50 protein-coding genes, 6 tRNA genes, 1 rRNA gene and 1 riboswitch (1 of these 58 only partly in view) are annotated in these 55,641 nt (G+C 60.7%); of the genes, 28 read left to right on the forward strand and 29 right to left on the reverse strand.

Translation table 11 applies throughout. The annotated features are described in order from the left end of the window. The first annotated feature begins 9 nt into the window (after window positions 1–9). Window positions 10–124, forward strand: a 5S ribosomal RNA gene (gene rrf, locus AB5Y73_RS18725). 624 nt (window positions 125–748) lie between these two features. Here the strand turns inward: rrf and AB5Y73_RS18730 are convergent. Further along, window positions 749–836: transfer RNA gene (locus AB5Y73_RS18730), tRNA-Ser, on the reverse strand. Between the two features lie 197 nt (window positions 837–1,033). Here AB5Y73_RS18730 and AB5Y73_RS18735 point away from each other — a divergent pair. Then, window positions 1,034–1,783, forward strand: coding sequence for a DsbA family protein (locus AB5Y73_RS18735; protein WP_107684423.1), 750 nt, complete (start codon window positions 1,034–1,036; stop codon window positions 1,781–1,783). A 296-nt stretch (window positions 1,784–2,079) separates the two neighbouring features. After that, window positions 2,080–2,982, forward strand: a complete 903-nt coding sequence (locus AB5Y73_RS18740) for a sulfite exporter TauE/SafE family protein (protein ID WP_279499328.1) — start codon at window positions 2,080–2,082, stop codon at window positions 2,980–2,982. Here the strand turns inward: AB5Y73_RS18740 and AB5Y73_RS18745 are convergent. Both AB5Y73_RS18745 and hemL read right to left on the reverse strand, forming a co-directional pair. Beyond that, complete coding sequence (locus AB5Y73_RS18745) at window positions 2,897–3,703, reverse strand: hypothetical protein (RefSeq protein ID WP_107684422.1); 807 nt, start codon at window positions 3,701–3,703, stop codon at window positions 2,897–2,899. The two genes, AB5Y73_RS18740 and AB5Y73_RS18745, sit on opposite strands and share 86 nt — an antisense overlap. A 217-nt stretch (window positions 3,704–3,920) precedes the next feature. After that, complete coding sequence (gene hemL, locus AB5Y73_RS18750) at window positions 3,921–5,207, reverse strand: glutamate-1-semialdehyde 2,1-aminomutase (RefSeq protein ID WP_107684421.1); 1,287 nt, start codon at window positions 5,205–5,207, stop codon at window positions 3,921–3,923. 244 nt (window positions 5,208–5,451) lie between these two features. Between hemL and clcA the strand changes: the two genes are divergently transcribed. The 3 genes from clcA (at window position 5,452) to erpA (ending at window position 8,065) form a co-directional block, all read left to right on the forward strand. Then, window positions 5,452–6,840, forward strand: a complete 1,389-nt coding sequence (gene clcA, locus AB5Y73_RS18755) for a H(+)/Cl(-) exchange transporter ClcA (RefSeq protein WP_181497630.1) — start codon at window positions 5,452–5,454, stop codon at window positions 6,838–6,840. Window positions 6,841–6,931: 91 nt separating this feature from the next. Further along, complete coding sequence (locus AB5Y73_RS18760) at window positions 6,932–7,627, forward strand: DUF6776 family protein (RefSeq protein ID WP_005343032.1); 696 nt, start codon at window positions 6,932–6,934, stop codon at window positions 7,625–7,627. 87 nt (window positions 7,628–7,714) lie between these two features. Then, complete coding sequence (gene erpA, locus AB5Y73_RS18765; RefSeq protein WP_005340225.1) at window positions 7,715–8,065, forward strand: iron-sulfur cluster insertion protein ErpA; 351 nt, start codon at window positions 7,715–7,717, stop codon at window positions 8,063–8,065. Between the two features lie 138 nt (window positions 8,066–8,203). Here erpA and nhaC read toward each other — a convergent pair whose 3' ends face one another. Further along, window positions 8,204–9,613 carry a Na+/H+ antiporter NhaC gene (nhaC, locus tag AB5Y73_RS18770; protein WP_005357819.1) on the reverse strand — a complete coding sequence of 470 codons (1,410 nt, stop codon included), beginning with the start codon at window positions 9,611–9,613 and terminating at the stop codon, window positions 8,204–8,206. A gap of 300 nt (window positions 9,614–9,913) precedes the next feature. Here nhaC and AB5Y73_RS18775 point away from each other — a divergent pair, with 300 nt between their 5' ends. Continuing rightward, a complete protein-coding gene (locus tag AB5Y73_RS18775; RefSeq protein ID WP_005357820.1) occupies window positions 9,914–10,123 on the forward strand; it encodes a hypothetical protein in 210 nt (69 codons plus the stop codon). Here the strand turns inward: AB5Y73_RS18775 and AB5Y73_RS18780 are convergent. From AB5Y73_RS18780 to rsmC, 9 genes are all read right to left on the reverse strand, one after another. Further along, window positions 10,118–10,390, reverse strand: coding sequence for a late competence development ComFB family protein (locus tag AB5Y73_RS18780; RefSeq protein ID WP_005343036.1), 273 nt, complete (start codon window positions 10,388–10,390; stop codon window positions 10,118–10,120). The genes AB5Y73_RS18775 and AB5Y73_RS18780 overlap by 6 nt on opposite strands. 109 nt (window positions 10,391–10,499) lie before the next feature. Beyond that, window positions 10,500–10,585 (reverse strand) — tRNA-Leu (locus AB5Y73_RS18785). A gap of 71 nt (window positions 10,586–10,656) precedes the next feature. Then, window positions 10,657–10,742, reverse strand: a tRNA-Leu gene (locus AB5Y73_RS18790). Window positions 10,743–10,788: 46 nt separating this feature from the next. Continuing rightward, window positions 10,789–10,874 (reverse strand) — tRNA-Leu (locus AB5Y73_RS18795). Between the two features lie 44 nt (window positions 10,875–10,918). Further along, window positions 10,919–11,004: transfer RNA gene (locus AB5Y73_RS18800), tRNA-Leu, on the reverse strand. Between the two features lie 53 nt (window positions 11,005–11,057). Then, window positions 11,058–11,143: transfer RNA gene (locus AB5Y73_RS18805), tRNA-Leu, on the reverse strand. A 128-nt stretch (window positions 11,144–11,271) separates the two neighbouring features. Further along, on the reverse strand, window positions 11,272–12,732 hold the full coding sequence (gene glgA / locus AB5Y73_RS18810; protein WP_005343039.1) for a glycogen synthase GlgA: 1,461 nt from the start codon (window positions 12,730–12,732) through the stop codon (window positions 11,272–11,274). Continuing rightward, on the reverse strand, window positions 12,722–13,939 hold the full coding sequence (gene glgC / locus AB5Y73_RS18815; RefSeq protein WP_005340236.1) for a glucose-1-phosphate adenylyltransferase: 1,218 nt from the start codon (window positions 13,937–13,939) through the stop codon (window positions 12,722–12,724). Before glgC ends, glgA begins: the two co-directional genes overlap by 11 nt. 151 nt (window positions 13,940–14,090) lie before the next feature. Beyond that, window positions 14,091–15,119 (reverse strand): 16S rRNA (guanine(1207)-N(2))-methyltransferase RsmC, encoded by a 1,029-nt coding sequence (rsmC, locus tag AB5Y73_RS18820; protein ID WP_181497629.1) that lies wholly within the window; start codon window positions 15,117–15,119, stop codon window positions 14,091–14,093. A 280-nt stretch (window positions 15,120–15,399) separates the two neighbouring features. On the opposite strand from rsmC, the gene dapA reads away from it, so the two are divergent. Next, the gene (dapA, locus tag AB5Y73_RS18825) at window positions 15,400–16,272 is read left to right on the forward strand and encodes a 4-hydroxy-tetrahydrodipicolinate synthase (RefSeq protein ID WP_181497628.1); all 873 of its coding nucleotides are present in this window, start codon (window positions 15,400–15,402) and stop codon (window positions 16,270–16,272) included. A 78-nt stretch (window positions 16,273–16,350) separates the two neighbouring features. Here the strand turns inward: dapA and AB5Y73_RS18830 are convergent, their stop codons facing one another. Further along, a complete protein-coding gene (locus AB5Y73_RS18830; protein ID WP_058058564.1) occupies window positions 16,351–17,307 on the reverse strand; it encodes an inorganic triphosphatase in 957 nt (318 codons plus the stop codon). 169 nt (window positions 17,308–17,476) lie between these two features. Between AB5Y73_RS18830 and AB5Y73_RS18835 the strand changes: the two genes are divergently transcribed. Together AB5Y73_RS18835 and AB5Y73_RS18840 are read left to right on the forward strand one after the other, a co-directional pair. Beyond that, the gene (locus tag AB5Y73_RS18835) at window positions 17,477–18,157 is read left to right on the forward strand and encodes a TIGR00153 family protein (protein ID WP_005340244.1); all 681 of its coding nucleotides are present in this window, start codon (window positions 17,477–17,479) and stop codon (window positions 18,155–18,157) included. A 25-nt stretch (window positions 18,158–18,182) separates the two neighbouring features. After that, entirely contained in the window at window positions 18,183–19,448 is a 1,266-nt protein-coding gene (locus AB5Y73_RS18840) for an inorganic phosphate transporter (RefSeq protein WP_042053268.1), read from the forward strand. Window positions 19,449–19,541: 93 nt separating this feature from the next. Here the strand turns inward: AB5Y73_RS18840 and AB5Y73_RS18845 are convergent, their stop codons facing one another. Both AB5Y73_RS18845 and metB read right to left on the reverse strand, forming a co-directional pair. Next, entirely contained in the window at window positions 19,542–21,998 is a 2,457-nt protein-coding gene (locus tag AB5Y73_RS18845; RefSeq protein WP_181497627.1) for a bifunctional aspartate kinase/homoserine dehydrogenase II, read from the reverse strand. Then, window positions 21,998–23,170 (reverse strand): cystathionine gamma-synthase, encoded by a 1,173-nt coding sequence (gene metB, locus AB5Y73_RS18850; protein WP_181497626.1) that lies wholly within the window; start codon window positions 23,168–23,170, stop codon window positions 21,998–22,000. The genes AB5Y73_RS18845 and metB overlap by 1 nt, the downstream gene beginning before the upstream one ends. Before the next feature lie 205 nt (window positions 23,171–23,375). On the opposite strand from metB, the gene metJ reads away from it, so the two are divergent. From metJ to AB5Y73_RS18865, 3 genes are all read left to right on the forward strand, one after another. Continuing rightward, window positions 23,376–23,699, forward strand: coding sequence for a met regulon transcriptional regulator MetJ (gene metJ, locus AB5Y73_RS18855; RefSeq protein WP_005340251.1), 324 nt, complete (start codon window positions 23,376–23,378; stop codon window positions 23,697–23,699). Between the two features lie 41 nt (window positions 23,700–23,740). Further along, window positions 23,741–24,475: an AraC family transcriptional regulator gene (locus tag AB5Y73_RS18860; RefSeq protein ID WP_181497625.1), complete on the forward strand. Its 735-nt coding sequence runs from the start codon at window positions 23,741–23,743 to the stop codon at window positions 24,473–24,475. Window positions 24,476–24,547: 72 nt separating this feature from the next. Continuing rightward, window positions 24,548–24,886: a tRNA-binding protein gene (locus tag AB5Y73_RS18865; RefSeq protein WP_181497624.1), complete on the forward strand. Its 339-nt coding sequence runs from the start codon at window positions 24,548–24,550 to the stop codon at window positions 24,884–24,886. Between the two features lie 72 nt (window positions 24,887–24,958). On the opposite strand, the gene AB5Y73_RS18870 is transcribed toward AB5Y73_RS18865, so the two are convergent. From AB5Y73_RS18870 to nudE, 3 genes are all read right to left on the reverse strand, one after another. Continuing rightward, entirely contained in the window at window positions 24,959–26,230 is a 1,272-nt protein-coding gene (locus tag AB5Y73_RS18870) for an aromatic amino acid transport family protein (protein ID WP_181497623.1), read from the reverse strand. A 437-nt stretch (window positions 26,231–26,667) separates the two neighbouring features. Further along, window positions 26,668–27,480: a 3'(2'),5'-bisphosphate nucleotidase CysQ gene (gene cysQ, locus AB5Y73_RS18875; RefSeq protein ID WP_181497622.1), complete on the reverse strand. Its 813-nt coding sequence runs from the start codon at window positions 27,478–27,480 to the stop codon at window positions 26,668–26,670. Between the two features lie 37 nt (window positions 27,481–27,517). Beyond that, entirely contained in the window at window positions 27,518–28,126 is a 609-nt protein-coding gene (gene nudE, locus AB5Y73_RS18880; protein ID WP_042024122.1) for an ADP compounds hydrolase NudE, read from the reverse strand. Window positions 28,127–28,273: 147 nt separating this feature from the next. Between nudE and yrfG the strand changes: the two genes are divergently transcribed. Beyond that, window positions 28,274–28,954 carry a GMP/IMP nucleotidase gene (yrfG, locus tag AB5Y73_RS18885; protein WP_181497621.1) on the forward strand — a complete coding sequence of 227 codons (681 nt, stop codon included), beginning with the start codon at window positions 28,274–28,276 and terminating at the stop codon, window positions 28,952–28,954. Between the two features lie 85 nt (window positions 28,955–29,039). Here the strand turns inward: yrfG and AB5Y73_RS18890 are convergent, their stop codons facing one another. The 4 genes from AB5Y73_RS18890 to AB5Y73_RS18905 form a co-directional block, all read right to left on the reverse strand. Further along, window positions 29,040–29,252 carry a hypothetical protein gene (locus tag AB5Y73_RS18890; protein WP_111805991.1) on the reverse strand — a complete coding sequence of 71 codons (213 nt, stop codon included), beginning with the start codon at window positions 29,250–29,252 and terminating at the stop codon, window positions 29,040–29,042. Between the two features lie 178 nt (window positions 29,253–29,430). Beyond that, entirely contained in the window at window positions 29,431–29,769 is a 339-nt protein-coding gene (locus AB5Y73_RS18895) for a DUF1294 domain-containing protein (RefSeq protein WP_139741525.1), read from the reverse strand. After that, window positions 29,766–30,356 (reverse strand): sugar O-acetyltransferase, encoded by a 591-nt coding sequence (locus AB5Y73_RS18900; RefSeq protein ID WP_058058571.1) that lies wholly within the window; start codon window positions 30,354–30,356, stop codon window positions 29,766–29,768. The genes AB5Y73_RS18895 and AB5Y73_RS18900 overlap by 4 nt, the downstream gene beginning before the upstream one ends. Window positions 30,357–30,442: 86 nt before the next feature. Then, window positions 30,443–31,705, reverse strand: coding sequence for a DUF4010 domain-containing protein (locus AB5Y73_RS18905; protein WP_181497620.1), 1,263 nt, complete (start codon window positions 31,703–31,705; stop codon window positions 30,443–30,445). 217 nt (window positions 31,706–31,922) lie between these two features. Here AB5Y73_RS18905 and AB5Y73_RS18910 point away from each other — a divergent pair, with 217 nt between their 5' ends. From AB5Y73_RS18910 to cbl, 6 genes are all read left to right on the forward strand, one after another. Next, the gene (locus tag AB5Y73_RS18910) at window positions 31,923–32,924 is read left to right on the forward strand and encodes a sulfate ABC transporter substrate-binding protein (protein ID WP_167558228.1); all 1,002 of its coding nucleotides are present in this window, start codon (window positions 31,923–31,925) and stop codon (window positions 32,922–32,924) included. A 56-nt stretch (window positions 32,925–32,980) separates the two neighbouring features. Continuing rightward, on the forward strand, window positions 32,981–33,556 hold the full coding sequence (locus tag AB5Y73_RS18915; RefSeq protein ID WP_181497619.1) for an alpha/beta hydrolase: 576 nt from the start codon (window positions 32,981–32,983) through the stop codon (window positions 33,554–33,556). 271 nt (window positions 33,557–33,827) lie between these two features. Then, window positions 33,828–34,667: a sulfate ABC transporter permease subunit CysT gene (gene cysT, locus AB5Y73_RS18920; RefSeq protein WP_279499326.1), complete on the forward strand. Its 840-nt coding sequence runs from the start codon at window positions 33,828–33,830 to the stop codon at window positions 34,665–34,667. Then, window positions 34,664–35,554 carry a sulfate ABC transporter permease subunit CysW gene (gene cysW / locus AB5Y73_RS18925; RefSeq protein WP_041209036.1) on the forward strand — a complete coding sequence of 297 codons (891 nt, stop codon included), beginning with the start codon at window positions 34,664–34,666 and terminating at the stop codon, window positions 35,552–35,554. Before cysT ends, cysW begins: the two co-directional genes overlap by 4 nt. Window positions 35,555–35,576: 22 nt before the next feature. Further along, entirely contained in the window at window positions 35,577–36,644 is a 1,068-nt protein-coding gene (locus AB5Y73_RS18930) for a sulfate/molybdate ABC transporter ATP-binding protein (RefSeq protein WP_181497617.1), read from the forward strand. A 123-nt stretch (window positions 36,645–36,767) separates the two neighbouring features. Then, a complete protein-coding gene (gene cbl, locus AB5Y73_RS18935) occupies window positions 36,768–37,715 on the forward strand; it encodes an HTH-type transcriptional regulator Cbl (RefSeq protein WP_042030338.1) in 948 nt (315 codons plus the stop codon). Window positions 37,716–37,774: 59 nt separating this feature from the next. On the opposite strand, the gene gbpA is transcribed toward cbl, so the two are convergent. Next, window positions 37,775–39,196 carry an N-acetylglucosamine-binding protein GbpA gene (gene gbpA, locus AB5Y73_RS18940; protein ID WP_181497616.1) on the reverse strand — a complete coding sequence of 474 codons (1,422 nt, stop codon included), beginning with the start codon at window positions 39,194–39,196 and terminating at the stop codon, window positions 37,775–37,777. A gap of 65 nt (window positions 39,197–39,261) precedes the next feature. Further along, window positions 39,262–39,347: riboswitch (cyclic di-GMP riboswitch) on the reverse strand. 265 nt (window positions 39,348–39,612) lie between these two features. Further along, window positions 39,613–41,295: a methyl-accepting chemotaxis protein gene (locus tag AB5Y73_RS18945; protein WP_181497615.1), complete on the reverse strand. Its 1,683-nt coding sequence runs from the start codon at window positions 41,293–41,295 to the stop codon at window positions 39,613–39,615. 276 nt (window positions 41,296–41,571) lie between these two features. Here AB5Y73_RS18945 and AB5Y73_RS18950 point away from each other — a divergent pair, with 276 nt between their 5' ends. Continuing rightward, a complete protein-coding gene (locus AB5Y73_RS18950; protein WP_279499325.1) occupies window positions 41,572–43,437 on the forward strand; it encodes a M3 family metallopeptidase in 1,866 nt (621 codons plus the stop codon). 79 nt (window positions 43,438–43,516) lie between these two features. Here the strand turns inward: AB5Y73_RS18950 and AB5Y73_RS18955 are convergent, their stop codons facing one another. Then, entirely contained in the window at window positions 43,517–43,753 is a 237-nt protein-coding gene (locus AB5Y73_RS18955) for a hypothetical protein (RefSeq protein ID WP_181497613.1), read from the reverse strand. Window positions 43,754–44,061: 308 nt separating this feature from the next. Here AB5Y73_RS18955 and AB5Y73_RS18960 point away from each other — a divergent pair, with 308 nt between their 5' ends. Continuing rightward, window positions 44,062–45,354, forward strand: a complete 1,293-nt coding sequence (locus AB5Y73_RS18960) for a ferric reductase-like transmembrane domain-containing protein (protein ID WP_181497612.1) — start codon at window positions 44,062–44,064, stop codon at window positions 45,352–45,354. 15 nt (window positions 45,355–45,369) lie between these two features. Here the strand turns inward: AB5Y73_RS18960 and AB5Y73_RS18965 are convergent, their stop codons facing one another. Further along, entirely contained in the window at window positions 45,370–48,537 is a 3,168-nt protein-coding gene (locus AB5Y73_RS18965) for a S41 family peptidase (protein ID WP_181497611.1), read from the reverse strand. Between the two features lie 279 nt (window positions 48,538–48,816). Between AB5Y73_RS18965 and AB5Y73_RS18970 the strand changes: the two genes are divergently transcribed. The 6 genes from AB5Y73_RS18970 to AB5Y73_RS18995 all read left to right on the forward strand — a co-directional run bounded on the left by AB5Y73_RS18970 (window position 48,817) and on the right by AB5Y73_RS18995 (window position 53,470). After that, window positions 48,817–49,296 carry a murein L,D-transpeptidase family protein gene (locus AB5Y73_RS18970; protein WP_031227763.1) on the forward strand — a complete coding sequence of 160 codons (480 nt, stop codon included), beginning with the start codon at window positions 48,817–48,819 and terminating at the stop codon, window positions 49,294–49,296. 120 nt (window positions 49,297–49,416) lie between these two features. Next, the gene (locus tag AB5Y73_RS18975) at window positions 49,417–50,124 is read left to right on the forward strand and encodes an AzlC family ABC transporter permease (protein WP_075115980.1); all 708 of its coding nucleotides are present in this window, start codon (window positions 49,417–49,419) and stop codon (window positions 50,122–50,124) included. Window position 50,125: 1 nt separating this feature from the next. Continuing rightward, window positions 50,126–50,461, forward strand: a complete 336-nt coding sequence (locus AB5Y73_RS18980) for an AzlD domain-containing protein (RefSeq protein ID WP_005340292.1) — start codon at window positions 50,126–50,128, stop codon at window positions 50,459–50,461. A 122-nt stretch (window positions 50,462–50,583) separates the two neighbouring features. Next, on the forward strand, window positions 50,584–52,110 hold the full coding sequence (locus tag AB5Y73_RS18985) for a YjjI family glycine radical enzyme (RefSeq protein ID WP_181497610.1): 1,527 nt from the start codon (window positions 50,584–50,586) through the stop codon (window positions 52,108–52,110). Window positions 52,111–52,120: 10 nt separating this feature from the next. Continuing rightward, a complete protein-coding gene (locus AB5Y73_RS18990) occupies window positions 52,121–53,008 on the forward strand; it encodes a YjjW family glycine radical enzyme activase (protein ID WP_181497609.1) in 888 nt (295 codons plus the stop codon). A 138-nt stretch (window positions 53,009–53,146) separates the two neighbouring features. Then, on the forward strand, window positions 53,147–53,470 hold the full coding sequence (locus AB5Y73_RS18995; RefSeq protein ID WP_139730950.1) for a DUF1820 family protein: 324 nt from the start codon (window positions 53,147–53,149) through the stop codon (window positions 53,468–53,470). 63 nt (window positions 53,471–53,533) lie between these two features. On the opposite strand, the gene AB5Y73_RS19000 is transcribed toward AB5Y73_RS18995, so the two are convergent. Together AB5Y73_RS19000 and AB5Y73_RS19005 are read right to left on the reverse strand one after the other, a co-directional pair. Next, on the reverse strand, window positions 53,534–54,466 hold the full coding sequence (locus AB5Y73_RS19000) for a LysR family transcriptional regulator (RefSeq protein ID WP_005348827.1): 933 nt from the start codon (window positions 54,464–54,466) through the stop codon (window positions 53,534–53,536). 164 nt (window positions 54,467–54,630) lie between these two features. Then, a protein-coding gene (locus AB5Y73_RS19005; protein ID WP_181497608.1) for an amino acid aminotransferase crosses the window boundary here: on the reverse strand, window positions 54,631–55,641 show its 3' portion. 186 nt of this gene lie beyond the right edge of the window; the window shows 1,011 of its 1,197 coding nt (coding positions 187–1,197); the start codon falls outside the window, past its right edge — the gene reads right to left on this strand; it ends in the stop codon at window positions 54,631–54,633.

Consider the following 55,641-nt stretch of genomic DNA (forward strand, 5'->3'; position numbering starts at 1 on the left):
AAGAATTTGCCTGGCGGCCATAGCGCCGTGGAACCACCTGATCCCATGCCGAACTCAGAAGTGAAACGCGGTAGCGCCGATGGTAGTGTGGCATTCGCCATGCGAGAGTAGGACACTGCCAGGCACCCAATACAAGAAACCCCGCTCATCGAGCGGGGTTTTTTATTGCCTGCAATTTATTAAATCGTCTAATATTTGACCTGAGTTATTCCTTTCTTCTTTTTTTATTGTTACTCACCGTTATCTTTCGGTTCAACGAATAGCCTGATGTTACGCTTTTACTCTTTCTTCATATAAAGCAGTTACTCTGTATGGCAGGGCTGGCATCGCCATAACCCGTGAATCCTATGATCGCCTATACGTCGTGATCTCTTGCTTGGGATCTCTGCTTCCTGAGTTAGCTGCTCCCTCTTTTTAAGCCGCAACCCCATCGTCCCTGCTTTTCTATGACTGTGTTAACTGGCCCTGACTTTATTCCGAAGAGGGGTTATTGGCGGTACCAACATGCTGGAGCTGTGGTCGCTGCGTTGGGTCCTTGTTGTTTGGGGTAATAAGAAAATGGGCAATGATGTGCGCAGGAATGCAGAGGTTCGATGTTGATAGGTGATCTTGTGGCAGCTGTTGAGCCCGCAGGTGAGAAGACCAAGACAGGTGTTGGAGAAGGCTAATGTGTTGAGATCTATGAGGAATGACAAATCGCAGGCAAACAAAAAGCCCACGCAACATTATTGCATGGGCTCGGTATAAATGGCGGAGGAGGTGGGATTTGAACCCACGGATGGTCGCCCATCGCCGGTTTTCAAGACCGGTGCATTCAGCCGCTCTGCCACCCCTCCGCAGCAGTGCGGCGAATATTACCATGCTGTTCCGGCTTGTAAATCCCCGCCCGGTTCGATTGCTGGTTAATTGCACGAAATGACATGAAAAAGTGGCAATCAGAGCGTATCAAGCGCTTTTTTAGCCAGATAACTTGACTTGAAAACAGACTCAACCACTATAGTGGCCTCTATCATATCCTCTGCAAGATAACGTTATGACTATTAAAAATGCCCTGTTTTGCGCGCTGGCTGGCGTGACCCTGCTGGCGACGCCGGTACATGCAAGCGAGCTGACCAAAAGCGATGTCGAGCAAATCGTTCGCGACTATCTGGTCAAGAATCCCGAGATCCTGGTCGAGATGTCCAATGCCCTGCGTGCCAAGCAGGAGAGCCAGCAGGCCGAGAGTGACAAGGCGCTGATCAAGGCTCACTCCAAGCAGCTTTATGCCAATCAGGATCCCGAGATGGGGAATCCGAAGGCGTCGTTGACCATTGTGGAGTTTTTCGATTACAACTGTGGTTACTGCAAACGGGCCCATCCGCTGGTCAAGCAGCTGATGGCGGAAGATAAAGACATCCGTTACATCTACAAGCAGTTCCCCATTCTGAGCGAGTCCTCCTACTTCGCAGCCCGTGCTGCGCTGGCGGTCCAGCTGGGTCAGCCTGACAAGTACCAGGCGTTCCATGAGAAGCTCTATACCCATCAGGGCCCGCTCGCTGATGAAGCACAGGTCAAGCAGTTGGCTGTGGCGGCCGGTGTGGACTGGAGCAAGGTGGAAGCGAAGATCAAGGATGGCAACATTGACCAGAACCTCGGTACCAACCGTGCGCTGGCTGAAGCGCTCGGTATCTCTGGTACCCCGGCCTTCATCATCGGTGATCAGATCCTGCGCGGTGCTCCCCGTGATCTGGCCAGCCTGAAGGGGTTTATCAAGGACGTGCGTGCAGGCAAGAGCATTCAATAAGCGGTTGTCATGGTCGAGGGCCCAGCGCCCCGGCCAGATACAGAAAGAGGGTCGGTATCACTACCGGCCCTCTTTTTTATTATGTCCTTTGGCACAAGTGGTCGTCGCGAAAGGACCATAACAACGTGCTCAGGACCCGGCCTGTTGGCCTCAGTAACAAGTATTAGCAGAGTCGTTCGGAGTCGATTGATAAATATTTCGCCTCGCAGAGGTGTGTCATGAGCATTGCTTAATTCCGGTCAAGATTTTTTCTGCTGCTTGCCTTAGAATCGCCGCCCGTTGCAGGAGAAACCCCTATGTTAGTTGATATTTTACGGCTGGTTTTTATAGCTGGAGGCCTCGTATTCATCTTTATGCTGGTGCAAGCCTGCTGGCGGAAGAAGCAGAGTGGATCCTTTGAGGCGACACCCTTCTGGCCGGTGGCGTTGATCGGTGGGGTTGCCAACTTTCTCGATACCCTGGGGGTGGGCAGCTTTGCGGTAAAGACCGCCTGCTACAAGCAGTTCAAGCTGATCGATGATCGGGTGCTGCCGGGGACCCTCAATGGGCAGTGCGTGCTGCCGACCGTGACTCAGTCGCTGATCTTCGTCGGCGCAGTCGCAGTGGAGCCGCTGACGCTGCTCAGCATGATGATGGCCGCCGCAGCGGGCGCAGCTTGGGGCGCTCGTCATGTGGCCTCGTTTGATCGGCAGACCATCCGGTTGGTGATGGCTATCTCCTTACTGGTCGTTGCAGGGCTTATCTTTGCCGGTCTGCTGGGGCTTTTCCCTGTAGGCGGCGATGCGATGGGGCTCAGCGGCTACAAGCTGGCGATCGCCCTGCTTGGCAATTTCATCTTCGGGGTATTGATGAATGTCGGTATCGGCCTGTTTGCCCCCTGCATGACGCTGGTTTATCTGCTGGGGATGAACCCGCTGGCGGCGTTTCCCATCATGATGGGCTCCACCGCCGTGCTTAGCGTCTTCTCCGCAGGCACCTTTATCCGCAAAGGGGCGTTTGATGCCAAGGCGGTGCTGGCGGTAGCCATCTTCGGTCCCATCGGTGTGGTGCTGGCCGCCATGCTGGTCAAATCCATGGATATGGAGATGCTGAAGTGGCTGGTTGCCTTTATCGTCATCTATACCTCCTGGACCATGTACGCCTCCTGGCGGGCGGCGCGTCGCTCCTCTGTGCAACTGGCGGTGGAGAGCGCAGGCTAGCCTGTACCAGTGCCGCTTCGGCCTTGGCCCCCAGAAAAACATAGAGGCCAAGCGCCAGCAGCAAACCCACCGCACACCCCATCACTCCGACCGCTGGCCAGAGCAGCTCGCTCTGGCCGAGCGAGCCTTTGAACAGCAGCAACAGCCCCTCGATGGAGACCGCGATCAGAATGGCGGCGATAAAGCGGGTGATGGTGCGGCGAATGGCGCTGTGGCGGAAGATATCCTTATGCAGCAGTACCTCCTCTTCCAGAATGGTCTTGCCCAGATCGAACACCGCCAGTGCCAGCGTCAGGAAGATGATGGCGCTAAAGGCGCCGAGCTGGTTCTGCCGCTCGTCGCACAATAGCTGGTAGAGCTGCTCCAGCCCGTGCCAGATCAGGGTGGCGACGATGAGAAACAGCGCCATGCTGAGCACCACATAGACCGCCTTGAACCAGGGCATGGCGCGGCGGCGCTCCCTGTCTCCCATCAACCAGCCAATCAGCTGATTCAGACAGACGGTGATCTCCCGTCCTTGCCCCTGCACAATAAGGTGCAGCCGGTTATGGGCCGCCGGCTGGATGCACATCGGCCCCTGATAGTGGTCAATGCTGACCACAAAGGGATACCCCTTGAGCGAGACAAGGGGGGCGCTGAGCAGCCCCTGCAGTAGCGGGGTCAACTCCTCCTGATACTCCTGATAGCGCCGCAGCACATCGATGGGGCTCATCTCTGCCATATGGACCTCGGTGACGTGGGCTCTTGTGGTGAATGTGCAAATAGTGGGCCTGCTTTATGACAGGGATGGCGGGGCAAGTTGCACCAGAGGATGACAAATCGGCGGATGATGATGGGGGAATGCACCAGAACTGGGCGTATCGAAGAGCTGTGTGGTGATGAAGGTACTGCGATAGAAAAGGGCCCGTGACGGGCCCTTTGCGACAACCAGCGGCGATTTAGCAAGCCAGCTTGGCGAAGCTGCGCTCGGCGGCAGCCAGGGTATGTTCGATCTCCTTATCACCGTGAGCCAGCGACAGGAAGCCCGCCTCGTAGGCGCTCGGTGCCAGATAGACACCCTCTTCCAGCATGAGATGGTAGAAGCGCTTGAAGCGTTCCATATCGCAGCGAGTGACCTGCTCGTAGCGGGTGATTTCAGTCTCTTCGGTGAAGAAGAAACCGAACATGCCGCCCACATAGTTGATGGCGAGCGGAATGCTATGCTTGGCCGCGGCCGCTTTCAGTCCCTCGGCAACACGGGCGGTCTTGGCGCTCAGCTGCTCATAGAGACCCGGCTCCAGCAGCAAATCCAGCATGGTCAGACCGGCCGCCATGGCCACCGGGTTGCCGGATAGAGTACCCGCCTGATAGACAGGGCCGGTCGGGGCGATGTGCTGCATCACCTTCTTCTTGCCGCCGAAGGCGCCAACAGGCATGCCGGCACCGATGATCTTGCCAAGGGTGGTGAGATCCGGGTCGATGTTATAGTGACCCTGAGCACCGCGCAGGGAGACGCGGAAGCCGGTCATCACCTCGTCCAGGATCAGCAGGGCGCCGAACTCGTCACAGATGGCGCGCAGCCCTTCCAGGAAGCCGGGGACCGGCGGGATGCAGTTCATGTTGCCTGCGACCGGCTCGACGATGATACAGGCGATCTCGCTGCCGTACTGGGTGAAGGCTTCACGCACCGAATCCAGATCGTTGAAGACGCAGGTCAGGGTGTGCTTGGCGAAATCGGCCGGAACGCCCGGGCTGTTGGGCTGACCCAGGGTCAGGGCGCCGGAACCTGCCTTGACCAGCAGGGAGTCGGCGTGGCCGTGGTAGCAGCCCTCGAATTTGACGATCTTGTCGCGGCCAGTGTAGCCACGGGCCAGACGAATGGCGCTCATGGTGGCTTCGGTGCCGGAGTTGACCATCCGCACCTGCTCCATAGAGGGGACGATCTGGCGCACTTTCTCGGCCATCAGCACTTCGATCTCGGTCGGCGCACCGTAGCTCAGCCCCTTCTCAACGGCCTTGATGACGGCGGCCTTGATGGCCGGGTGGTTGTGACCCAGCAGCATGGGGCCCCAGGAGCCGATGTAATCCACGTAGGCCTGACCATCCACATCATAGAGATAGGCACCGTCGGCGTGATCGATGAAGCGGGGCGTGCCGCCGACCCCATTGAAGGCGCGGACCGGTGAGTTGACGCCACCCGGAATGGTCTGGCGGGCCTGTTCAAACAGCTGATCTGATTTTGACATGGATCATCCTTAATGGGATTTTGGTCGTCACACAAGGGATTGCAGCCGATTGAGACTCGGCAGGCCGGAGCATCAGGAGTATGCTTTGCGCTCTCGCCACCCGGACTCTCGGTCTGCTCCCGTGACAAAAATTTAACGGGCCGACTATAGCAGAAAGCCCCAGCCCTGGGCAGCCGAGCAACGCGCCGGGTGATCCTGATCTCAGCTAGCTGACGATATGGTTTTTCCAAGTTGGTGTAACAAGATGGCGCAACTAGCTCTCTCCTCTGAAGCCGATACCTCTTCGCGGGGGCCGCTTTCCCGCATTATCCGGCAAGACAAGATGCCCTTGCTGGTGCTGCTGCTGGCGGCGCTGGTCGGTACCCTGGCCGGACTGGTGTGCGGCCTGTTCGAATCGGGAGTCCACTGGCTGGCAGAACAACGTATCGCCTTGCTGGCCGACCGTCCCTGGTGGCAGCTCGGTCTGCTCGGCTTTGGCTTCAGCGCCTTGTTGGGATTTGTCGGCTACTTCCTCACTCATACCTTTGCCCCGGAAGCGGGTGGTTCCGGCATTCCCGAGATCGAGGGGGCGATGGACGATCTGCGCCCGGTGCGGTGGTGGCGGGTATTGCCGGTCAAGTTCTTCGGTGGCATCTGCACCCTGAGTTCCGGCATGGTACTGGGGCGGGAGGGGCCTTCGGTACAGATCGGCGGCAACCTCGGCAAGATGGTGGCGGATATCTTCCGGTTGCCCAAGGAGCATGGCCACGCCCTGCTGGCCGCCGGTGCGGCGGGCGGTCTGGCAGCTGCCTTCAATGCGCCGCTGGCGGGCATCCTGTTCGTGATGGAGGAGATGCGGCCGCAGTTTCGTTACTCCTTTCTTGCCATCAAGGCGGTGGGGATCTCCGCCATCATGGCGACCCTGATGTTGCAGAACATGAAAGGGCAGGGGGCGGTGATCACCCTGCCCCACTACGATGCGCCAGCCCTCAAGGCGCTCTGGCTGTTCCTCTTTATGGGGGCCACCTTCGGCGTATTGGGCTTTGTTTTCAACAAGCTGGTGCTGGCCTGTCAGGATGGCTATTTGGCGCTGCATCAGAACAAGCGCCACCGTTTCGTGGCCATCGGCATGCTGGTCGCCGGAACGTTTGGTGTGCTGTCGCTGTTTGCCCCCTCGGTGACGGGCGGCGGCACCGAGCTTATTCCCCATCTGATGGGGGATGAGTATGCGATGGCGACCCTGTTCCTTATCTTCTCGGTGCGGCTGGTTGCGACCCTCATCTGCTTTTGCTCCGGTGCCCCGGGCGGGGTGTTTGCGCCGACCTTGGCGTTGGGCACCCTGTTTGGCGTGGTGTTTGGCCATCTGTTTCATGCGGCGTTTCCGGAGCTTGGTATCGAGCCCGGCGCCTTTGCCATCGCCGGAATGGGGGCGCTGTTTGCTGCCACCGTGCGTGCCCCCATCACCGGTATCGTGCTGGTCACCGAGATGACCGACAACTATCAGCTGATCCTGCCGATGATGATCACCACGGTCGGTGCGACTCTGGTTGCCCAGTGGCTGGGTGGCCGACCCATCTATTCCCAGATCCTGGAGCGAACTTTACGGCTCGCCGCGCGTCAAAAGCGGGGTGATGGCAGCGCCACGGCCAGTTAATTTTTCCCTTTATCGCCTGTGACCCCGGTCCTGGCGGTATAGTGAAGGGAGAGGCGCTGCCGTAAATGGCGTGATAACGGGATGAGGGGCTATGTCCAATCTATTGAAGTTATTGGTCGTGTTAGCCGTTGGCGGGCTCATCGGTTACTTTGTCGGTAACCGGCAGGAGCTGGCCCAGAGCAGTCTGTTGGTGGTGCAGCAGGAGACGCTGGATCGTCAGGGCAAGGCCATCGGCCAGCTCAAGACAGAGCTGGGGGTGAAAGATACCCAGCTGGCGACCCAGAAAGCGGCCTTCGAGCAGTTGCAGACCACCCTGAAGAGTCAGGAGGCGCAGGTGCAGGAGCTCAAGCGCCAGCTGGCCTTTTTCGAGCGGATCATGCGCCCCACCGGCGAACAGGTGGGGGTAGTGATCGACAACCTGACCCTGCAGGAGACCAGCATTCCCGGTCGCTACCACTACCGTCTCGCCCTGACCCAGCCTGCCAAGAAGCGGGAGCTGTTTCGCGGTCAGGTGCAGATCCGGGTCGAGGGGAGCCTGGCCGACAAGCCGAAGACGCTGACCGGTCGCGATCTCGGAATGAAGGTGAGCGAGTGGCGCTATGCCCTGCGTTATTTCCAGCTGCTGGAAGGGAATTGGCAGTTGCCGGAAGGTTTTGTGCCGGATCGGATCCGTGTCACCATCAACAAGGATGGCAGGCAGCCGGCGCAAGAGCTGCTGGTTGAGTGGGGCGAGGTGATCAAGCCGCTGGTCGCCGCACCGCCTGCTCCGGTTCCCGCTGCCGGTTAAACGTGGTGAATACTTGAACTGAATGGTCGGGTATTGGATAATTTCGCGGTTTCCATGTTTGTGGATCTAATGGTTGTGAGGTCAGTAATGAGTGCAGTAGCAGAAGCCCCGCTGCCCATCCAGATGACGGATGCGGCGGCCAACAAGGTGAAGAACCTGATCACCGAGGAAGAGAATCCCGAGCTGAAGCTGCGGGTGTACATCACGGGTGGGGGCTGCTCCGGTTTCCAGTATGGCTTTACCTTTGATGAGAAGATCAACGACGGGGATACCGTGGTCGAGAAGAACGGCGTCACCATGGTGATCGATCCCATGAGCCTGCAATATCTGGTAGGCGGCAGTGTGGATTACACCGAGGGTCTGGAAGGTTCACGTTTCACCGTGACCAACCCCAATGCCACCACGACCTGTGGCTGTGGCTCCAGCTTCTCCATCTGATCGGCGTTATCGGTCTGATGAAACGGCTCTCGGCAACGAGGGCTGTTTTTGTTTGGGGGCTCTGGGATGACGGTAAAACAGCATCCCCCCTGAAACAACAAAGGCGCCTTGGTGGCGCCTTTGTTGTTTCAGGATGGCTTAGCGGGAGCTTGCTGCCGCGACCAGCGGGATCCGGTTCACCGCCTTGCCCATGTAGGCGAGGGTGATGGTCACAATGATGCAGGTGAAGCTCAGCCACATGTAGGGCAGGTAGTCGAGGGTTGCCACCCCCAGAACCCCGGCCATGAAGATGCCGTTGTCGCTCCAGGGCACCATGCCGCAGGTGAGGGTGCCGCCAAACTCGGCGTTGCGAGAGAGGTTCTTGCGCGCCAGTCCCAGTCGGTCGTAGTTCTTGGCCATGATCTTGGGGGTCAGGATCAGCGACACATACATGGCCGAGCCAAACACGTTGGCCAGAAACGCGGTGCCGATGGTGTGGCTGGTCAGGCTGCCGACGCTATTGATGCGCTTCTCGAAGGCGCTGGCGATCACTTCCAGAATACCGACCTTCTCCAGCAGGCCGCCAAACCCGAGACCGAAGATGATGACCGCGACCGAGCCCAGCATGGACTCCATGCCACCGCGACCGAGAATGTTGTCGATAAAGTCGATGCCGGAGGTGATGGCAAACGGACTATAAGCCGAGTGCATCGCCTTTACCGGATCCATGCCCTGGAAGGCGATGGCCCAGATCAGGCCCAGCAGGGCGCCGAAGCTGATCACCGGGAAGGCGGGCTTGCGATTTGCCAGCAGGCCCAGTACCAGCACCACCGGCACTATGGCCAGCGGGGTGATATTGAACTGGTTGTCGAGAGCCTCCATCACCAGATTGACCTGCTCCAGGCTGACATTACCCGAATACTGCATACCCACCACGGTGAACAGCACGGCGGTGATGACATAGGAGAGCAGGCTGATAGGCAGCATCCCCTTGATATGCTCCACCACGTCGACGTTGGACATGGTCGAAGCCAGCACTACTGAGTCGGAGAGCGGAGAGAGCTTGTCACCGAAGTAGACGCCGGAGAGCACGGCACCGGCTACCAGCGGCGCAGGCACGCCGAGGCTGTGGCCGATCCCCATCATGGCGATACCGGCGGTAGCGGCAGAGCCCCAGGAGGTGCCGGTGGCCAGCGAGGTCAGGGAGCAGATGATCAGGGTTGCCAGCAGGAAGATGGACGGATGGATCACCTTGAGGCCGAAATAGATGATGCTGGGAACAATGCCGCCGGCAATCCAGGTGCCGACTAGGGCTCCGACGGAGACCAGGATCAGGATGGCCCCCATTCCCTTGGCAACGCCGTCAACGGCAGCCTGCTCCAGGGATTTGTAATCGTGGCCGAGTTTGATGCCAAGCCCCATGATGACGAACCAGGCGATGAACAACGCCAGCTGGATCGGCAGATCGAGCACGCTGGTGAACGAGAATGCCAGGGCCAGGAAAATGGCCAGACAGGCAAATACCTGTGCCATGCCCGGTAGTCGGATGTGGTTTTGTTGGTTTTGCATAGATACTTCCTAAACTCTTGCTCGCCAAGGTCACTCCCTCTCGTCCTGTGGATACATCGATCCCGAGGGGGCAACCCAAAAAGAGGCCGCAATCTACCACAAACCCGGCGGGTTAAAGCCCCATCAAATTGGCAAAAATGCACATTTGATTGAAAAAATCACAAATTAGTTGATCTCATAACCCGTTTTTGAGCGGCCTGTTGACACAAAGGGTCACATACGAAGCTTGCCTGTGACGCCACTTGCATCCCCAACAGATGCAGATGATAATTATTATCAATTGATGGGGGGGAGAAAACAATGCGCTGGATATTGCGGGGGATGATGTTGCTGGTGGCGGTGGCCGTACTCGCATGGGGTCAGGATAAAGAGTACGGCACCTGGAGTGCCGGCTTTCTGTTGGCTGCCTGGGTGATGCTGGAGCCCGGATTGCGGCCCGCCTTGATCTTGCTGCCAGTGGCCGGGTTGACCGGTATCGTTACCCTGCTCTGGCAGCAGCCCTGGTTATGAGCTTTTGACGGGAGCCTGCTTGATCTTCTGCTGTGCCACCTTGAGCGATTCGACCACCAGTTTCTCCATTTCGGTGCGCTTGGCGTCGGTCAGGAAGTAGATCATGTCGACATTGTGGCGAATATAGTGGGCGGGGAGCTGGTTGAGGGTGAGGCAGCAGAGGTCGGCCATCTGATCGCTGTTGAGCTTTTGCTGCAGCCCCTGTTTCTCAATCTCCTTGAGCACCAGATGTTCGTAAAAGTTGTGAATGTCGGTATCCAGTATCATATGCGTTCCTTGGCATGACGATGAGCGGGGAGTCGTCAAAAGCATAGCCATAACAAGGAGTAAAAACAAAAGGCCCATCACTTTCGTGATGGGCCTTTTGCGTAATGAATGGTGCGAAGAGAGGGACTCGAACCCTCACATCCGTGGGACACTAACACCTGAAGCTAGCGCGTCTACCAATTCCGCCACCTTCGCACACTGATTTTCTCCAGCTGGTTTTTAAATGCGGTTGGAGCGCATTGCTCTGTGTTTACATGTCAGAATCATGGTGCGAAGAGAGGGACTCGAACCCTCACACCCGGGGGGCACTAACACCTGAAGCTAGCGCGTCTACCAATTCCGCCACCTTCGCACATTCGGATTTCCAGCCTGGATTTACATGCTGTCTGGATAAAGCATGGTGCGAAGAGAGGGACTCGAACCCTCACATCCGTGGGACACTAACACCTGAAGCTAGCGCGTCTACCAATTCCGCCACCTTCGCACATTGTGTTACCAGTTTTGATTTACATGCTGTCTGGAGAAGCATGGTGCGAAGAGAGGGACTCGAACCCTCACACCCGGGGGGCACTAACACCTGAAGCTAGCGCGTCTACCAATTCCGCCACCTTCGCACATTCGGGTTTTCTAGTTGGATTTACATGCTGCTGAATCAGCATGGCAGTATTGGTGCGAAGAGAGGGACTCGAACCCTCACATCCGTGGGACACTAACACCTGAAGCTAGCGCGTCTACCAATTCCGCCACCTTCGCATCACTGCGGAGGGGGATTCTATAGAGTTTTGGGGGAGCGTCAACAGCCAAAGGGGACTTTTTTCGCTGTTGACGCTCAAAGTGAAGCCAAGGGTACAAAACTTCAGCAATTAGCTGACGTTTGGCATTCAGTAACGGCCCAATGCGCTCTGATACATCCGTTCATACTGGGTGACCGAGTCAGGCCAGTTGAAGCGGGTGCTCATGGCATTGCGCTGTACCTTGGCAAAGCGCTCTTTGTCCTGCAGGAAATAGAGCAGGCTGCGGCGCATGGTATCGAGCAGGATGGCGGCAGTCGGATCGTTGAAGCAGAAGCCGGTGGCATGCTCGGGATCCGCATCCCAATCCACCACGGTATCTTTCAGACCACCCACGGCGCGCACCAGTGGCAGGGTGCCATAGGCGAGACTGTACATCTGGTTGAGGCCGCAAGGCTCGAACAGAGAGGGCATTAGGAAGAAGTCGGCACCGGCTTCGACCAGATGGGCCAGCCGATCGTCATAGGTGTTGATGAAGGCGAGCTTGCCCGGATAATCCCGGGCCATGGTTTGCAGTTGCGTGGCGAGCGCAGGATCGCCAGAGCCGACGATCACCACTTGTACCTGATGGTGGAGGAATTTCTCCAGCGCAGGGAGCAGCAGGGGAACGCCCTTTTGCTCGGTCAGGCGGCAAACCATGCCGTAGATGGGCAAGTCCGCCACGGCCAGCCCCGCTTCCTGTTGCAGGCTCTCTTTGCAGATCTGTTTGCCAGCCATGTTGTCGATGCTGTAGGTCGCAGGCAGGAATTCATCGAACTCCGGATCCCAGTCCTTGTAGTCGCAGCCGTTGAGTATGCCGCAGAGATCCGCCGCCCGCTGCTGGAAGATATGCGCCATGCCGTGGGCGCCGAGGTGAGTCAGCAGCTCCTGGGCATAGTTGGGACTGACCGCATTGATCTTGTCGGCGTAGAGCACCCCGCATTTGAGCAGATTGACGTGGCCGTAGTCGTAGTTGATGCGGCGTTCGTAGTCGGCGATCTCGGGCATGGCCCAGAACTGCTCGCGGCCAAACACCCCCTGAAACGCCGCGTTGTGAATGCTGATCACGCTGCGGGTCTGCTGGAAGAAGGGGTTGTGGGCGTGACGGGTTTTCAGCAGCAGTGGCAGCAGGCCGGTGTGCCAGTCATTGCAGTGGGCGATATCCGGAGCAAAGCCGAGCTGCTCGCAGGCATGGAGGGCAGCGGCCGAGAAGAAGGCAAAGCGCTCGCCATTATCCGGATAGGCCTGATTGTTCTCGGCGTAGAGCTGGGGACGATCGAAATATTGCGGGCAGTCGAGCAGATAGACGCAAACACCATCCAGCTCCATCTGGTAGATGCGATAACCGATATCCGGCAGCCCCGGATGGGTTGGCAACCAGCGTGACGCCACCAGTCTGGCCTCATCCCGTCGCTTTATCGTCTTGTAGAAGGGCAGCATGATCCTGACATCATGTCCCTTCTGGGCCAGGTACATCGGCAGGGCTCTGGCGACATCGGCCAAGCCCCCGGTCTTGACCAGCCCCTCAACTTCCGAGGCAACAAACAGGATTTTCAGTGGGTTAATAGCCAACTCTTGCTCCCTTAGGTACCACCACGATACCGCCTTCGGATACGGTAAATCGCTCTCTATCGTGGTCCAGATTTTCACCGATAACGGTGCCTGGCGCAATTTCAACGTTTTTATCAATGATGGCGCGCCGGATGGAGCACCCTTCGCCAATCTTCACATCCCCCAGCAACACGGATTCACTGATATGGCTGCACGCGCCGATATTGCAGCGAAAACCAAGGATGGAGCGCTGGATCTGGCTGCCCTGAATGAAGCAACCGGCGGAGATCAGCGAGTTGGCGATCTTCACCTTGCACTCGTCGCTGTCGATGAAGGTAGCAGGCGGCAGCGCCGGATAGTGGGTGTGCAGGGGCCACTTGCGGTTATAGAGGGAGAAGGGGGGATTGTCGGCCACCAGGTCCATGTGCGCTTGCCAATAAGAGTCGAGGGTGCCCACATCCCGCCAGTAGACGTGCGGTTTCTCGCCGGGGATGACGTTGGTGCTGTAGTCATAGACATAGACGGGGGCGCGCGGGTAGAGGCTCGGGATCACATCCTTGCCAAAGTCGTGGCTGGAGTTCTCCTCAGCGGCATCCCGCTTCAACTCGCGGCAGAGGGCATCGGTCTCGAAGATGTAGTTGCCCATGGAGACCAGCGCCTGGGTCGGATCGCCGGGAATGTGCTTGGGTTGCTTCGGCTTTTCCTGAAAGCCGATCATCCGCCCTTCGGTATCGACCTCGATCACCCCGAATGCGCTCGCCTCTTCGATGGGCATGCGCAGGGCCGCGACCGTCATGGCGGCGTTCTTCTGCTTGTGGAAGGTGACCATCTGGCTCACATCCATCTTGTAGATGTGGTCGGAGCCGAAGATGCAGACATGATCAGGTTCGGCCCGCTCGATAAAGCCGAGGTTCTGGTAGATGGCATCGGCGGTGCCGTCATACCAGCGTTTGCCCATGCGCATCTGTGCCGGGATAGGGTCGATAAAGCGGTCGGTGATGCCGACGATATTCCAGCCCTTCTTCATGTGCAGGTAGAGGGACTGGGATTTGAATTGGGTCAGTACATAGATGCGCAGAAAGTCGGCGTTGACGAAGTTGTTGAGGACAAAGTCGATCAGCCGGTAGCTGCCACCGAAGGGGACGGAAGGCTTGCTGCGGGTGGTGGTCAGAGGCTGCAAGCGAGTACCTTCGCCACCAGCCAGGATCATGGTCAAAATGCCTGCCATCGTATTTCTCTCCCTGAATTAACAACATGAAAAGGTTTTCAATGTTCGGTATAAAAACACCCCTAAAGGGGTGGTTTTTATCGTGTGCTTAATACCTTATCAGATGCCGGATGGCGCTCTCTAGCTGTTTTATTGTGCTGCTTACACTTATTTACATTTTGCTCAGATAGACCTTGAATTTGGCATCACTGCTGATCACTTCAGTCCGTTTGAAGTGTGTCTCCAGTATAGGCTGGTAGCGCAAGAAGGCGTTGGCAACAATGGTCAGCGAGCCATTTGGCAGCAAAAATTCCGGCGCCTTGGCCAGGAACTGCTCGGTCGCCGCATAGAAGGTTTTGAGACCCGCATGGAATGGCGGGTTGGAGACGATGTGCTGGAAACGGGTGGAGACATCCGAATAGACATCGGAAGCGGTGACCTTGCCCTGCAGACCGTTGATCGCCAGGGTGCGGCGGCTCGATTCGAGTGCCAGTGCGCTGATATCCACCATGTTGACCTGCAGCTCCGGATTGCGCTTGGCCAGCACGGACCCAATCACCCCGGCGCCGCAGCCAAAATCGAGCAGATCGCCCTTCATCGGTGGCACCGCAGCCAGCAGCATCTGGGTGCCGAGATCCAGCTCGGCGGCGCTGAAGACGCCTGGCAGCGCCAGTACGGTCAGCTCGGTATCACCGGCCTTGCACTGATAGCGGCCAAACCAGTTATCCAGATCGAACGGGGTGACCGGTTTGCTCAGCTCACCATGATAGAGGGAGCAGCGGCGGGCCGAGTCACGTTTGACCGGCTTTTCGCCATAGGGGGCCAGCAGCTTGTCGGCGCCATTGATGCCGCCGCGGTTTTCACCGGCGAGAAACAGGTCGGCACCCGCTTCCAGCAAGGGGGTCATCATGGCCAGCAGATATTGTGCCTCGGCTTTCGCCTTGGGCATCAGCAGTAACAGAGCATCGAAGCGGGGCGTTCCGCCTAGCTGGTGGTCGAACAGGATAGCCTCGCCGAGGGCGGCCTGCTGGCTGCGGTAGTAGCAGTAATCGGTGGTAAAGACGGTCAGGGTCTGGGCCAGGCTCGCCAGCTGGCGGGGGTAGTTATCCTCCAGCGCGCCGCAGACAAGTAGCCGCTTGCCGACAAAGAGGGCTTGGTTTCGTTCCAGCATCTGGCTGACGGCACTGATAGGGCTGCTCATTGGGTCTCTCCACGCAATTTTGGGCGGCCATTATACATAGCCCCTTTCGCCTTGACATTTATGCCGTGTTCCCGAAATATGCCCAGACACCATTTTTTGACCAGAGATGACGAAATGCGGTTCAACGGGTTGAAACGAAAGCACAAAAAAAGCCTGAAATTCGGGCCTGCCGACGTTCGCGCGTAACCTCTCATCCCTGAGAAGCTTCAAACCCCGGTTGCGCACATCGTACCGGGGTTTTTTATTGCCATATGCGCGTCATTTAGGAGAAGGAGATCCCATGTTTCAAGGTTCAATCGTTGCGTTGATCACCCCGTTTCGACAGGGAAAGCTGGATGAAGAGGCGCTGCTGCGTCTGGTGGAGTGGCATATCGAGCAGGGCACTCACGGCATTGTGCCGGTGGGCACCACGGGTGAGAGCCCGACCCTGACCCACGACGAGCACTGCCGGGTGGTGGAGCTGGTGGTCAAGCAGGTCGCTGGTCGCATTCCGGTGATTGCCGGAGCCGGTTCCAACAACCCGGTCGAAGCCATCGAGTACACCCTCCATGCCGAGCGGGTGGGGGCTGATGCCACTCTGCATGTGGCCGGTTACTACAACCGCCCCAATCAGGAGGGACTCTACCACCATTTCAAGGCTGTCCACGACGCCACCGCCAAGCCGATCATCGTCTACAACATCCCGCCGCGCGCCATCGTTGACGTGCAACCGGCGACCCTGGCCCGTCTGGCCGAGTTGCCGCGCATTGCCGGGGTGAAAGATGCCACCGGCGACTTGGCCCGCCCCTGGACCGAGCGCCAGCTGATCAAAAAGCCTTTCGCCTGGCTCTCCGGTGAAGATGCCACGGCTGTGGCCTACAATATCGGCGGGGGTCAGGGCTGTATCTCGGTGACCGCCAACGTGGCCCCCAAGCTGGTGGCCGAGGTGCAGAACCTCACGCTGGCCGGCAAGTGGCAAGAAGCGCGTGAGCTGCAAGACAAGCTCATTCCGCTCCATCAGGCGATGTTTGCCGAGCCAAGCCCGGCCGGTGCCAAATATGCCGCTTCCCTGCTCGGTTTCTGTAGCGAGGAGTGCCGACTGCCGGTGATGCCGCTGTCGGAAGCGACCCGCCAGCGCATTCGCAGCGCCATGCAGCAGCTCAACCTGCTGTAATGCAAAACGGGTGAGCCAAGGCTCACCCGTTTTGTTTTTGGCTTTTGTTTCTGGCCTTTATTTACGACATCGCTCCACTCAGGCTGCGTGATGCAGCCAGGCGGCGATGTCCAGCTGCAACTCGACATATGCCGGATAGAGGAAGAGATCGGCCAGTTCGGCAGGCCACTCGTTTTGCTCGTCCGATTGGGCTTGCAGGTTGGTCAGGGCGGGCAGCCAGGGTGCTGGTTGTGGCAGCGTGGCCGCACTGCGGGCGACCAGATCGATCCCCTGGCACAGGGCTGCGAGTGCCTGCTGTTGAATGCCTTTATCCTGAGGATGCTCCAGCCAGAGCTGCTCGTGATGCTGCCAGTGGCGCAGCCCTTCGCTTACCCCCGTTATGCCATCCATACCTTCATGTTCGACCAGCGCCTGCAGGGCCAGCGGTTTGCCAAGACCAGCCAGTCGATAGCCGCGCTGGGCCTTGGATTGGGCGCCAAGGCGCAGCCCGCCGATCCTGGCAAGGCGCCGGGCCAGTGCAAACAGCGCCGCGGTCGCGCCGGATTTGAGCTCCAGTTCCAGCTCGTTGATGGTGGTGCTGCCCTGACTGCCGACTATCTCTCCCTGATCCCAGGCCAGTTCAATCTCGGTCCCCTCGAAGGCGATCAGCCAGTGGCGGCGCAGGAAGTCGGTGCGAAACTGGGCGACCAGCTGCTGCTGAATGTGGTCACGCTCGGTCAGAGTCGGCCAAATCTCATCGGGAAAGGCCGAGAGGGTCGGCAGATCGCCGCTGACTGGGGCGTTGTACTCGGGTCTGGCGTGCAGGCCGCCCACCACCTGGCCACGGCATTTGATGGTCTGCTCGGCGAAGGCATCGCAGCGGCGGATCCGCAGTCCCATCTCCAGCTGGCGCAGAGCCAGGGTCGGCGTATCGAAATAGACGTTGCCGAGCTGCTGTTGTGACGATTCTTTAATCTCAAGAGAATTCAGCAGGTTGGATAACTCGGGTTGAATGTCGCTGGCGACAAAAAACTTTATCTCGATCTCAGTTTGCATAGTCATTCCGGGCTGGCAGACAACTTTGGGGGGCAGGATTCGGGTCGCGGGGATATAATGCCCGCGAGACGACTAGATTAATTCGCGGTTTAATTGAGGGCGCAGTTCGGTTACCATGCGCGCCTCATAAAATCGTATCGAGTGTTTTTTCACCGACACAGGTTTGGCCATGCCAGTAAATACTATTTTGGGGCTTTTTGCCAAGTCCCCCATCAAGCCGCTGCAGAAGCATATCGTCAAGGTTCACCAGTGCTCCCAGCAGTTGGTTCCTTTCTTTGACGCCGTTGCCGAAGACCGTTGGGAAGATGCCGAGAAGATCCGGCAGCAGATCGCCCAGCTGGAAAAAGAGGCAGATACCCTCAAGCGTGAAATCCGTCTGAAACTGCCTCGCGGCCTGTTCCTGCCGGTTGCACGTACCGACCTGCTGGAGCTGTTGACCCAGCAAGACAAGATTGCCAACCGTGCCAAGGATATCTCCGGCCGCATGCTTGGTCGTCGCATGGAGTTCCCCGCCGAAATGCGGACGGATTTCATGGCTTACCTCAAACGTTGTATTGATGCGACCGCTCAGGCCGAGAAAGCGATCGGGGAGCTCGACGAGCTGCTCGAGACCGGCTTCAAAGGACGGGAAGTGGAAATGGTTGCCGAGATGATCCACCAGCTGGATCTGATCGAGGACGATACAGACACCATGCAGATCGGACTGCGCCAACAGCTGCAAGCGGTTGAGCACAATTACAACCCGATCGATGTGATGTTCCTTTACAAGATCCTCGAATGGGTAGGTGACCTGGCAGATCAGGCCGAGCGCGTAGGCGCCCGTCTGGAACTGATGCTGGCTCGTTCGTAATCGACTGACTGGGTAAACACTACTAATGGACATTATCGCGAATTACGGCACCACTCTGGTGCTCGTGGCGGCCTTGTTCGGCTTTTTGATGGCTTGGGGTATTGGCGCGAACGACGTTGCCAACGCCATGGGGACATCGGTCGGCACCAAATCCCTGACTATCCGTCAGGCGATCATCATTGCCATGATCTTCGAATTTGCCGGTGCCTATCTGGCCGGTGGCGAAGTGACGGCCACCATCCGTAACGGCATCATCGACAGCAACGCCTTTGCCGATACGCCGGATCTGCTGGTGCTCGGCATGATCGCCTCCCTGCTGGCGGCAGGCGCCTGGTTGATCCTCGCCTCCTACTTCGGCTGGCCTGTTTCCACCACTCACTCCATCATCGGCGCCATCGTCGGTTTTGCGGTGGTGAGCATTGGCCCGGAAGCGGTGCAGTGGAGCAAGTTTGGCGGCATCGTCGGCTCCTGGGTCATCACCCCGGCCATCTCAGGTGTCATCGCCTACTTCATGTTCATCAGCGTGCAGAAGCTTATCTTCAACACCGATGACCCCCTGAACAACGCCAAGCGCTATGTGCCGTTCTACATGTTCCTGACTGCGCTGGTGATCTGTCTGGTGACCATCAAGAAGGGGCTGACCCACGTCGGTCTGCACCTGAGCGATGGTGAGGGCATTCTGCTCTCCATCGCCATCTCCATCGCAGTGGCGTTTGCCGGCTGGATCTACATTCGCGGCCAGAAGTACAACCCGCAGGATGACAGCAAGATGCACTTCGCCAACGTGGAGAAGGTGTTTGGCATCCTGATGGTGATCACCGCCTGTGCCATGGCCTTTGCCCACGGCTCCAACGATGTGGCCAACGCCATTGGCCCGCTCTCTGCGGTGGCCTCTATCGTGGCTTCCGGTGGCGAGATTTCCAGTCAGGCTGCCATTGCCTGGTGGATCCTGCCGCTGGGCGGTATCGGTATCGTGATCGGTCTGGCGACCATGGGCGAGAAGGTGATGGCGACGGTCGGTACCGGCATCACTCACCTGACCCCGAGCCGTGGTTTTGCTGCCCAGCTGGCGACTGCCGCGACCGTGGTGATTGCCTCCGGCACCGGTCTGCCCATCTCCACCACCCAGACCCTGGTCGGTGCTGTGATGGGTGTCGGTCTGGCGCGCGGCATTGCGGCGCTGAACCTGGGGGTACTGCGCAACATCGTGGTCTCCTGGATCATCACCCTGCCTGCCGGTGCCATCCTGGCTATCGCCATCTTCTACGTGCTGCAGGCCTGCTTCTCCTAATCGAAGCAGCATTCAGCAAAAAGCCCGAGTCATCGACTCGGGCTTTTTTATTGTGCGCGGGAGCTGAGGTGCTGCTCCCTTTGCACATCAGCCTTAGAGGCTGGCGCAGATTTGCCACAGATCGTACTGGATAGCGGCGGCGGTCACTTCCCGACCCGCCCCCGGCCCCTGGATCACCAGCGGGTTGGTGCGGTAGCTGTCGCTCTCGATGGCGAAGATGTTGTCGCACGGCAAGAGGTTGGCAAACGGGTGGTGGGGCTCCAGCGCCTCCAGTCCGACCCGCGCCTTGCCGTCATGCTCGAAACGGGCCACGTAGCGCAGCACCTTACCGAGGCGCTTGGCTCCCTCGAAGGCGGTCTGGATCGGGCCATCCAGCTCTTTCAGGCGATCCATAAACTGATCGGCGGTCACCTTGCGCAGCGGAACGGGCACCAGATTCTCCAGCTCGATATCGGCGGAGTCGAGCTCGAAGCCCGCCTCCCGCGCCAGAATGAGCAGCTTGCGCCGCACATCCTGACCGGAGAGATCTTCGCGGGGATCCGGTTCGGTCAGACCGTGCTGCCACGCCTCGTCCACCAGCTCGGAGAAGGGGCGGGTGCCGTCATACTGCTGGAACAGCCAGGAGAGGGTGCCGGAGAAGATGCCGGAGACCCCCTGAATGCGGTCGCCGCTCTGGCGCAGCATCTGGATGCTGGACTGGATTGGCAACCCGGCACCCACGGTGGCGTTGTAGCGCCACTGCACCTGATGATCACGGCAGGTCTGTTTGATGCGCTGGTAGAACTCGCTGTCGGCGGCGCCGGCAAACTTGTTGGCGGCGATGATGTGAATGCCGAGCTGGGCAAAATCAGGATAGTAGCGGCTCACCGTTTCGCTGGCGGTCATGTCCAGCGCAATCAGCGCGTCGAAGCCGTGCTGCTCAAGCTGGGAGAGCAACTCCGGCCAGATCAGCGGTTTGGGATTGAAGTTGTCCTGTACCTTGAGGGGGTTGAGTCCCTCTTCATCCAGCAGGCCCCCTTCCGAGCTGAACACCCCGTAGAGGGTGAGCGCCAGATTGAGTTCATGTTCCAGCCGTGCCTTTTCGCGGGCGTAGAGGCTCAGCCAGTGGCCGCCGATATTGCCCTTGCCGAACACCACCAGTCCGACCCGGGTTGGGCGGCTGAAGAGGGCGCTGTGCAGGGCGATGAGCAGCGGCTCCAGCACCACTTGGCGCAGCACGGCCACCAGACTCAGGCCATCTCGGGCCACCTGGACGAACTCCAGCGGTTGATCTGCCAGCAGCTGATAGAAGCGGTGACACTGCTCCGCGTTGTCGGTGACCCCGGCGCCGACCAGCGCCACCAGACTGTACCCCTCTTTCTGAATGAGGCCGGTGAAGCTCCCTTGCAGCTGGAAGTCGCGCAGCAGCTCGAAGGCGCCTTGTGCCACTTCGAGGGTGTAGGCGAGGCGCAGGATCCGGCGATCCGGCTGGCGCTGCAGTGTGAGCGGGTTGAGGCGGTGACGGGCCAGATGGGCCTCGATGGTGGCCACCGTCTGCTCATAGTTGGTCTGCGGCAGCACCTTCAGCTCGATGAGGGCGATCTGATCCACCGAGGAGACGATGCGGGCGCCACCGGAGCGGGGGGCGCGGCGCAGGATATGGGTGCAGCCCTCGTCCGGGTTGTAGCTGCAGCGCAAAGTGAGGCGCTGGCGGCTGTCGGCCACAGGTTGCAGGGTGCGCGAGTGCAGCACCGAGGAGCCAAGACGGGCCAGCTCGTTGGCTTCCGCGAGGCTCAGGCGTTCCAGCAGACGCGCTTCTTTCACCCGGCGCGGGTCGGCGCTATAGACCCCGGCCACGTCGCTCCAGATGGTGGTGGATTCGCCGTCCGCCAGCAGCGCCAACAGGCTGGCGCTGTAGTCGGATCCATTGCGACCGAGCAGCAGGGAACGCCCCTCCATGTCGGCGGCGATAAAGCCGGTTACCACGATTCGACCGGCATGCTCCGCCAGTCGCGCCTTGAGCAGTTCGCTGGAGAGGGCGGTATCCACCTTGACCAGAGCGCCATCCTCGGCGCGCAGGAAACTGCGGGCATCGAGCCAGATGGCCTTGTCGCCGCGGCTGGTGAGCAGGGCAGCCAGCAGGCGAGCCGACCACACTTCGCCAAAGGCGAGCAGGCCGTTGCGGGCGAAGCGATCAAACTGCCCCTCCAGCGTTTTGGCGATCAGTTGCATGTCGTCGGCCAGCTGCTTGCTCAGGTCAAGCTGTAGCTCGCCCTCCAGCAGGCCGTCGATCAGGCTCTGCTGATAGGCCTGCAGGGCCGAGATGGCTTCACCGGCGGCTTCGTCCCCCGCTTCGGCCAGCTCCACCAGCTGGATCAGCCGGTTGGTGGTCTTGCCGGCGGCGGAGACCACGATCAGTTCATCCCCGCCCACCTGTTGTTCAACGATACTGGCGACCCGGCGATAACAGACCGGATCCGCCAGACTGCTGCCACCAAATTTGTGGACGTGACGCCGCTTCAATCCTGCTTCTGCTGCCACCGCGATCTCTCCTTGTTGCTGCTGTTCCATTACTTCGCTACCTGTTCTGCCTGCTGCGCCTGTTCAAAAGCCTGAGCCAGATCGGCCACCAGGTCTTCACCGTGTTCAATACCGACCGACAACCGCAGCAGCTGGGCGCTGATGCCAGCTGCCTGCTGCGCCGCTGGGGTCATGGCCCTGTGGGTCATGCTGGCCGGATGGGCCACCAGACTCTCCACCCCGCCGAGGGACTCGGCTACCGAGAAGAGGGTGAGGGCCGCAAGGAAGGCGCGAATGCCCGCCTCGCTGCAATCGAGTTCAAAACTTAGCATGGCGCCGAAGCCGGACTGTTGACGGCGCGCAATGTCGTGGCCCGGATGGCTCGGCAGGCTGGGGTGATAGATGCGTTTCACCAGTGGCTGCTGTTGCAGGAAGGCGAGGATGCGATCGGTGTTCTCCTGATGGGTGCGCAATCTGGGGGCCAGAGTGCGCAGACCGCGCAGGGTGAGGTAGGAGTCGAACGCCCCGGAGGTGAGCCCCAGACAGTTGGCCCACCACACCAGCGACTCGGCCAGTGCCGCCTCCTTGGCAATCGCCACTCCGCCCACCACGTCGGAGTGACCGTTGATGTACTTGGTGGTGGAGTGCACCACCACGTCGGCACCGAGGGCCAGGGGTTGTTGCAGCAGGGGGGAGAGGAAGGTGTTGTCCACCACCACCTGCGCACCCACCTCGTGGGCGGCGCTGGCGATGATACTGATATCTACCACTCGCAGCAGCGGGTTGGAGGGGGTCTCCACCCATACCAGCGCAGGCTTTTGCGCCAGCGCGGCGGCCAGAGCGGCCTCGTCACCCTGATCGACAAACTGCACCCGGTAGTGGCCCTTGGCCGCCAGATACTCGAACAGGCGCCAGGTGCCGCCGTAGCAGTCGTGGGGGGCGAGCAGCAGATCCCCCGCCTTGAGCAGTGCTGTGGTGACCAGATGGACGGCGCCCATGCCGGTGCCGGTAACCACGGCGCCAGCGCCCCCTTCCAACGCCGCCAGCGCGTCCGCCAGATTGGTGCGGGTCGGATTGCCGGAGCGGGCATAATCGTATTGACGGGGCTCGCCAAAGTCGGCAAAGGTGTAGTTGCTGGAGAGGTAGATGGGGGGCACCACGGCACCGTGCTGCTGGTCTGTCTCAATCCCGGTGCGAACCGCCAGGGTGGCCTTGTGGGTCATATCACTCTCCTTGATGTCTCTTCACACGCCGGCATCTTGCTGCCACGCGCCATCCCGCCATTGCGGGCTCATGGACAACCACACTACGCCAGCTTAAAAAAGACGTCAACACTTCCGGACGTCTAAATGGCTTTGCTGTTGGATTGCCATTAATTTCCTTAAGGGTTAAAATCCGCGCTCACGGCTAAATGAGAACAGGTGAGTCATGGGAACAGAGTGGAACGGCGACTACGTCAGCCCCTACGCGGAACACGGTAAGAAGAGCGAACAGGTCAAGAAGATTACCGTCTCGATCCCGCTCAAGGTGTTGAAAGTGTTGACCGATGAGCGCACCCGCCGTCAGGTGAACAACCTGCGTCATGCGACCAACAGCGAGCTGCTCTGTGAAGCCTTCCTGCACGCTTTCACCGGCCAGCCGCTCCCTTGCGACGAAGATTTGCGCAAGGATCAACCGGACAGTGTCCCGGCCGAAGCGCGCGCCATCATGGAAGCGCTGGGCAAAGAGATCGAAGATTTCGACAAGGAATAACCCCCAATGACGCGGCCCTGGCCGCGTCATTGCTATCTGCCATGTCCCGCTTCAGCCTGCGCCACTATCACCACCACGTCTGCAGTCATAGCCACGACTTTGCCCAACTGGTGATCCCCCTCGATGGCCCCCTCGAGATCGAGGTGCAGGGCCGGGGGTGCAGGCTTGCCCCCGGTTCTGCCTGCGTCATCGCCCCCGGCGAGCGGCACGACTACGCTGCCGATCCCGCGCTTTCGTTTCTGGTGCAGGAGAGCGACTGGCTACCCGGGGATCTGGCGGCCTGCCCCTTTATCGAGCTGGATGAGCCCCAGCGCCACTACCTCGCGTTTCTGCACCGCATGGTGGCCGAGGGGCGGCAGGTGGCGGGCATGGAGCAGGTGTGGCTCTCCCTGCTGGCTGAAGGGCAGGGGATGCCGAGCGCAGCCATTCCACGCCTTGCCACCCGCATCCTCAAGGTGCAGCGCCATATCGAGGCCAACCTCGCCGCCCCGCTGACCAATCAGCAACTCGCCGCCATCGCCTGCCTTGGCCAGAGCCAGTTCAAGCTCGCCTTTCGCCAGCAGTTGGGGGTGAGCGTTTCCCACTACATTCGCAGTCGGCGCATGGCGTTAGCGCGCACCTTGCTTGCCGGTACGCAACTGCCCGTTGGGGAGATTGCCAGCCGCTGCGGTTACCAGAATCAGGGGGCGTTCAGCGAGCGCTTCCTGGCCGAGACCGGGCTCACACCGTCCCTCTGGCGCCAGCAAAACGGCCACCTGCCGCAACGAAACGGCTGATCGCCGAAGACGGGATGCTCTCTTTGGGCCATGCTGCGGGTCATGCAAGGTGCACGATAAACAGGAGCCGAAATGGAGACGATTAGCTGGCAGGATTTCGAGATGGTGGAGCTCCGGGTGGGCACCCTGGTGCGGGTCGAGCCGTTCCCCGAGGCACGTAAACCGGCCTACAAGGTGTGGGCGGATTTTGGCCCTGAACTGGGGATTCGCAAGAGCAGTGCCCAGATCACCGCGCTCTACCAGCCAGAGCAGCTGGTGGGCCGCCAGATCATCGCCGTAGTCAACTTCCCGACCAAGCAGATCGGCCCGTTTCAGTCGGAGTTTCTGCTGACCGGTTTCTATCGGTCGGATGGCGCCGTAGTGATGGCTATTCCCGAGCGGGCGGTGGAGAACGGCGCCAAGCTGGGCTGAGTTCATACCCGAACAGAGACAAGAGAGGCGACCCCGGGGTCGCCTCTCTTTTTTGTTTTCTGCTGCGAGTCGTTACTTCAACAGGCTGAAGATCAGCGCCGATACCGCCAGCGAACCGGTCAGCAGGATAAAGCCGTTGGTCCAGCCGTGACGGAAGCGGGCCAGCGCCTCCACCTTGTAGATGGCTATCACCGGCATGATAAACAGGATCATGGCGATCACCGGGCCGGAGAGGGTCTCCATCAGCCCCAGAATACCCGGGTTGATGACGGCGGCGCCCCAGATGGCGAAGAACATCAGGGCGATGCCGACCTTGTCCGCCTTGGCCAGCGGCAGGCCGGTGGGCTTGGCGATCAGGCTTTTCAGGCTTTCGCGGGCACCGAGGAAGTGACCGAGGAAGGAGGAGCTGATGGCGATAAAGGCGATGAGCGGCCCCAGAGTCACGATCACCGGGTTGTCGGTGATGTTGGCGAGATAGGAGAGCACAGATACGTTCTGGGCCTTGGCTTCAGCCAGCTGGGCTGGCGAGAGGCTCAGCACGCAGGAGAAGACGAAGAACAGCACGAAGCCCACCAGCATTACTGTGGTGTTGCGCAGGATCAGGCCGCTCTTGGCTTCTGCCTGTTCGCCATATTCACGACGCTGCACGTTGGCAAAGCCGGAGATGGCGGCGGCGTGGCTGAAGGCGAACACGGTGACCGGCAGCGCCAGCCAGACGGTGTTGAGGAAGCTGACTCCTTCAAACGCGGTCACTTCCGGCCATTGCCACTGGGGTATGAGGTAGCAAGAGAGGGCCGCCAGAATGGCCGCCAGCGGATAGACCATAAAGGCGAAGGCGCGCAGCATCGCTTTCTCACCCGCCAGCATCACGGCGATCATGGCGAATACCAGCACGCCGGAGAGCATCACCCGATCCGGGGTTGCCATGCCGAGCTGGTTGACCATAAAGCTCTCCACCGTGTTGGTCAGCCCGACCCCGTAGATGAGCAGGATCGGGAAGATGGAGAGGAAGTAGAGCGCCGAGATGAGGCGACCGGCCATCTTGCCGAAGTGCTCCTCCGCCACTTCAGTGAAGTCGGCATGGGGGCGTGAAGAGGAGAGCACGAAGCGCGCCAGCCCGCGATGAGCGAGGAAGGTCATGGGGCCTGCCAGTACCGCGACGATGACGAGAGGCCAGATCCCGCCCAGGCCCAGATTGATGGGCAGGAACAGGATACCGGCGCCAACGGCGGTGCCAAACAGGCTGATGACCCAGTGGGTGTCGTGACGGCGCCAGCGAGTGGTGCTGGACGTGGTGGAGCAGGAACCGGATAGCTCCTTGGTAGCCTCTACAGATAAACTCATTACTAATTCACTTTTTGTTAGTGTTTTAATCTGAGTTCATTGTGGTTTATCGGGATTTAATTCTCAAAAAGCGAGACTGAAACATATCACTGCCATTGCGGGGTTTAGCCAGCGAGATTGGGAATGGAATCTGGTTCATAGAATGGAACAAAACTGATATTGGTGATTTTTGTGAAATATAAAACCAAAATTTAATCTACTATCATTTTTTTATTTTGGCTAATCAGGCGTTTTCAGAATTACGTGAAAAATCGCACCATTTCTCGCCGACCGATTGTGATGTTTCACTATCATTTTGCCGCTTTGCCAGCGCATCACGCTGTGCAAGCGCGCCTTGACCAGCGGATCACACCGGCCATCACCCGGGGCAACTTCCCTGAAAAAGCAGGCGGCCATCGGGCCGCCTGCTTGTCTGGTGTGATGATATCGCTACTCGTCTAGTGGGCCAGAATGTTGCCCCAGGCGAGATCCGGATCCCCCATCACGATAAAGTCAGGGTTCTCCAGCGACTCGGTTTCGTTGTAACTGAGTGGCTGCAACGCCAGGCTGAGGATACGGCCACCGGCTGCCTCGACGATGCACTGGGCGGCGGCGGTGTCCCACTCGCCGGTGGGGCCGAGCCGCACGTAGCAATCGGCTGCCCCTTCCGCCACCAGACAGGATTTGAGGGAGCTGGAACCAAGCGGGATCAGCTCGTAGTTGATGGCCGGGTTGAGGCGGCGGGTGAGATTTTCCAGCTTCTGGCGGCGGCTGATGGCGACCACCAGCGAGTCGGGCTGGTCATGCTCGTGATGCATGGCGCTGATGGGCAGTACCTCGCCATTCACCTCCTTGAAGGCGCCGTAGCCGCGCACCGCCCAGTAGAGCACGTTGGACTCGGGGGCGTAGATGACCCCGAGCACCGGCACATTGTCCCGCACCAGGGCGATCAGGGTGGCAAAGTCGCCGCTGCCCGCGATAAATTCGCCGGTACCGTCGAGGGGATCCACCAGCCAGTACTGCCGCCAGTTGGATCGCTGGCTGAAGGGGATGTCGGCTGCCTCTTCGGTCAGCACCGGCACATGGGGGGTGAGCGCCGACAGCGCCTGTTTGAGGTAGGCATCGGCAGCAAGATCGGCACTGGTGACCGGGGTCGCATCCTCCTTCAGCTGACGCTCGAACTGACCGCCTTGATAGATGTCGTGAAGGATCCTTCCGGCTTCGCGGGCGATCTCCTTGACCCCCGGCACCCAGGCCAACAACTCCTGCATCTCGTTATCCTCTGTCTGTTAACTGCCCGTCTGCGGGCTACTCTGCCTGCTCCGCCAGCCACTTCTGGGCCAAGAGCAGGGCACTGATGCTGCGCGACTCGGTGAAGTCGGGTCGTGCCAGCAATTCGTCGATCCGGTTGAGGGGCCAGGGGATCACCTCGAGGGGCTCCGGCTCGTCGCCGATCCGCTGCTCGGGGAAGAGGTCCCGCGCCAGCAGGATATCCATCCGGCTGGAGAAGTAACCGGGGGCCAGCGACACCTGCTTGAGCAGGGTCAGGTTGTTGGCACCAAAGCCCGCCTCTTCCATCAGCTCCCGGTTGCCCGCCTCGAAGGCATCTTCGCCCGGGTCGATCAGCCCCTTGGGAAAGCCCAGCTCGTAGGAGTGAGTGCCCGCAGCGTATTCGCGCACCAGCAGCAAGGTGTGGGCGTCGAACAGCGGTACCACCATGACGGCGCCCCGGTTGCCACCGCGCATCCGCTCGTAAACCCGCTCTTCGCCGTTGGAGAATTTGAGGTGCAGGGACTCCACCTTGAACAGTCGGCTCTCGGCTACTATTTCGGCCTTGAGGATCTCCGGTTTGCACTTGGGGTGATCCAGTTGGTCGGCAGAGATTTGCTCGGGTTTGCTCTTGTGGGGGTCGCTCATCGGACGCTGGCTGCTCGTTAAAAAATAGTGCTTCAAGAGTAAACGACTCTCACACCGAACACCACGGGCCAGGGAGGGCAAAGGGGGAGGGAAAATCCGCTATACTGCCGCTCCATTTCTTCCGCGACACCGAGATCAAGAGACCCGATGCCACACTCCCGCTCTACCACCTTACCCTGGCACCAGATAGATACCGTCTTGCTCGATATGGATGGCACCCTGATCGACCTCCATTTTGACAACCACCTCTGGCAACAGCTGGTGCCAGAGCGTTATGCCGAGCTGCTTGGTCTGCCGCTGGATGAGGCAAAGGCGCAGATCGAGGTGCACTATCAGGCGGTCAACGGCACCCTCAACTGGTACTGCATGGATTACTGGAGCGAGACCCTGGGGCTCGATATTCGCGCCCTCAAGCAGGAGCTGCTGGCGAAGATCCAGTGGCGTCCTCACGCCATCCCCTTTCTGGCCGAACTGCGTGCCGCGGGCAAGCAGCTGGTGCTCTTTACCAACGCCCACCCCGCCAGCCTGTCGGTGAAGGATGCGCAGCTTGGCCTTGCCGACCATCTGGATTTGATGGTGAGTACCCACGAGCTGGGCTGGTCGAAGGAGAGCCAGCACTGCTGGCAGGCGCTGGCACAGCGGCTGGCGTTCGATCCGGCCCGCACCCTGTTTGTGGATGACAGCGAGCGGATCCTGCGGGCTGCCGCCGACTACGGTATCGGCTATCAGCTGGCGATCCAGAATCCGGACAGCTGCAAGCCGGAGCAGAGCATCACCGCTTTTTCGGCGATCCGCGATTATGCGGAGTTGCTGCCGCTGGCAATCTGAATTTGCTGAAACAAGAGAGGGCTGCATCATGCAGCCCTCTTTCTTTGATTTGAATTTTGGTTATCTGACGCCTGATGGCGAAAAATCACAGCTCCCGAAACGGGCGCCGTTTCTCTTCCTCGATGACGATCGCCTCCAGATTGGCGATCCGCTCCTGCAGCTCCCGAATGACCAGATCCTGCTTGCCGAGGCGGTCGGTAATGCGGGCATCCCCCATCTGATAGCGAGCCCGTTTTCCGAGATATCCGAACAATACGCTGATAAATACGATCAGGACTATGCCTGTCCACATGGTCATGTCACGACTCCTTGTCGTTATCAATATGGTCATCATAAACGACGAAAACGCTGATGGGATCCGTTCTGTTTTCTCACAGCCGCCAATTGGCCGCAATGGGGCCCGTTTCGCCTTTGTGATGCAGTTGGCTATTACTGCCAGAGCGGGCGGCCAAGCCACCACCTTGTTACCCGGGTGGCTATTGCTGCCAGAGAGGGCGGCCAAGCCAGAGTCCCCACAGGGTCAGGTGCAGCAGCACGATAAACCAGAAGACCAGCCGGTAGCTGCGCTTCTGGGTCTTGTGGCGCAGCCACTGGCGGGCAACCAGCGCCCCCGGCCAGCCGCCGCACAGCTCCAGCAGATGGAGCCTCGATTCGGGAATGCGCCACTCACCCCGTACCGCCTGCCGCTTGTCCCAGGCGTAGGCGGCTACCGTGAGCAGGCTCATGGAGAGCAACACGGCCAGCGGCCACCACTGCTGGCCGTCGAGGCCGAGCCAGAGGGCGGCGCCCAGTGGCAGCAGTGCCAGCGCCATCACTGGGCCAGCTCCCAGCAGCGCTCCTCGTCCTGCTTGAGGGTGCGGATCACCTTGGCCGGATTGCCCACCGCCACCGAGTCGGCCGGGATGTCGCGGGTCACCACGGCGCCCGCGCCAATGATGGAGCGCGGCCCTATGGTGACGCCGGGGCAGATGATGGCACCGCCACCAATCCAGCAGTCGTCACCGATCCGCACCGGCTTGTTGTAGGCGGTCCAGTTGCGTCGTTCCAGATAGTTCATGGTGTGGGTGGCGGTGTAGATCTGCACGTTGGGGGCCAGCAGCACATGGCTGCCGATGTGCACTTCGCCCACGTCGAGAATGGTGACGTTGAAGTTGAAGAAGGTCTTCTCGCCGATATGAATGTTGCGGCCAAATTCGCAGGTAAACGGCGTGCTGATCCAGCAGGAGTCGGGGCAGTGGCCAAAGAGCTCGCGGCAGATCTGCTGGCGCAGAGGGCCATCGCCCGCCGATGAACCATTGAGCCGGGCCAGCAGCGCCTGACCGCGGATCCGGTCGTTGGCTATCTCCTCGCTCTGGCTATCCAGTGCCCCGCCTGCCAGTACCTTGTCCCAGTCGCTCGCCATTGCTTCCTCCCCATGCTGCAAGAGCAGGCAGTATACGTGACTGTCAGGGGCGCCGTCAGTCTGTCACTTATTGCAGGTGATCCCCGTCAACCTGCGGGCCAGACGAGGGGCAGGATCAGCAGGGCCGAGACGAAGTAGGGCAGCAGCACCCGCAGCCCCAGACTGCGACCGCCGATGGCAAGGGCCAGCAACCCCTTCACCAGCGAGTTGATCAAACCGGCGAGCAGGATGCCGCGGGCGGCCACCTCCAGCGCCAGCTCCTTGTGGGAGAGCTGGGAGAGCGACAAGGTGATGGCGTCCACGTCGGTGATCCCCGACACCAGCGCCAGCAGGTAGACCCCCGAGTTGCCCACCTTGCTCTGCAACAGGGTGGCCATAAAGCCGATCAGTGCCAGCAGCAGGCCGAACTTGATGGCGGTGGCCAGATCGAGCGGGTTGCTGGTTTCCGGCTGTACCGGGCCGTCAGTCAGCTCCTCGCGCTGGCGCCAGAACCAGAAGGCAAAGCCGTACACCGTGGTCGCCAGCAACACGAGCGGGGCGGCGAGGCGCATCGCCAGTTCGCTGTGAATGAGCAGTACCAGTACCAGCAGCCGCAGCCACATGGTGGCCCCCGCCAGCAGGATACCGGTGGCCAGCAGCCGCTCCAGCCCTCCTTGTTCCTTGTTGAGGCGAGCGAGCTGCAGGGTGAGGGCAGTGGAGGAGGCCAATCCCGCCAGTATGCTGGTGAGCACCAGTCCGGCGCGAGTACCGAGCAGGCGTACCGCGAAGTGGCCACAAAACGAGATGCCGGCGATCACCACCACCATCAGCCAGATCTTGAAGGGGTTGAAGGCATCGAGGGGCCCCATCTCCTCGTTGGGCAGTACCGGCAGCAGCACCAGCGAGATGAGCAGAAAGCGCAGGGTTGCGTGGAATTCGGTTTCGCTGAGAAACAGCATCCCCTGCTGGATCTTGCCCTTGAGCCCCATCAGCAGTGCCGCCAGCACGGCGCAGGCCACCGCCTCGCTCGGGCTCAGCAGTACCGACATCAGCCCCAACAGATAGGTGAGCAGCATGGCCACCGAGCTGGTGAGGCCGAACTCCCCTTGCCAGCGCTGGGCCAGCCAGACTGAGAGGCCACAGCCGGTCACCACCGCCAGCAGGCCGAGCAGTGGTAGCCAGGGGCCCAGAGTGGGCAGCAGCAAACCGCACACCCCGCCGAGCAGGCCGATAAGGCCGTAGGTACGCATCCCGGCGATGCGCTGGTTGTCCCCCAGCTGGCGCACCTGCCAGCCCCGCTCCAGTCCGATGATAAGGCCGATGGCCAGCGAGACCAGGGCACCGTTGACGGGTTCTGCATTGATCCACATAGCGACTTCCTTTTCGTCATCTGCCTGCCTTGTTCCCATGATGGCACAGCGAGCAAGGGGCCAGAGGGGCATGGCTCACAGAGTCTGCGTCCGGCTCCCGGTGCGGGTGGCTGAGTTGATATGAGCAAAAGAGATAAGCAAAGAGTTATTTCTTTCTTCTGGGCATAACAACTCCACGGCATGCTGTTCTCAACCCAACAAGATATGGAGTATCACCATGAAACTGCGAATGACCGCCCTGACCCTGCTCTCTCTGCTGGCATTTGGCCAGGCCAATGCCGCCGAGATCCGTCTGCTCAACGTCTCTTACGATCCGACCCGCGAGCTGTTTCAGGAGTACAACGCCGCCTTTGCCAAGGAGTGGAAGGCCAAAACTGGCGACGACGTGGTGGTGAGCCAGTCTCACGGTGGCTCCGGCAAGCAGGCCCGCGCTGTGGTGGATGGACTGGAGGCCGACGTGGTATCGCTGGCGCTGGCCTACGATGTCAACGCCATCGCCAAGGAGGGGCTGACCGCTGCCGACTGGCAGAGTCGCCTCGGCAACAACGCCTCGCCCTATACCTCCACCATTGTCTTCCTGGTGCGCAAGGGCAATCCCAAGCAGATCAAGGATTGGGATGATCTGGTGCGCAAGGATGTCGCCATCGTGACTCCCAACCCCAAGACCTCCGGCGGGGCACGCTGGAACTATCTGGCCGCCTGGGGCTATGCCCTGAAGAAGAGCGGCAGTGAAGAGGGGGCCAAGCAGTTTGTTGGCGATCTCTTCAAGAACGTGAAGGTGCTGGACTCAGGCGCCCGCGGTGCCACCACCAGCTTTACCGAGCGCGGTCTCGGTGACGTGCTGTTGGCGTGGGAGAACGAAGCCCTGCTGGTGCTTGGTCAGGCGGGTGCCAGCGACAAGTTCGAGCTGGTGGTGCCTTCGGTCTCCATTCTGGCGGAGCCGCCGGTCGCGGTGGTGGACAAGGTGGCCAAGAAGCACGGTACCGACGCGGTGGCCAAGGCCTATCTCGATTATCTCTACTCTGACGAGGGGCAACATATCGTCGCCAAACATCACTATCGCCCCAGCAACCCGGCGATCCTGAAGGAGACGGCAGCCCAGTTCCCGCAGCTTGCCTTCTTTACCGTCAAGGATCTGGAAGGGGATTGGGAGAAAGCCCAGAAGAAACACTTCGCCCAGGGCGGTCTGTTTGACCAGATCTATCAGCCGGGTCGTTGATAGCTTCGTTATCCATCACTGAACTGGCCCCTGTGCCAGCCGATAGGAGCACCAAGATGAACAAGATCCTCCTGGTTCCCGGTCTGCACAACAGTGGGCCGGATCACTGGCAGAGCCGCTGGCACGATCATTTTCCCCAATGGCAGCGGATGACCGGGCTACCGTGGGACAAGCCGGACCTCAGGGTCTGGAGTGCCAAGCTGGCGAGCAAGCTGAAGAGTCGCCGCAGCCGGGTTCATCTGGTGGCCCACTCTTTCGGCGCCCTGACCGCCATCGCGGCGGCCCGCTTACAGCCGGAGAAGGTGGCCTCGATCTTTCTGGTGGCGCCCGCCGATCCCGCCCGTTTTGGCATTGCGGATGAGGCCTTGGCCGGGCCGCTGCAGGTGTCGGCCCAGCTGGTGGCCAGCCGCAATGATCCCTGGATGAGCTTTGAACGGGCCGAATACTGGAGCCGTCAGTGGCAGGTGCCGCTGTTCGATGCCGGTGAGGCGGGCCATATCAATGCCCAGTCAGGTCATGGGGACTGGCATCAGGGGCTGCATTTGCTGGGGGCTCTCTATCGCCGTGGTGAGCTGGTGGTGGCTCCGGTCAAGGCCGCATCGCCCCGGCCGGTCGAACTGGGCTTTCGCTAGGTATCTGTGAAGTGGTTGGAGGGTTGGCGATCGCGCTGTTCGCTGGCTACTCCATGCCCCCGTTCTTTGAATGCTCCGCTCCGTATTGCTCCATTTCTTAGGTCTTTTATTTATATAAAAGACCTTTTTTTATTTGGAGTGCGCCAAGAGCCTTGTGACTCTGCGGTTAGACAAAAAAGTGATTAGCAAAGTCGCAATTGATGTTTGTTGCCGATGAGGGGAGTGCGCAGAATCACCATATCGAAAATTCTTCATAACAGATGGATGTGTTATGCGATTTGGTTCTTATTCTGTCCTGCCCGGTTTTGGCCCCACCCTGGGGTTCAGCCTGCTCTATCTGGGCCTGCTAGTGTTGTTGCCGCTCTCGGCCCTGGTACTGTTTGCGATCAACAACCTGACCGCCGCCGAGTTCTGGCAGGTGATCGGTTCACCCCGGGTGCTCGCCTCCTTTCGCCTGAGCTTCGGTGCGGCCTTTGTCGCGGCGCTGCTCAACAGCCTATTTGGCCTGATCCTGGCCTGGATCCTGGTGCGCTACACCTTCCCCGGTCGTCGTCTGGTGGATGCGCTGATCGACCTGCCATTCGCCATGCCGACCGCCGTTTCCGGCATCGCCCTGTGCGCCATCTTCGCCCCCAACGGCTGGATCGGCCAGTTGCTGGCGCCGCTCGGCATTCAGCTCGCCTACAACCCTATCGGGGTGGTCATCGCACTCACCTTTATCGGATTGCCGTTTGTGGTGCGTACCCTGCAGCCGGTGCTGCGGGAGGCTGAAACCGAGCAAGAGGAGGCGGCCGCCAGCCTCGGCGCCGATCGCTGGCAGACCTTTCAGCGGGTGCTCTGGCCGACCCTGGTGCCTGCCCTGCTCACCGGTTTTGCGCTGGCGTTTGCCCGTGGGGTGGGGGAGTACGGCTCCGTCATCTTCATCGCCGGCAACCTGCCGATGGTCTCTGAAATCGCACCGCTGATGATCATGAGCCATCTGGAGGAGTACGACTATGCCGGCGCCTCTGCCATTGCCGTGGTGATGCTGCTGATCTCATACATTTTGTTACTGCTAATCAACAAGTTGCAGGCCTGGAGCTGGTCTCGTATCGGAGGGAGCCGGATATGAACGCATCGACACTCGCCCTTGAAGTCGCCCCTGTGGAGGTTGCTCCCGTGCGCAAGGCTCCGACCGTGATCCGCGAGCCCCAGTGGGTCAAATGGCTGCTCATCACGGTGGGTCTCGGCTGGTTTGCCGCCCTGTTGCTGCTGCCGTTGGCCACCGTCTTTATTCAGGCGCTGAGCCCCGGGCTGGTCTTCTTCTGGCACGCCATCAGCGAGCCGGATGCCCTGAGCGCCCTCGGTCTGACCGCGCTGGTGACGCTCTGCGCCGTTCCCCTCAATCTGCTGTTCGGGATCGCGGCGGCCTGGGCCATCGCCCGCTTTCGCTTCCCCGGTCGGCAGCTGCTCATCACCATCATCGATCTGCCCTTCTCGGTGTCGCCGGTGATCGCCGGTCTGATGCTGGTGTTGATGTTCGGCAGCCGCGGCTGGTTCGGTGACTGGCTGAGCGAACATGACATCAAGATCATCTTCGCCACCCCGGGGATCATCCTGGCCACCACCTTCATTACTGTGCCCTTCGTGGTGCGCGAGCTGTTGCCCCAGATGGAGGCGCGTGGCCCGGAAGAGGAAGAGGCGGCCATCATGCTGGGGGCGAGCGGTCTGCAGATGTTCTGGCGCGTCACCCTGCCCGGCATTCGCTGGAGCCTGATGTACGGTCTGCTGCTCTGTACCGCCCGTGCGGTCGGGGAGTTTGGCGCGGTGTCGGTGGTTTCCGGTCATATTCGCGGCCAGACCAATACCCTGCCGCTGCATATCGAGATCCTCTACAACGAGTACCAGACCGGCGCCGCCTTTGCAGTGGCAAGCCTCTTGGCTCTGTTCGGGATCTTCACCCTGCTGGGGGAAACCCTGTTGGCCCGGCTGCGTGCCCAGCCCACCAAATCTCACTGATCACCGTTTTAAAGAGGCAGCCATGAGCATTCAGGTTCAACAACTCAACAAGCATTTCAATCAGTACGCGGCGCTGGCAGACATCAACCTCGACTTTCACGACGGTGAGCTGGTGGCGCTGCTCGGCCCCTCCGGTTGCGGCAAGACCACCCTGCTGCGGATCATCGCCGGGCTGGAGCAGGCCGACAGTGGCAGCGTCATCATCCGTGGCGAGGATGCCTCGGATCTGCATGTGCGCGAGCGCAATGTCGGCTTCGTGTTCCAGCACTATGCCCTGTTTCGCCATATGACAGTCTTCGAGAACGTGGCGTTTGGCCTTAGGGTCAAGCCGCGCAGTGAGCGCCCGGCTGAGGTGGCCATTCGTGCCCGGGTCAAGGAGCTGCTGGATCTGGTGCAGCTCAGCCACGTGGCTGAGCGCTACCCGACCCAGCTCTCCGGCGGCCAGCGTCAGCGGGTCGCGCTGGCCCGCGCGCTGGCGGTGCAGCCCAAGGTACTGCTCTTGGACGAGCCCTTCGGCGCCCTCGATGCGCAGGTGCGCAAGGAGCTGCGCCGCTGGTTGCGCGAGCTGCACGACGAGCTGCATGTCACCAGCCTGTTCGTCACCCACGATCAGGAGGAGGCGCTGGAGGTAGCGGATCGGGTGGTGCTGATGAATGCCGGACGGGTCGAGCAGATCGGCACCCCGGCCGAGGTCTACGACCAGCCCGCCAGCTCCTTCGTCCACAGTTTCCTCGGCAGTGTGAATCAGTTCCGCGGTCGGGTGGCGGAGCAGGGATTCGGCATCGGCGAGCAGCTGCTCGGCGGGCCGTCGGCTTCTCATCTGGCTCACGGCAGTGCCGCCATCGCCTATGTCCGTCCCCATGAGCTGGAGATCTTGCCAGCCGATGCGCCGGGCGGGATCCGTGCCACCATCACCCGTCTGCTGCCCATGGGGCCACGCATTCGGGTGGAGCTGCGTGGCGATGGCGAGACCAAAGGGGCCCACTACGAGGCGGAGCTGAGCAAGGAGGCGGCCAAGCAGTTTGCTCCGGGACAGGGGGTACGGCTGGTGGCCAGGCAGGCGCAGTTCTATCCCGATTACCAGATTTGATGTTTTGTTGCGGGCGGTATGGCTGCCCGGGTTCAGGTGCTCTGCCGGGGCATGATCCGGCCAAATAACAAAAATGAGGGGGTGACCAGATTGTGTCGCCCACTCTTCGCAGGAGGCGACAAGGTGAATTTTCAGCAGTTACGAATTATCCGGGAGGCAGCGCGGCGGGATTACAACCTGACCGAAGTGGCCAACGCCCTTTTTACCTCGCAATCCGGGGTGAGTCGCCATATCCGCGAGCTGGAAGAGGAGCTCGGTATCGAGCTCTTTATCCGTTACGGCAAGCGGCTGCTCGGTATGACCGAGCCTGGCAAGGAGCTGCTAGTGATTGCCGAGCGCATTCTCAATGACGCCAACAACATCCGCAAACTGGCCAGCACCTTTGCCAACCGCGACTCGGGCCGTTTGCTGGTGGCGACCACCCATACCCAGGCGCGCTATGCCTTGCCGCGGGTGGTAAAGGCGTTTCGCGAGCAGTTCCCGCTGGTACAGCTGGAGCTGCGTCAGGGCAGCCCGGAGGAGATAGTGCGGCTGGTGCAGACCGGCGAGGTGGATATCGGCATCAGCAGCGAGCAGCTCGACAAGAGCGAAGGGGTGGTGGCATTCCCCTACTACCGCTGGCACCACAACATCGTGGTGCCCGAGCAACATCCGCTGGCAGGCGAGCGGGATCTGACGCTGGCGGCGCTGGCCAACTGGCCCATCGTCACCTATCAAGCCGGGTTGACCGGGCGGGTGCGGGTGGATGAAGCCTTTGCTGCGGCTGGCATTGAACCGCAGATCCTGTTGACGGCGCAGGACTCCGATGTCATCAAGACCTATGTCGAGCTGGAGATGGGGGTCGGCATACTGGCCGACATGGCGTTCGATGCCCAGCGGGATCAGGGGCTGGTACAGCTCGACGGCAGCCATCTGTTTGCCCCCCACACAGCCTGGATTGGCCTCAAGCAGGGGCAGTTTCAGCACAACTTTGCCTGGCAGTTTATCCAGCTCTGCAACCCCGAGCTGGCGCTGGCGGATATTCAGGCCCGCGCCATGGGCAGCGAGCCTGCCATCGACTTCCAGATTTGAATCGGAAGAGAAGAGCAAAAGGGGAGCCAATGGCTCCCCTTTTGCTATCCGGTGGCGAGTTACTTCACTTCATCCCACGCCATCTGCCAGTGGGAGCCGATACCCGGCTCGTACTGGGTGGCAGTGGTGGTCCACTGCTGGCAGTAGCCGCTGTAGGGGAAGGGCTTGCACTGATAGACCTTGCCATTTTTCGGCTGCTGCACCTTGGTGCCGGTGGCATAGGATTTGAGCGAGTTCGGGAAGACGAAGTCGTATTCGCCGCTGCTCTGCTCCTTGAACATCAGGTCCATGGTCTGCTGGATGGTCTCGCCGCCCGCTTTCGGGGTGGCCTTGATCACCAGCTGGTGGTGACCCGCCTTGAGCCCTTCCAGCGCCATGGTGAAGGTGTGGCTGCTGTCCCTGATGTCGGCACTGCTTTCCCCCTTGGCGACGCCGCCGTGGTCATAGAGGGTGTTGGTGACGGCCAGATCGCCCTGTGCGGTGACGGTGAAATCGAGGGTTGCCTTGCCGTTGTCCAGCACATAGTCGCTGGCCAGACCGCTGACGCTGATGCTGTCCACTACCGGCGGCTGCAGCTGTTGCAGATCAATCTCGACTCGATCCAGTTTGCTGTCTCGATGTAGATAGACGGGGTTCATGCCGTAGACCGGATTGAACTGGCCATCGGCTCCTTGCTGACCGGCGCGGATCAGGCTCTGCTCGGCGTTGATCTTGCTGGCGAGGGCATGAGCCCAGCTGTTCTTCTGGCCCTGCTCGGCGGTGGTGATGGTCAGCACGGTCTGCAGATCGGGGCGCTCGCCGTTGGCATCGAATACCCGGGTCATCGCCTTGTCACCCACAGCAAGGTCGATGGAGGGGTAGATGGTGCCTGCCTGGCTCCACTCCAGCGGCGGCTGGCTACCATCTTTGAACTTGGCATCGATGATGTTGTAGAAGCTGTTGCTGGTGTCGCCTACTTCCCACACGCCGAGGATCACCTGATAACCGGTGCGCTCCGGCAGGACACAGTTGTGGGTCACCTGCTTGGGCGGCTGCACCATGTTGCCGTCGATGACGCAGAAGGGGGTCAGGTCGAACGAGGCGCGGGTGAGCGGCTGGTTGGGGTTCCAGTCCTGCTTGGTGAGGTAGTAGCGCCAGTTGCGGGTGACGTGGTTGGCGGTGAAGGTCCAGCTGATAGCGAAGGGGCCGGGCTGTACTTCACGCTTGGTCCAGCGGTCGCTGGTCTGGATGTTCAGCTCGCTCCAGCGAGGGCTGCCCGCCGAGGCGATTTGACCATCCTGTGGGCCGCTCTGCGGGAAGCCGGAAGGGCCCTCCACGCTCTGGGGTTCCCACTGCACGCCGCCACACTGGCTGTTGCCGCCGGTTTTGCACAGGTAGTTGCGGCTCTCTGGCTGGCTGATGTAGCCATGAGCCAGGGCGCTGCCGCTGGCCAGCAGAGCCAGCACCGCTGCGATGTGATTGAGTTGGATTTTTGCTGCCATACATTCCTCTGTTCGACAGATGTGGGCAGTCAGTTGGCCTGGGGATTCCCCGATACACACTTGCGTGTGGCAACCCCGCTATCCTGGACAAAACGTCTGTAGACCGGAGGCTTTGCGTCCCGACCTTTCGGTCAGTTTGCCAAATGACTAGATGATTAGTGATGGGCCAAATGTTCGGCCATCAGCATTGTGCACTGCATTGATTCGTTATTTGAAGTTGAATGTTTAAATGCATCATCCAATGGCGCGTAAATCATTCTAACTGGCTGTTTTTAAATTGTTCTCTTATTTGTGAATGGCGTCGAATACCGTTGAATATGCCAATAAGGTGCATGCTTGCTGCGTGTTTTGCGGCGTAAAAAAACCTGCCAGCTGAGCTGGCAGGTCGGGTGACAAGGCGACACATATTGACGCTATCAATGGCGGGCGTGCTGCTCGCCGGAGGGGGGAGATAGGGGCGCCATCATCGGCGCAGTGGAGGACTCCTTACCCAGTTTGAACACCGCAAGTCGCTCATCCAGACTGCGGGAGAGACCGGCCAGCAGCTCGCTCTCCTGCGCCAGTTGCGAGGCGGACTGTGACATCTCCAGCGCCGAGTCGTTGATGCCGCTGACGTTGCGGTTCATATCCTCGGCCACCATGCTCTGCTGCTCGGCGGCGGTGGCGATCTGGGTCGCCATGTCGCTCACATGCTGGATGTGGTTGACGATCAGGGTGAGATCCTGCCCCGCCTGCTGGGATTGGTTGACGCTGCTCTCCGCCAGTTTGCGGCTGGTATCCATGGCGTTGGCGGCGGTGACGGCTCGTTGCTGCAGTTGGGCAATGGTGCTCTGGATCTCCTCGGTGGATTGGCGAGTGCGGCTGGCCAGCTGGCGTACCTCGTCGGCCACCACGGCAAAGCCGCGGCCCTGCTCACCGGCACGGGCTGCCTCGATGGCGGCGTTGAGGGCCAGCAGGTTGGTCTGCTCCGAAATGGCGCTGATGACGGCGGTCACTTCGCTGATCTGCATCACTCCCTCTTTGAGCTGGTTGACCTGCTGGGTGGCCTGCTCCACCTCGGTGGCCAGCGCCTTGATGCCGTGCACGCTGGCATGAACGTCACGGTTGCCGAGACCCGCTTCACCGGTCGCTTCCTGGGTATCCCGCGCGGTATTTTCGGCGTGCCCGGCCACATCGGAGATGGTGGCGCTCATCTCGTTCATGGCGGTAGCGAGCTGGGCCAGCTGATCCCGCTGGCTGGTGACCGCCTGATTGGTCTGCTCGGCAGAGGCGGCGATGCGCAGGGCGGCATCCGCCACGTTGCGGGCCCCCTGGCTGGCTTCCAGCAGGGCGTGACGGATGGCATCGAGACTCTGGTTGGTGCAGCGGGCGACCACTCCCAACTCATCCTTGCCCTGTACCGGGATGCTTACCACCAGATCCCCCTTGGCGACTCGTTGCATGGCTTGGTTGATCTGGCTGAGGGGGGAGACGATGGAGTGAGTGATGCGCCAGCCCAGCAGCCCCATCAGCAGGATCACGATGGCGGTGGCGGTCCCCATCTTCATGTACTGGGCCCAGATGGTCTGCTGAATATCTTGCAGCAGCATGCCGGAACCGAGGATCCAGCCCCAGGGCTGATAGCCGGAGACCATGGATAGCTTGTCGGCGGTTTCGCCCGATGGGCCGACCCAGACATATTGCAGAGTGCCCTGTTTGCCCCCTTTGGCGATATCCACCATCTGATACCAGAACTGCCCGGCGGTGGCGGCCCCCCCTTCCCCCATCTTCTGACCGACCAGCTCGGGGCGGATGGGGTGAACCACCATGGTGCGGTTCTCGTCGATGACGAATAAATAGTTGTTGCCATCAAAGCGGGTGTTGGTCAGCAGCTTGCGTGCCTCCTGCTGAGCCTGCTCTGCTGGCAGGGTGCTGGCCAGAAACTGGATCTGGCTCATGGCCTGCTCCAGTACCGCATTGAGCCGCGCCTCTCGCTCGCTCATCAGATTGCGCTGGAGCGCGTTGGCCGAGATAAGCAGCAGCGAGACAAAACCGACAAACGCCAGTGCGAGCAGCAAGATCAATTTGCGGCTCACGGTAATATCACCGAGCTTGAACATGACTAAACCCTCATTTCCCTGTTGATTTTATGTGGCTCTGTACCGCGGCAGCCAGTTCGTAAAAGTTAACAACTCATTTACTTTCAGTCTCTTGCCGAGCTTTCTCAAATGAGCGTTTTAACATCAGTATAGTCAGCAGACAGCAACCCCCACTTTTTGGTAGCGTGTTGATGCGCATCCCTGCGCAATTTTTGCCAAAGAGTGTGAATGGTTTGGCATTTCTTCAAAAAAAGGAGTGGGCCCCGCTGCGGGTGACCCCATAACAAGAGGGAATTTATGAGTTCCATTGCCAGGAATTACTTCAACCAGCTCAACGCCGACTACCTGCAGGTGCACAGGCGCAAGGAGGATCTCTTCTGGTCCACCTATATGGGCACCAGCGACGATCAGGCCGGTTTCACCGCGGCCGAGCAGGCCTACAAGGCCTTTTGTGCCAATCCGGCCCGCCTGCCCGAATTGCGGGAGATGTTGGTGCAGGCCGACGAGGATGACCTCAAGCGCGGTCTGCAAGGCTGGATCGCCTTCTTCGAGTGCAATGTGATTGAAGATCCCGCCGCTGCTGCCCTGATGGATGAGCTGGTGGCTGCCGAGGCGGAGCTGTTCGCCCGCCGCAAAGGGCTGAAACTGACCCTGCTGGATGAGCAGGGCCAGCAGGTCGCAGGCAGCCTGCCCGCCGCCAGCACCTCCCTTGCCGCCAGCCCGAACGAGGCGGTGCGCCAGAGCGCGCTCGCCATGTTCCACACCCTGGAGCAGTGGGTAGTCGGCAACGGTTTTCTCGAGGTGGTGGCGATCCGCAACCGCTTTGCCCGCACCATGGGCTATCGCGACTACTTCGACTACAAGGTGCGCAAGAACGAGCAGATGAGCCCGGAGCAGCTGTTTGCCATCCTCGACGACTTTATTGCCCGCACCGACGCCCGGTTGCAGCAGAGTCTGGAAGAGCTGAAGGTTGCCAAGGGGGAGGCGGCCCTGCTGCCCCACAACCTGCGTTACAGCGTGAGCGGTGATGTGACCCGCCAGCTAGATCCTTATGTGCCCTTCTCGCGGGCACTGCGGGATTGGGTCGAGAGCTTCCGCCGGCTCGGCATCCAGTATCGCGGGGCGACCCTGACCCTGGACTTGCTGACCCGGGAAGGGAAATACGAGAACGGCTTCTGCCACGGCCCGGTACCGAGCTTCTTCCAGCAGGGGGAGTGGGTGCCGGCGGTGGTCAACTTCACCAGCCTAGCCGATCCGGCGCAGGTGGGCAGCGGCTGGAGTGGCCTCAACACCCTGTTCCACGAGGGGGGCCACGCCGCGCATTTTGCCAATGTCACCGGCAACGCCCCCTGCTTCTCACAGGAGTTCCCGCCCACCTCCATGGCCTATGCCGAGACCCAGTCGATGTTCTGCGACAGCCTGCTGGACGATGCCGACTGGCTGAAACGTTACGCCAGAAACGCAGCAGGAGAGTCGATCCCCGATGCGCTTATCAAGGAGATGATCGCCGCCCGTCAGCCGTTTCGCGCGTTTAACGAGCGCCAGATCGCGCTGGTGGCCTACTTCGAACGGGATCTCTACGCCATGGATGAGGCCGAACGTAGCCCCGAGGCGGTGCTGGCGCTGGCCCGCCAGTGGGAGCGCAAGATTGTCGGGGTCGAGAGCCCGCGTCCGTTGCTGGCCATTCCGCACCTCCTTAATCAGGAGTCGGCCTGCGCCTATCACGGCTACCTGCTGGCGCTGATGGCGGTGGAGCAGACCCGCGCCTTTTTCCTCAAACGTGATGGCTACCTCACCGACAACCCGCGTATCGGGCCGGATCTGGCCGCCCACTACTGGGGGCCTGGCAACGGCATGAGTCACGATGAGACCCTGCGCAGCCTGACCGGCGAGGGATTCAGCGCGGTGCCGCTGGCCGAGGCATGCAACCTGAGCGCAGACGAAGCGTGGCAACAGGCGCAGGCCTGCATGGCTGCCGCCCAGCAGCGCCCCGTGGCTGGCGAGGGAAGCCCGCTCGATGCCCATATCCGGGTGGTACATGGCGCCGAGCTTATCGCCGACAACAGCGAGTCGGAAACCCGCATGCTGGCAGATTTCGAGGCGTGGATTACCCGGTGCTACTTTGCTGGAGATGTCAGAGAGGAGCTGAGCTGCGTGCAGTAAGTGATGTGATGAAGGCAGGCTTGATATGAATAGGCAATTGGCAGGAGGGGCGACCTTCCTGCCATTCTTTTTTCATTATTCACGATTCATCAATGACTTTATTTCCGCAATTTTCACAGATGGCGTGGCGTTCAAAGCGATCCATGTTGGCCAGAAAGGGGCCGGCGGCCCAGCCGGTAATGAAGTTTTTGATAAATGCAGTGCGCTTTTGCTCTGGTTTCACCTCTTTTCCATAGGATTTGTCGACCAGCACCACGACATGGTTGGTCTCGCGCTGACAACTCGGGCAGTAGCGTTGTTCGGTGGATGCAAGCAAGGGGGATCTCCTTGTCCGGAAGAGTGGGCAGCAGGTTTTCCGCCGCAGATATGTAACGTCCCCATTTGATTCCTTTTGCTGGCGGATCGTCAATCACAGCGGAGGTGGATTGTGCGCCATCTCCTATGAAGAGGGGCGAGCCAACAAGGGTGATCACGAGGGGCCAGTCAGCCCCTCTTTTGTTTCCGTTTGTCACACATTGCCACACAAGCTCCCCCCTCTGGCAAAGTCTTGTGACCGGACGGGTGTGTAATGGTGCCATCAGCAGAGAGATGAGGCCCTGCCGCGATGGAACCAGGGAGCATGTTATGACGAATAAATGGATGTGGTGGCTGTTGCCACTGCTGGCGGTCGGGGTCTGGTGGCTCGGTTATGCGGGGGATGCCAACGGGGTGTGGCCCTGGCGCCATGAGATGTTGCTGCTGACGGGTCTGCTGGGGATGACCTATATGGCCATTTCGCTGTTGCTGGCGTTGCGTCTGCCGCAGCTGGAGGTGTGGTGTGGCGGTCTGGACCGGATGTTGCGATGGCACCGCCAGACAGCCATCGGTGGCGCATTGGCGCTGACCGCCCACTGGCTGCTGGTGGAGGTGCCCAAGTGGGCAGTCTCGGCGGGTTGGCTGAGTCGTCCTGCGCGGCGTGGGGCCAGTGGTGCTGGGGCTGGCGCAGGTAATGGCTTCTCGCTCCATGCCCTTGGCAATACCCTGGGCGAGTGGAGTTTCTATCTGCTGATCGCGCTGGTGGTGGTGAGCTTGCTGGCGCTGGTGAGTTATGGTCGCTTTCGGCTGATCCACCGGCTGGCGCCGCTCATCTATCTGGCGGGGTGGGGACACGGGCTTTGCCTGTTGCCTCAGATTGGGGCCATGACCCCGGTGGGGGTATCGATCTGGTTGATCGGTGGGTTGGGAGCTATCGGGGCCCTCTACTCTCTGTTGGGACAAGTGGGAGCACGGGATCGCCATCCGGGCCGGGTCGTTGCGGTGCGGACGTTGGCGGATCACACCTGCGAGCTGACCATGCAGCTGGAGCAGCCGCTCGCCCATTACCGACCGGGTCAGTTTGCCTTCTTCGAATTTGATGCCAAGGAGGGGCCGCACCCCTTTACCCTGGTGCGGGTGTCGACGGATCGGCGCCAGCTGGTGATCGCGGTGCGGGCACTCGGGGATCATACCCGTCAGCTGGTGGCAGAGGCTCGCGTCGGGGATGGAGTGGTGGTGACCGGCCCCTATGGCGCCTTTGTTGCGCCGCAAGGGGGAGGGCGAGCCCTCTGGCTGGGTGCCGGGATCGGTATCACGCCGTTCGTCGCCTGGCTGGAGGGGCTGGCTGCCCGTGGGGAGCGCGGCGAGGGGATCACCCTGATCCAGTGCGCGCCGGATCTGGCGGGGGCTGTCTACCACCAGCGGTTGGCCGAGCTCTGTCATCGCACCGGCGTGCGCTATCAGCTGCATCTGGACAAGACAGCCGGGCGGCTGGATCTGATCCGCATCGCGCATGATGCGCCTGAGAAGGTGTGGTTTTGCGGGCCGGAGGGGATGGCAGATGCCCTGACCCGGCTGTTGCCGGACGGGCATCTGCATCGCGAGCTGTTCCGCTTTCGTTGAGCTCGATGGGCGCCGTTATTTGGCGCTGGCTGGCAACTGCTTGAGGGCGGCTTGTACCGCCGCCTCCAGCTGCGGGTCGCGTCCGGCCACCATGTCGGCGGGGGTGAGGGGCACCTGCAGGTCCGGGATCAGCTCCTGATTCTCGTAGAAGGTGCCGTCCGGTTTGCGCAGCCCCAGGGTCGGAATGCCGTAGGAGAGCCCCGGGATCAGCCGGGAGTCGTGACTGTAGACCATGGTGCCGGTGCCGGGCACCGGATCGCCGACGATAGGGCCGACCTTGAGGGTGCGGTAGTACTCGGGGAAGGCGGAGCCTTCCGAGTAGCTGGCTGCGTTCACCAGCACCACCGAGGGCTTGGTCCACTGGCGAGTGGCGGCGTCGGTTTCCCCCTTGCCCTGACGGGGCCAGCTGCTGGCCATTCCCTTGGCGCTGCCGCTGCCGGTCAGAAACTCCACCAGGGTATTGGCGAGATAGCCGCCGCTGTTGAAGCGGACATCGACGATCAGCGCCTCGCGATTGCGCTGTCTGCCGAGGGCATCCGCCACCACCGCATCGTAGACCTCGCTATTCATCGCCGGCAGATAGACATAGCCGACCCGTCCTCCGCTCAGGCTGGCCACCAGCTCCCGCCGCTTCTCAATCCAGCGATCCTGTTGCAGCTGGTACTCCTGCTGCTTGTCGATGGCGGTGAGCACCACCTCGTCAGTTTGCTTGTTGCCCTCCTGCTGGAAGGTGAGGGCGAGCCGGGCACCGGCCTGATGGTTAAGGGCCCGATCCAGCTCGGTCAGATTGGCAATCGGGCTGCCGTTGATGGCGAGCAGGCGGGCGCCCGGGGCGATATCGCTCTCCTGATCCAGCGGGCCGCCAGAGAGCATGGCGATGAGCTCGACCCCTTGCTCGCCATCCTGCCAGTAGCCGCCCAGGCTGGCGGTCTCGTCCGCCATGCGCGGGAAGGGGGCGGGGCCGCTGCCCCAGGTGTGGGAGACATTGAGCTCGCCAGCCAGCTCCGCCAGCAGGTTGCCAAAGTCCCGCGGGTTGCCGATGCCCGGCAGCAGGCGGCGGTAAGCGGCGACATAGCTATCCCAGTTCACCCCGTTCATGTCGTCCAGATAGAACTCGTCCCTGGTGAGCCGGGCGATCTGATCGAAGGTGGCGGTCATGCGTTCCTGCCAGCGGCTGGTGGGCTGCAAGGCGAAGGGGGCGCTGGTGGTCTCACCGGAGTCGAGGTGGATCCGGGTGATCTCCCCATCTCGCACCAGGGTCGCCAGGGTGCCCTGCTGGTTGATGCTTGCCAGCGCAGGGCCAGGCTGTTCACCAAACAGTTCGCTGGTTTTGCCCTTGCGCAGATCCTGGCTGTAGCCCTTGATCTCGCTCTCGCTGTTGACTCCCATCTCCTCCACCAGATAGATCAGCTGGTCGCCGATGATTCGGCTGGCGAGCAGGGTGCCGGTGGGTTGCAGCAGCAGCGCTTCGCGATGGTTGAGACGATCGCTCTCAAAGCCGTATCCCCCTTTCGGCGGCTCCAGTTCGGCAATGGCATCGGCTCTGGCGGCGCGGCTGCTGTAAATGCCGAGCAGGTTGGTGACGAGGGGCTCGCCATCGGGCCCCAGTGCGCCAAACCGGGTCGATTGCCAGTAGAGGATGGCGCCATCCTGACTCCAGCCCGGTTGTCCATCCTGATAGCCGTTGAGGCTGACATTGACCGGTTTGGCCTTGGGATTGGCCGTGTCGATCACCGCGATCTCCTGCTCTGCCGCATCGGGGCGGAAGGTGAGCGCCAGATGGCGGGAGTCGGGGGCAAAGGCGAGATGTACCTCGTGGCGCGACGGGTTGAAGCTGGCAGCTACCAGCTCCCGCTGCTTGTTGCTCGCCAGATCCAGCAGATGGATGGCCTGGCCATCCACCACGAAGGCGAGCTGTTTGCCGTCGGGGGAGAGCACCGGACGGCTGATCCCCTTGTCGGGAATCGCCAGCAGCAGGCTCTCGGTCAGAGTGCCGGGATCGCTGAACAGCAGATCCGGATCTCCCTTGCGCAGGCGATAGAGGGCGGCGTGCCCCTGCTGCTCCGACAGATAGATGAGGGCGCGCCCCTGCTCGGCGAAGAGGGGGCTGGATTGCTCGCTCGGATCGCGGGTCAGCTGGCGCACCCGCTCCCGCTCGGGGTCGACGGCAAACAGGTTGCCCTCGCTCACCAGGATCAGCTCATCCGCCTCTTCGCTGACCAGCGCTTCGTCTGCCAGGGTCAGGGCCTCGCTCGCCTCATCCGGCGTGCTCGCCACTTGCGGTGTGAGGGTCAGCTTGCGCGGCTCGCTGCTACCGGCATCGAGGCGATAGAGTTCACCCAGCCATGACCAGACCAGATCACCATTGCGAGAGGCACTGAGCCCCCTCACCGGATGGCCCTGATAGTGGGTCAGCTGTTGCTCCTTGCCGCTGGCGAGATCCCGGCGCCAGACGTTGAAATCACCGCTGCGCTCGCTCAGGTAAAAGAGGCTGTCCCCCTTGTCGCTCCAGACCGGATCGGTAGCCGCCACCCGATCTTCGGTCAGCTGCTTGTGCTGCTTGCCATCAAACAACCAGAGACGGGGCACCGCGAACGAGTGCTGATGCTTGCGAAAGGGTTGATCCGCCGCGGGCATCTGATAGGCGATCCGCTCTCCGTGGGGACGTGCGAGGGTCGCAGGCAGCGGCAGATCGGCCTGCAAGGTGCCGCCGGTGATCGGGGTCCAGTAGAGCTCGCCCCATTGGTAGCCTTCCGCGACAAAATGGTCGGCATCGGGCGCCCCCAGGCGCTGGCTGCTCAGCAGCAGCCGTTTGCCATCGGCGCTGAAGGCTTGCGGCAGATCGGTGCGCGAATCGCGAGTGAGGCGCACCATCTCGCCGCCGCTGGCAGGCACTACGAACACATCTTCGTTGCCGTAGAGATTGGCGGCAAAGGCGAGCTGTTTGCCATCCGGCGACCAGATTGGCCGCTGGCTCAGGTAGTCGCTGCCGGTGAGCGCTGTGGCGGGGCCACCCTCGGCACTGGCGACAAAAATGCGGCCCTGCCAGGTGAAAGCAAGCTGCTTGCCATCGGGGGAGAGGGCGGGCTCGCGTAGCCAGAGTGCATCGGCGGCGACACTGGCGGGCAGCCAGAGCAGAAGTGGCGAGAACAGCAGGGTGGCGAGGCGGCACGAAGAGCGCATGGCATGATCCTGTCGGGGAGTGGTGTGTTATCTTCGCCGATCATTGCCCCGGGTGCCAGCGCGATAATTTTTTGTATCTTGTTGTTTTAACTGTTAATTACCAATGCAAAATGACAGCGTTCAAGGAAGATGGCTTGGCTGCGGCAAGATATGTTTTGCCGGGCATATTGAGTATTGATGGCGATCCAATATCATGGCGCTCGCTCGCCGCTCGGCGGGCATCGTTCAGATGATCTGGTAACAAGAAAAGCCCGCACCAGAGGCTTGTCGAGGGATGGAATGAGAGCCGTATTACTGTGTTTGTTGGGGCTTTGGCCCGCATTGAGTTTTGCCTTGACCGAAAAAGCCGATTTGGTGGTGGTCAAGAAGTCGACCTATAGCCTGACCCTGATGAAGGATGGCAAAGAACTGAAGCGCTACTGGATTGCTCTGGGCCCGGCGCCCAAGGGGCACAAGCAGCAGGAAGGGGATCAGCGTACGCCGGAAGGGCGCTACACCCTCGACTACAAGAAGACCAATTCCGGCTACTACAAAGCCATCCATATCAACTATCCGAACCTGGATGACATCAAGCGCGCCAATGAGCTGGGTGTTCGTCCGGGTGGCATGATCATGATCCACGGCCAGCGCAACAGCATTGGCAACCGCAGGGTTCAGCCTTCCAACTGGACCAATGGCTGCATCGCCATGCTCAATCACGAGCTGGATGAGGTGTGGGACGCCGTTGACCCGGGTACGCCCATCGTCATCGAGCCCTGATCCCCTTGTGCACGCCCGCGACTCCGCGGGCGTTTTATTTCCCGCCAGTGATGACGTGACAGCGCTTGCTGTCCCGTGCTAGTTTTTTCGGCTCGCTTTGGCTGTGACAAGGAAGATCACATGATGTCAGTAACGAGCGTGCCCGAGCGAACGGGGATGCTCTGGTGGCGTGCCACACTGGATATGCTCCCGCTCTCCATTTCGGTGATCCCCTGGGGGATCCTGTGTGGCGCTTTGGCGTTGCAGGCAGGGCTGAGTCCGCTTCAGGCTCAGCTGATGTCGTTGCTGGTCTACGCCGGAGCCGCCCAGCTCTCGGCCACGACCCTGTTCGGGGCGGGCACGCCCCTGCTGCCCATCATGGGCTCCACCATGGTGATCACTTCCCAGCATCTGCTATACGGCTTCACCTTCCGTCGTGACGTATTGCCGCTCTCCCTGCGCTGGCGTGCCAGCCTTGCTTTTTTCCTGACTGATGAGATGTTCGCTGTGGCGCTGAAAGACCGGGAGCGCAGCGGCCACTTTGATCCGGCCTACGCGCTCATCGCGGGATTCGTCTTCTATCTGTTCTGGAATCTGGCGACCCTGCTCGGCATCGCGGCCGGCCAGTACATTGATGGACTGGACAGCATGGGGCTGGATTTTGCCATCGCAGCCACCTTCATCGCCATGACCATTCCCGCCATGAAAAACTTGCCCATGATTGCGGCCACTCTGGTGAGCGGCGGCACAGCGTTGCTTACCAAGCCGCTGCTGGCGGAGATCCACATCATCGTCTCGGCTCTGGCTGGCATGGTGGTGGGCTATGTGTTGCACCGGATGAGGAGGTAGCGTGAGCTGGCTGATGATTGGCCTGCTGGCCCTGATCACCTTTTTCAACCGCTTCGCCTTCTTTTCTCGGTTGACCCGATATCAGCCGGGTGCCGAGATGGGGGCGTTTCTCGGCTTCTCGGCCCAGTCGGTGCTGACTGCCATCTGGTTGCCCATCGTCTTTAGCTACGAGCCGGGGATAGGTCTTGACTGGGATCCTGACTACCTGACTGCCACCCTGTGGGTAATGCTCTTGACCCTGTTGCGGCTGCCGACTCTGGTTGTGGTGGTGGGCGGAATGGGGGGCTTCTTTCTGCTGCGCTGGCTGGGAGGCATAGCCGAGCTCTTACCTTGGTGAAGCGCGAGCCGTGATCTTGTGTAATGGATGTCATTATTCGACATCCGTCATGTCATGAATGTCACTTCAAAAAAAGCCTGCAAATGGTGAGGATATGGGCTCTGTCCGTGAAGGAGTGTCCCATGTCTTTGATCGAAACCTGTCAGCGCATCGTGCGCGATCCCCATCTCTCCGCCGCCCAGAAGAGCCATGCGCTGGCGCTGGCCGCCGAGAATGCGTTGCCCTACCCCGACCTGCCTGCCGCAGTCGCCGAGGCGATGGAGCAGGGTTTTATCTGCGACATGTTCGAAGGGCACGCCCCCTACAAGCCACGTTATGTGCTGCCGGACTATGAAAAATTCCTGACTCAGGGCTCTGCCTGGCTGGAGCTGGCGGCGCCGCAGGATTTCGACGAGGCGCTCAACGCCCTGCGCATCCTCTATCACCATGTCCCCTCCGTCACCGGCATGCCGGTCTGGCTGGGGCGGCTCGATCAGCTGCTGCTCCCCTTCGTCGGCGAACTGGATGACGAGACCCTCTATCGCAAGCTGAAGGGGTTCTGGGTCTATCTGGACAGGGTGCTGCCGGACGCCTTCATGCACGTCAACATCGGGCCGGATGACAACCGCATCTGCCGCCTGATCCTGCGCATCGACAACGAGCTCAAGCAGGTGGCGCCGAACCTCACCTTCTTCCACGATCCGGAGCAGACCCCGGACAGCCTGCTGTTGCAAGCGGTGAAGAATATCGCCGAGTGCAGCAAGCCGCACATCGCCAACTACCCGATCCATCGCGATACCTTCGACAATCGCGGCTTTGGCATCGTCAGCTGCTACAACGCCCTGCCGCAGGCCGGTGGCGCCAATACCCTGGTTCGCATCTCCCTCAAGCGGGTCGCCGAGCAGTGTCAGGGGATAGATGACTTCCTCGGCTGCCTGTTGCCCCACTATTGCCGCCTGGCTTCCCAGTTGATCGAGGCGCGGGCCGCTTTCTTGCATCAGGAGTCCGGCTTCTTCAACAGCTTCCTGGTGAAAGAGGGGCTGCTGGATGAGGATCGTTTCGTCCCCATGTTCGGCATCTACGGCATGGCGGAAGCGGTCAATATCCTGATGGATAAAGAGAATCTGCCGGATCGCTACGGCCATGGCGAGGAGGCGAACCAGCTTGGCTATCGCATCTCGGCCCAGCTCTCCGCCTATGTGACCACGACCCCGCAGACCCATGCCTGGGGTGGCTGCGCTTTGTTGCATTCGCAAGGTGGCCTCAGCATCGATGTGGCAGTCACCCCCGGGGTGCGCATCCCCTACGGGCAGGAGCCGGATCCCGCCAGCCATGTGCTGGCGCTGGCGCCGCACCACACCTATTACCATTCGGGGATCAGCGAGATCCTCACGCTGGATCCCACCATCCGCCAGAACCCGCAGGCGCTGTTGCAGCTCTGCAAGGGAGCGCTTGCCATCGGTATGCGCGAGTTCACCGCCAACGTGGCCGACAGCGATCTGGTGCGGGTGACCGGCTACATGATCCGCAAGTGCGACGTGGCCCGCTTCGCAGAAGAGGGGTCGCGCTTGCAGACCACCTGTCTTGGTGCGGAGGCGAGTGAAGTGACCGCCATTCGTCAGCGGGCACCGCGAGTAGTCGCCCACGAATCGACCATCGGCGAGTATTGAGTTCGCACCGATGGCTGATGTATTGCCAACACGCAGCGCCTTGGTAAGCAGGGTGCTGCCGTTCTCCTGTGTCGACGGGCCGGGTAACCGGCTGGTGCTGTTTCTGCAGGGTTGCAACTTTCGCTGCCCCGGCTGCCACAACCCGCACACCATAGGGCTGTGCGACGATTGCGGTGACTGCCTTGCGGTCTGCCCGAGCGGCGCCCTCACCATGAGCGAGGGCAAGGTTCATTGGCAGGAGGCGCTCTGTACCGATTGCGATGCCTGTCTGGATGTCTGTCCGCGCAGTGCCAATCCCAAGACCACAACCATGACGGTGGACGACGTGCTGGCCCTGCTGCGCCGCTACGGCCCACTGCTGAGCGGAATTACCGTCTCCGGTGGTGAGGCGACCACCCGGCTCCCCTTCGTGGTTGCGCTGTTTGCCGCCATCAAGGGCGCGCCGGATCTGACCCATCTCACTTGCCTGCTCGACAGTAACGGCTCGCTGGCCGACAGCGGCTGGCAGCGGCTATTGCCGGTGCTCGATGGCGCCATGCTCGATCTCAAGGGCTGGCGTGACTCGGTCCATCACTCCCTGACCGGCTATGGTTGCGAGCGGGTGCTGGCATCGCTGCAACTGCTGGCACGCCACGGCAAGCTGACCGAACTGCGGCTGCTCCATGTGCCGGGCAAGAGCGATTTTCTGGATGCAAGTGGTGAGCTGGACGCGGATCTCGCCGCCTTCTTGCAGCAGCTAGGGCCTGTGCCCATTCGCCTCAACGGCTTTCGCCATCACGGGGTGCGGGGAGAGGCGGCGCAATGGCCAGAGGCTCACCAAACCGAGCTGGAACAGTTGGCCAGCCGTTTGCGTGCAGCGGGATTGGGGCCGGTCTCACTGCCTGCCTTGATGGGCTGAGTGGCTGCGTCATCCGGTGACCGTCATCGCGTGAGGTGCGGCATGGAAAGGCCGCAACTGTGATTTCTGTCTATTGGAGGGGGCGAGAACGGCGGCTAGAATAATGGCCATCTTCTTACCCCTCAATGACAGATAATCATGAGTGAAAGCAAGGCGTTATATCGGGTTCAGTTTATTTGCCACAGCGAGCGCTACGAAGTCTATGTGCGCGAAGTCAATCAGGGCCAGCTGTTCGGTTTTATCGAAATTGCCGACTTTGTCTGGGACAACCATACGGCGCTTATCGTCGATCCCAGTCACGAGAAGCTCAAGAGCGAATTTGCCGATGTGAGCCAGACCCTTATTCCCATGCATCAGGTGCTGCGCATCGATCAGGTGAAAAAGCAGGGGGCTGCCCGCATCACGGATCTGGGCAGCAACGTCGCCTCCTTCCCCAGCCCCATCTATACCAAACGTCCCTGATCCCTTATTGCCCTTGATGTTTCGCCGCGGCGAAACATCAATCTCTGCTCGTTGTCGTCCGGCTCAGGGCTCAATCAATTCGCGACCCAGTTGCAGGATCCGCTGGCGGAACCAGTGACGGGCCGAGCCATCACCGGCCGGGCCATACCAGACCAGACTGTGACTCACCTTGCCGTAATCGAACGGTGCCGGACGCATCACCAGATCCGGCTGACTGGCCATGCAGGCCGCCCAGCCACCGATGGCGGTGAGGATCAGGTCGGTCTGGGGCAGCAGGGCCGCCGCGCTGGCAAAATCGGGCAGGGTGGCGCCAATCTGGCGACGCACCTGCTGCTGGGCCAGGCTCTGCTCGAAGAAGGGGTTGGCCAGCTCCTGATCCCGGATGGCGATATGGCGCCAGCTCAGGTAGGCATCGAGATCCCAGGGTTTGGCCAGCGCGGGGTGGTCTTTGCGCAGCAGGCAGACCAGTTTCTCTTCCCGCAGGGTTTCCCACACCAGCCCGGGCTGGCGTGGCAACGGTTGACTCTGGTCATGGGGCAGGATCACGAAGTCGAGTTTGCCCGCTGTCAGCGCCTCCAGCCCCTGCTCATCTTTGTTCCAGATCTCCGGCACCATGCCCGGCACCTCCTGCATCAGTTGACCCAGAATTGGGCCCACCGGCCAGGTCATCACGCTCTCGCGCAATCCCAGCCGCAAGCTGCCCTGCCACTGTTGGGGGTTGAAGGCGTTCTGGCGAGTGAGGCCGTTCAGCTCCCCCAACAACCGGTGCAGGGTGGGCGCCAGTCGCTCGGCCATGGGGGTGAGCAGCAGCTGGTTGCCCTGACGGTAGAGCAGTTGATCCCCCAGCAGATCCCGCAGCTGGTTGAGGGTTTTGCTGACGGTGGAAGGTGTGGTGCAGAGCCGCTCGGCGGTGCGGGTGACGCTCTGGTTGTCGAGCAACAGGTGCAGGGTGACCAGATGGCGACCTCCCAGCCGAGAGAGAGCGATCAGATCCATAGTGGCTCCTGAAATTGATGAAGATAAACAGGCTTGGAATCAGAAAGATTCAACGTGACCTGCTGGCATTCTCTCACAGCAGGGGGAGGGTGAGCAGACCCCTCAAGAGGTGACTGCGAACGCAACAGACAAAAAAAGCCCCGCCAAAGCGGGGCTGATGCAGATTAGCCCTTGAGCACCGCGGCCATGGCGTCAGCCACATAGTCGACGTTGCGGCTGTTGAGGCCCGCCACGCACATGCGGCCGGAGCGTACCAGATAGACGGCGAACTCCTCGCGCAGGCGATCTACCTGCTCCGGGGTGAAGCCGGTGTAGCTGAACATGCCGCGCTGGTTGATGAAGTAGCTGACATCGCGGCCCGGCACCTTGGCGCTCAGCACCTCGAACAGCTTCTGGCGCATTGCCTTGATGCGGGTGCGCATCTCGGTCACTTCATCGACCCACATGGCGTGCAGCTCGGGCTGGCTCATCACCGCCGCGGTGATCTGGCCACCGTGAGTGGGAGGGCTGGAGTAGTTGCGGCGTACGGTGGCCTTCATCTGGCCCAGCACCCGGCTCGCCTCTTCGGCATCTTTGCAGATGACCGACAGGCCACCGCAGCGCTCGCCGTAGAAGGAGAGGTTCTTGGAAAACGAGTTGCTGACGAAGAAGCTGACACCGGCGGCCACCATGGCGCGGATGGCGTAGGCGTCCTCTTCCAGTCCGTCACCGAAGCCCTGATAGGCGATGTCCATAAAGGGGATCAGGTTCTTCTCGACCACCAGAGTGATGACCCGATCCCACTGGGCGCGGGAGAGATCCACCCCGGTCGGGTTGTGGCAGCAGGGGTGCAGCAGCACGATGCTCTTGGCCGGCAGGCTGCTCAGGCAGTCGATCATCGCATCGAACTGCACGCCGCCAGTGGCCGCATCGTAGTAGGGGTAGTCGTGCACCTTGATGCCGGCTCCCTCGAACATCGCTTTGTGGTTGTCCCAGGTCGGATTGCTGACCCACACCTCGGAGGTCGGGAAGTAGCGCTTGAGCAGATCGGCGCCGATCTTCAGCGCACCGGAGCCGCCGATGGTCTGGATGGTGGCGATACGCCCCGCTTTGACCGCTTCATGGTCGGCACCAAACAGCAGGTGTTGCACTGCGGTGCGGTAGTTGGCGGCGCCTTCCATCGGCTGGTAGGGGCG

This window comes from Aeromonas sp. s7(2024) (assembly GCF_040907825.1).
GTDB lineage: Bacteria > Pseudomonadota > Gammaproteobacteria > Enterobacterales > Aeromonadaceae > Aeromonas > Aeromonas veronii.

Coding starts and splice junctions, on each gene's coding strand:
- AB5Y73_RS18945 (WP_181497615.1), bottom strand. CDS start 41,295: ATGTTCAAGCTCGGTGATATTACCGTGAGCCGCAAATTGATCTTGCTG.
- AB5Y73_RS18950 (WP_279499325.1), top strand. CDS start 41,572: ATGAGTTCCATTGCCAGGAATTACTTCAACCAGCTCAACGCCGACTAC.
- nudE (WP_042024122.1), bottom strand. CDS start 28,126: ATGAGCGACCCCCACAAGAGCAAACCCGAGCAAATCTCTGCCGACCAA.
- AB5Y73_RS18835 (WP_005340244.1), top strand. CDS start 17,477: ATGCCAGTAAATACTATTTTGGGGCTTTTTGCCAAGTCCCCCATCAAG.
- AB5Y73_RS18930 (WP_181497617.1), top strand. CDS start 35,577: ATGAGCATTCAGGTTCAACAACTCAACAAGCATTTCAATCAGTACGCG.
- metJ (WP_005340251.1), top strand. CDS start 23,376: ATGGGAACAGAGTGGAACGGCGACTACGTCAGCCCCTACGCGGAACAC.
- AB5Y73_RS18775 (WP_005357820.1), top strand. CDS start 9,914: ATGCGCTGGATATTGCGGGGGATGATGTTGCTGGTGGCGGTGGCCGTA.
- AB5Y73_RS18965 (WP_181497611.1), bottom strand. CDS start 48,537: ATGCGCTCTTCGTGCCGCCTCGCCACCCTGCTGTTCTCGCCACTTCTG.
- AB5Y73_RS18990 (WP_181497609.1), top strand. CDS start 52,121: ATGGCTGATGTATTGCCAACACGCAGCGCCTTGGTAAGCAGGGTGCTG.
- AB5Y73_RS18745 (WP_107684422.1), bottom strand. CDS start 3,703: ATGGCAGAGATGAGCCCCATCGATGTGCTGCGGCGCTATCAGGAGTAT.
- yrfG (WP_181497621.1), top strand. CDS start 28,274: ATGCCACACTCCCGCTCTACCACCTTACCCTGGCACCAGATAGATACC.
- clcA (WP_181497630.1), top strand. CDS start 5,452: ATGGCGCAACTAGCTCTCTCCTCTGAAGCCGATACCTCTTCGCGGGGG.
- AB5Y73_RS18915 (WP_181497619.1), top strand. CDS start 32,981: ATGAACAAGATCCTCCTGGTTCCCGGTCTGCACAACAGTGGGCCGGAT.
- AB5Y73_RS18865 (WP_181497624.1), top strand. CDS start 24,548: ATGGAGACGATTAGCTGGCAGGATTTCGAGATGGTGGAGCTCCGGGTG.
- AB5Y73_RS18975 (WP_075115980.1), top strand. CDS start 49,417: ATGATGTCAGTAACGAGCGTGCCCGAGCGAACGGGGATGCTCTGGTGG.
- AB5Y73_RS18780 (WP_005343036.1), bottom strand. CDS start 10,390: ATGATACTGGATACCGACATTCACAACTTTTACGAACATCTGGTGCTC.
- glgC (WP_005340236.1), bottom strand. CDS start 13,939: ATGGCAGGCATTTTGACCATGATCCTGGCTGGTGGCGAAGGTACTCGC.
- AB5Y73_RS18995 (WP_139730950.1), top strand. CDS start 53,147: ATGAGTGAAAGCAAGGCGTTATATCGGGTTCAGTTTATTTGCCACAGC.
- metB (WP_181497626.1), bottom strand. CDS start 23,170: ATGACCCACAAGGCCACCCTGGCGGTTCGCACCGGGATTGAGACAGAC.
- AB5Y73_RS18830 (WP_058058564.1), bottom strand. CDS start 17,307: ATGCAAACTGAGATCGAGATAAAGTTTTTTGTCGCCAGCGACATTCAA.
- gbpA (WP_181497616.1), bottom strand. CDS start 39,196: ATGGCAGCAAAAATCCAACTCAATCACATCGCAGCGGTGCTGGCTCTG.
- AB5Y73_RS18845 (WP_181497627.1), bottom strand. CDS start 21,998: ATGGAACAGCAGCAACAAGGAGAGATCGCGGTGGCAGCAGAAGCAGGA.
- erpA (WP_005340225.1), top strand. CDS start 7,715: ATGAGTGCAGTAGCAGAAGCCCCGCTGCCCATCCAGATGACGGATGCG.
- cysW (WP_041209036.1), top strand. CDS start 34,664: ATGAACGCATCGACACTCGCCCTTGAAGTCGCCCCTGTGGAGGTTGCT.
- AB5Y73_RS18960 (WP_181497612.1), top strand. CDS start 44,062: ATGACGAATAAATGGATGTGGTGGCTGTTGCCACTGCTGGCGGTCGGG.
- AB5Y73_RS18890 (WP_111805991.1), bottom strand. CDS start 29,252: ATGACCATGTGGACAGGCATAGTCCTGATCGTATTTATCAGCGTATTG.
- AB5Y73_RS18735 (WP_107684423.1), top strand. CDS start 1,034: ATGACTATTAAAAATGCCCTGTTTTGCGCGCTGGCTGGCGTGACCCTG.
- hemL (WP_107684421.1), bottom strand. CDS start 5,207: ATGTCAAAATCAGATCAGCTGTTTGAACAGGCCCGCCAGACCATTCCG.
- cysQ (WP_181497622.1), bottom strand. CDS start 27,480: ATGCAGGAGTTGTTGGCCTGGGTGCCGGGGGTCAAGGAGATCGCCCGC.
- AB5Y73_RS18870 (WP_181497623.1), bottom strand. CDS start 26,230: ATGAGTTTATCTGTAGAGGCTACCAAGGAGCTATCCGGTTCCTGCTCC.
- AB5Y73_RS18910 (WP_167558228.1), top strand. CDS start 31,923: ATGAAACTGCGAATGACCGCCCTGACCCTGCTCTCTCTGCTGGCATTT.
- AB5Y73_RS18760 (WP_005343032.1), top strand. CDS start 6,932: ATGTCCAATCTATTGAAGTTATTGGTCGTGTTAGCCGTTGGCGGGCTC.
- AB5Y73_RS19000 (WP_005348827.1), bottom strand. CDS start 54,466: ATGGATCTGATCGCTCTCTCTCGGCTGGGAGGTCGCCATCTGGTCACC.
- AB5Y73_RS18900 (WP_058058571.1), bottom strand. CDS start 30,356: ATGGCGAGCGACTGGGACAAGGTACTGGCAGGCGGGGCACTGGATAGC.
- AB5Y73_RS18860 (WP_181497625.1), top strand. CDS start 23,741: ATGTCCCGCTTCAGCCTGCGCCACTATCACCACCACGTCTGCAGTCAT.
- AB5Y73_RS18840 (WP_042053268.1), top strand. CDS start 18,183: ATGGACATTATCGCGAATTACGGCACCACTCTGGTGCTCGTGGCGGCC.
- AB5Y73_RS18740 (WP_279499328.1), top strand. CDS start 2,080: ATGTTAGTTGATATTTTACGGCTGGTTTTTATAGCTGGAGGCCTCGTA.
- rsmC (WP_181497629.1), bottom strand. CDS start 15,119: ATGAGCAGCCCTATCAGTGCCGTCAGCCAGATGCTGGAACGAAACCAA.
- dapA (WP_181497628.1), top strand. CDS start 15,400: ATGTTTCAAGGTTCAATCGTTGCGTTGATCACCCCGTTTCGACAGGGA.
- nhaC (WP_005357819.1), bottom strand. CDS start 9,613: ATGCAAAACCAACAAAACCACATCCGACTACCGGGCATGGCACAGGTA.
- cysT (WP_279499326.1), top strand. CDS start 33,828: ATGCGATTTGGTTCTTATTCTGTCCTGCCCGGTTTTGGCCCCACCCTG.
- AB5Y73_RS18985 (WP_181497610.1), top strand. CDS start 50,584: ATGTCTTTGATCGAAACCTGTCAGCGCATCGTGCGCGATCCCCATCTC.
- AB5Y73_RS18905 (WP_181497620.1), bottom strand. CDS start 31,705: ATGTGGATCAATGCAGAACCCGTCAACGGTGCCCTGGTCTCGCTGGCC.
- AB5Y73_RS18970 (WP_031227763.1), top strand. CDS start 48,817: ATGAGAGCCGTATTACTGTGTTTGTTGGGGCTTTGGCCCGCATTGAGT.